The following is a 57671-nucleotide window of genomic DNA, read 5'->3' on the forward strand; positions in this document are numbered from 1 at the left end:
GTTCGTCCGTGGTAAGATGGGTGTAGGTCATTCGTGGTCACTCCTATGTTTTTCTTTGGTCGGAAAATACATTGTGAGTGTACCACGGATGGCTTTTTAGTTGTCTAGCTTAATTTTACAATCGGCGCTTTTAAGAATTGAAAAGGAAAGTGGAGGAAACCATGAACGGTCTAACGAAATTTTTGATACTAACGGTTTTATTTATCGGTTTCAGCATCGGGAGCTTTTGGCTCATATTCAGTCAGGGGCTGGTGTTCGGGCTTCTGATCGGATTCATACTCCTGTTGTTGTGCCTTGCTGCGCTGGGCCTCAGCCTTTATGGCATTGACTTTGGACACCTTGAAAACATCCGGCTTAATACACCTTTGGAGGTTGCCGGCCTGCTCATTCTGACCGTCTATCTAAGTGCCGCCATTGTCCTGTTTGGAGTCTCCAATTCTTTATTGGAACTTCAGGACATTACAAAGGACTATTCTGTCTCCGATAAGACGGATATGCTCCTGTCGTCGTTCTGGAACAGTGACCCCAATCACTTGGCGACCGGCAGCATCGAGAAAAACGGGATATCTTATTCCTTCACTGCTTCAACGGAAGATGAAGTCGAAAAAATCGATGCGTTCCTGCAGGCGGAAAAGGATCGGATTGCAGACTTCTACGGCAACGAAGAACCCGGCAACCTGACGCTCGTGTTCCATGATGATTTCGATACGCTGTCGGAAGCTTCGGGCTATGAGGAAGCGATGGGCTATTATGATTATGACAGCCAGGAAATCCATATCGTACCGGATGATTATTCGTGGGACATCATCCTGCTGCATGAGTATGCCCATCACCAGAGCCATCTGTACGCCGAGAACAACGGATTATCCCCAACGCGCCTGCCTCTTTGGTTTGAAGAAGGCACAGCCGATTATCTGGCGGGCGAAACCAGCGACTGGTATGAGCTGAGTGAGGTTGAAGTCATCGACTTTAAGCAATTGGATACTGATTATTCATTCCATAATTCCTATTCACGAAACTTCGATCCCTATGTCCAAAGTTTTTTGGCGGTGGAATCACTCGTCAACGAATACGGAGAAGAACTATTGCCGACATTCCTTGCGGCAAAAATGCCAAGTGAGTTTTACGGGCTGCTGGAAGAGGCGACCGGCATGAAGCTGGCCGATTTCCAGGCAAGTTTCATGGATAAAATGATTGAAGAAAGCACTGCCGAACAGGCAAAATACGATGCCGCATTCGCAGCGCTTGATAGAGGAGACTTTGCGGAAGCCCAACAAATCATTGACGAACTGACGGAAAATGCATCAGAAGAAGACCTCAATCAGCTGTCATGGATGCAGACCGATGTTCTCCTGATGCAGGACCAATTTGATGAAGCCATCGTCTTTATGGAAGAGCGTCTCGAAAAGGGCGATCCGGAATACCGCATCGATGACCTGACAACGCTCGCCGAATTGTATGTGCTCATCGAGCCCGCAAAGTCTCTCGAGCTGATCGTGGAAGCTGATGCCTTGCTGCAGGACGATGAAGATCTGTATATCGTCTACTATGACCTGGATGGCTATCTCGAAGCATACGAGCTGATCAATTCTTCTTCTCCTTATGAGGGGTATATGATTTTGCTGGAAGAAGAACTGCTCTATAACGAAACCATCATCGAACAAGTGGAAGAAAAGGTGGAGAATGACTTTCCGGAAGCCAGTTGAACGATAAGAAAGTAAAGCAGGCTCCGCTGATATGCGGAGCCTGCTTTCTTAATTCATTCGTTTGGATGGATTGTTTCATTGGAATCTGCCGAGTGATCAGAATGCCCATAACCGCTCATAGAATTCCAGTCGCTGTCCGTTGACCCCGAATCCTCTATCTAATTCTCCCGAAACCCGGTATCCCGCATCACCACGCCGTAGGCACGACCCGGCAGCGACGCTTTCAACTCCTCCATCAGCTGCTCCAGCTCTGCCGAAAACACTTCGTATTCTTCTTTTGCGAGCACTAAGCGCAGCAGGCTGACCAACGAGTAAACGGTTCCTTTGCCGAGGCTTCCTGCCGACAAGCGAAGCATCGCATCGACGCCTTTGAGATCCTCCGGATGCGCGAGGCGGTAACGGTAGAGCACCTCTTCGTGGGCGGACTTATTGCGGTACGGAAATGCAATGCGTAAAATCGCGTCCAGCTCGCTTGCCTGCAATTGAATCGGCTCGTATTCCCCGCTGAACTCATCGGCAAAATCTTTGGCAATCTGTGTCCGCAAATCATCATCGATGACCGAATAAAAATTGGTGATCTGGCCGAGCGACAGGAAATTTACGAGTACCCACAGCGGCACGTTGCGGTGTTTGTCGTAGAACTCACGGATCGCCGGGTATCTCACCCGGTCCCGTTTCTTATGGCTTTTGATCAGATTGAAAAGCGTCGAAATGATGCGGTCGCGTTCATGATGGAGGTCTGCTTCCGGGCTGTAATTCCCCGGTTGGAGGAAACTGTCCATGGCCCGGAACTTCTCCGAAAACCGGTACGCCACTTTCGACTTGATGTTCTTCTCGAACTTCAGCAATTCATTGAGCAGCAGCATGCGCAGCTCACGGTCGAAACGATACAGGGCGTAGATATGGCCGAACTCCGTCCCCACCTGATATTGCTCCATTCCGTACGGGTTCAGCCGCTCATCGCGCTCCAGAAACGGTTCCTTATAGCCGTCGATCAGCGCATAGTAATTCTCACGTGACAGGATGCGCTTTGCAGCGGCGTTGTCCGGCACAAGCAGCCCGCGGTTCTGCAGTATTGTAATCTGTTCATCATGTGAAGCAAAAATTTTCATCGAATTCATCCTCTGCAGCTGACTCTTTCTTTTACTGTAAGCGAATTTGGCAGTTTAATAAACCCCTCGTGTGTTTTTACCTCTGCCTGTAACTTCCTCTCAACTTCTCTGTAACGAAAAAAGCTCCCGGACCGCGTGTGATCCGGAAGCTTACTATTTATGAAAGAATCTGGAGGCATGCCCTTTAAGCTTTTACTTCCTGTTCTTCCTTCACCATTTTATAAGCACCGATTCTTTCCCACATCAACGACGGAATATCGAGCTTGCCGACCATTTCCTTCGGGATGCTTGGGTTGATTTCGGATTCTCTTCCCTGTTTCACTTTTTCGGTCCATTCCGGATCGATCAGCACCTGGCGTCCCATGACGGCGATATCTGCGCCTTCCTGGAGTGCAGCAACTGCTTCCTCCGGCGTTTTCACACTGCCGACTGCTACAAAAGCTATTCGGCCTGCAATTTGTTCCGATAGGATTTCTACGATGCTGCCGTTCCCCTGGTCGTCATACGGCAATTTTTGGAAATCCAATAATGACACATGCAGGTAATGGATACCGCCTGCAATCAACCCTTCGGTCAACACTTTCGTTTCGTTGATCGTGTAGCCTACAGCGTCCTCCATGTATTCCTCCGGTGACAACCGGTAACCGACAATGAATTGATCGTCCGCGTATTCCGCTGCTACCCGTTTCACTTCTGCGAGTACTGCCACCGGGAACTTCAGGCGGTTTTCCAGGCTGCCGCCCCATTCGTCGTCTCGGCGGTTCGTGAGTTCCGACACAAATTGCTGGATCAGATACGTATTGGCGCCGTGAATTTCCACACCGTCAAAACCGGCTTCGATTGCGCGGCGCGTCGTTTCACCAAAGTCGCGGATGATGGCTGTGATTTCGTCTGTCGTCAGTGCGCGCGGCGTCGGTTTGCCAGCAGGGCCTTCGACAGCGCTCGGCGCAACAGTTCCATTCGCTTTGATCAAAGTCGGCTGGCCCTGGCGACCGCCATGCTGAATCTGAAGGATGGCTTTACTGCCGGCGGATTTCATCTCCGTTGCCATTTGTTTCAACCCCGGTATTGCTTCATCATGAAAACCGACAAACTGGTTCGGGAAAGCGATGCCGTTTTCGGAAACCGCGATACATGCTGAGATATACAAGCTGCCGATGTTCGCGCGGCGGCGATAGTAAACAAGTTCCTCGTCCGATACCGTGCCATCGGGATTTCCTGAGTATGTAGTCATCGGTGCAACGCCCAAACGGTCGTTCAATACGACACCGTTCGGTAAAGTGATATTTTCGAATAAAGGCTGGAATTTCGGGTTCATGCAAGTTCCTCTTTTCCTATGGGTTTAGTTATTTCAAAATAGCATAGCCTCCCATCGACTACAAGAATACAAGCTTGGCGGGCTCATTTTTTTGATTCCATTCTTTGGCAATGGTACGCTTTTTGCGAATAAAAATTTTAGGAGGAATCCACATGACACCAAAAACGTATAAAGAAATTCAATTGGCGAATCGTCCGGAAGGCACGCCCACCAAAGATGATTTCGCTTTTGTCGAAAAAGAAATCGGATCACCCGGAGAAGGCGAAGTGCTGCTGAAGACCTTGTATCTTTCCGTCGACCCGTATATGCGCGGCCGTATGCGGGATGTAAAATCCTATGTCGCGCCGTTCCAATTGAACGAAGCGATTTCCGGCGGTGTGCTGGCTGAAGTCATCGAGTCGAACTCCGACTTGCTGCAAAAGGGCGATATCGTCAACGGCACGCTGGACTGGGCGGAGTACAGCATCGCAAAAGCGGACAAAGTCCAAAAGGTCGATCCGACAGTGGCGCCAATCACCACACGGCTCGGCATTCTTGGCTTGACCGGCCTGACCGCGTATTTCGGATTGCTGGATATCGGCAAGCCGCAGCCGGGTGAAACGGTCGTTGTTTCCGGCGCTGGTGGAGCAGTCGGTTCCGTTGTCGGACAGATTGCCAAACTGAAAGGTGCCCGGGCTGTCGGCATCGCCGGTTCACAGGAGAAAATCGATTACCTGATCAACGAACTAGGTTTCGACGCCGCTGTAAATTATAAAGCTGACGGCTTCAAAGAGGATTTAAAAAAGGCATTGCCTGATGGTGTCGATGTTTATTTCGACAATGTCGGCGGGGAGGTTTCAGACGAAGTTATCTGGCAGTTGAACAGAAACGCCCGCGTCGTCGTATGCGGCACCATTTCTTCCTATAACAAACCAGGCGGCGATATCGGGCCCCGCATCCAGTGGAAATTCATCACGACCAGCTCCATGATGAAAGGCTTCACACTCGGCGATTATGCCGCCGATTTCAAAACGGGTGCCACGGACCTTGGCAAATGGCTGCAGGAAGGCAAATTGAAATATGAAGAAACGATTGTCGAAGGCTTTGAAAACACGCCGGAGGCATTTTTCGGACTGTTCGAGGGAACAAACCTTGGCAAGCAGTTGGTGAAAGTCGCTGATCCGGATTTTGCGAAGCTTTAAACTATGATTTTATTGGGATTTTGGTGATTTGTGATCGGCATTTCGAGGTTTATGATCGGCATTTCGAGGTTTATGATCGGCAAACCATCTCCGCTCCATTTTTCCCGGAACCACCCGATGAATTCAAAATAAACATCAAGATTTCAAGAAGGATTTTATAGCTTCCAAGTCGAAAAACCCGCAGCCTCCCAGAAGGCTGCGGGTTTTTTCACAATTGAAAAGCCTTCACCAGCGAGAGCCGGTGAATGAGCTGAGTACGTTGAATTGTGTCCTCTCCGATGATTTTCATGCTTGCCAGTAAATGTTCCAAATGACTGCCTCCAATTTCAATTCATTTATCTGCGATGATGCTCCATTCCCCTTTTGGTTAAGGCCATTTCAGCGAGGGTATACATAATAATGGATACTTTCATTAAGTTTAGCACAACAAAAAAAGGAGAGATGATCAATGATTGATTACACAGACAAAGTCGTCATCATCACAGGCGGTGGTTCGGGACTCGGGCGCGCTGCCGCAGCAGCAATCGCCAAACAGGGCGGAAAACTCGTACTGGTCGACATGAGCAAGGAAGGGCTGGACGAAAGCAAAACCGAAATCTCGGCCACTTCGCCAAACGCACAGATCGAGACTGTTGAAGCCAACGTGACCAATGAAGATGAGGTAAAAAATTATGTCAATTTCACGCTCGAAAAGTTCGGCAAGATTGATGGCTTCTTTAATAATGCCGGTATCGAAGGCAAGCAGAATCTGACGGAAAACTACGGCACAGACGAGTTCGAAAAAGTCATCAATGTCAACTTGAAACGGTGTGTTCTACGGGATGAAACACGTACTGAAAGTCATGAAGGATCAAGGCTACGGTTCCATCGTCAATACAGCATCTGTCGGGGGTATCCGCGGCGTCGGCAACCAGTCCGGCTATGCAGCGAGTAAACACGGCGTGGTCGGTTTGACCCGCAACTCGGGGGTTGAATACGGCGAGTTTGGCATCAGCATAAACGCCATCGCACCCGGTGCCATCATGACGCCGATGGTGGAAGGTTCGCTTCGCCAAATGGGCGGCGATGACTGGGAAGCGGTCGGCAAGGACTTCGTCAGCGTCAACCCCATGAAACGCTTCGGGAAACCGGAAGAAGTCGGCAATCTGGTTGCATTCCTGCTGTCAGACGCCGCGAAATTCATCAACGCGTCCGTCATTACGATCGACGGCGGCCAATCTTATAAATACTGATTGCATTATAAAACTTTAAAAGGCATTGCTGCTGACCAATCGGGTCAGCGGCAACGCCTTTTCAAATTGTATTCTTATTCATTTTTACGGGCGTTATCGGGTCGAGTGTCAGATACTTTCTTGGAATACTCTTTCGCGTCTTTCTGTTGCCCTCTGCCCTTTTCTTCTTCATAAGCACTTGCTGCGTTATCGCCGTCAAAAGCATCTTTCGCTTTGTTGATGGCTTTATCAATTCCAGATTCCGGGGCGCCAACTTGCTTTTCAGGTGTTCGGCCTGCTGTACCTTTTCTTGGCATTGAAATCCCTCCTGGTAAAAATCGTTTACTTACAGTTTACCCAGTGGCGCGGATTCTACTCCTGTTTCAATCAGCAGATTACGACAGTTTCTGTCCACAATTCGGGCAGAACTTGGCACCGTCGACTTTCTGGCCGCAATTCGGGCAGAAGTTCGGACCTTTTCCACCGCCGGATTCAGAACGTGTGCCGGATTCAGCGGTTTCTTTCCCGGAACTGCTGTCGCCATTGCTGGACTCTTTCTGGTCGTCCATCATTTCCTTCGCAATGTTCATGCCCATCATCATGCCGGCCATATCGGACGCAGTATTCGATCCCGTAGATTTGTCCATGGCGTCGGCGACGGAAAGTTGCTGGTACCTGGAGATGTCGCCCACCATGCCATGCGATGCGTTTTTATTGATCATATCCTGAATTTCCTTCGGATAATTGAAACTCATGATCTGAAAGCCGGTGATTTTCATACCGTCGTCCATAATCTGCATATCGAGATCGTCCTGGATGCCTTTTGCGATGTCATGGGCATTGGCCTGGAGATTGAACATATCCTTGCCTTCTTTTGGGATCCATTTCATCAGCAATTGGTCGAGCACAGCCGTGATGCGGATTTTCACATCTTCGACCATATAGCTTGTGCGCACACCGGCAATTTTATCGATGAGGTTAACGTAATCATTGACCCTGAACTGGAATGTACCGTTCGCCCGGATCGGCATGCCGCCGGGGAGGCCCGGTGCGGGAATGTTAATCGGGTTTTGGGTCCCCCAGCGGACAACGAATTCTTTCGTGTTGACGAACAGCACTTCGACGCGCATGCCGCTGTTGAAGCCAAAGCGGAAACCTTTCAATGTCGACAGGAAAGGCACAATTTCGGATTCTATGTCGTACTCGCCGTCGTCTTCGAAAATCCCTTCGATTTTCCCGTTATTAAGGAAAATCGCATCCTGTCCGGGACGGATGATCAGCCGGCTTCCTTTTTTGACTTCCTTATTGGCCCATTTATAAAAAATCATGTCTTCGCGGAATTCTTCCCATTCCACTACATCTGTAAATTGATTGCCGAAAAACGCCATGTTGTTCAGTCCTTCCTTTATGTCAATAAACCTTTAGAAACCGCGGCCTCCTCCACTGAAAGATCGGCCGCCGCCGGTCATGCCGCCGCCGAATCCACCTCCGCTTTTATTGTTTTTCGGAATTTTGCGCCTGGTGACGGTCTTATTGCGGAAACGGTCTGAATCCTTTGTGACGCGCGTATGGTCCCGGTCGATATACGTTGCCGCTGTGGTGGTGACGCGGCCGCCGGAATTATAAAGCATAGTGCCGACGATACCGCCGCCGAGCAGCAGTGCCACTGCTGCATGGAACCAGGTCTTGAGGAATATGCTCTCCGGATTGACGCCCGGCCGATACTCCATATAACGGTCAGCGGTTGCTATCGTTTCACGAAAAGCGGCAGCATATTCGCCGTCCACCATATAAGGCTCGACCCGGTCGAGCACCAGCTCAACGCGTTCGTTGTCGAGGCGGGTTTCCGCTGTACCGAATCCGGCTACATAAAATTCACGGCCGCCCATGTCGATTGTCAGCAAAACGGCATCTTCCTGGCCGCTTTCATCTGCCAGGTCATCAAAAAAATTACCCATATAGGTTTCGATGGGCAAGCCGTCCGTGCTGTTTGTGGTCAACAGCAGAAAATCCGCCCCCTGCTCGCGGCTCTTTTCCGCCGCATAAGCCTCGAGGTCGCTGGTTTCCTCTTCGCTTAACAGCCCCGCTTCGTCGTAAATGTGCTGGTCGATTTCAGCAAAAGTGGCAGGTCCGTTTGCCAGAAGCAAAATGGACAGCAGCAGAAACATTGACAGCATCTTCAAATTACCAATTTTCACCAAAGAACACCTCCCACCAGGTAGGAGATGGCTTTCAATACCACAAACGTCGATACGGCGATACCGGTAAACCAGGCAGCTACTTTGCCGCTGCTGAATGGCGGTTTGCCGACCACTTTACCGGTTTGGCCGTTCATCGCAAAAGTATGTTCCTTGTTTTCGAAATCGTAATAGACCATCCACACTGGAAACAAGGTGTAATAGACCTTGTGTTTGTTGGCGTTGATCTGTTTGTTCGTATAGCTGACTGTCGAATAACCCGAAATCGTGCTTCCGATATAGGAGTCGATGTACGGTACGATTTTCGATTCCACGCGGGAAAACAGCGCTTCATCGTCATAATCGTATTTTTCGGCCAGGTAGCCGGCAAGATACGGCATCCGGAAATCTTTTAAATCGCTGTAATCATAAGGTTCGAGCTTGTCCATCAGCTCGTCGTCCATTTTCTCGGAAGCATCCGCCGGCACTTTCAGGTAGCTCAAATCGATTTCCCGGTAGACGTCATAAAAGTCGGTTTCCGTAACCATCGTGTCCCCATGCTGATAGGTGCGCACCCGTGTGCCGATTGCCGCCACTTCCGCATTGCCGTCGATGTCATATAGCCAAAACGGCACATACATGCCGGTCATTTTCTTGATGCGGTCGCCGCTCATGAAACCACGAGGCGTCAGCCGGCCGTTTTTCGTCCACTTCCGGAACGCGGCCACCGCTTCGTCCTTGCTGATTGTAAACGGAATCACTTTCGCCGGGGCAAGGTCGCCGGTCAAGCGGTCAGCGAGTACAACCGGCGCCCCGCAGAAACTGCAATGGGTCGCTGTCGTTTCGGCTTCCGTCAGAAGCACGGCCCCGCAGTTTTCACAGTGGTATTCCTTCGCTTCATCAGGAGCGAATTTCTGCAGGATATTTTCCTCGGGAAACGTTTCAATATCATCCTGCCTGCCGCAGTTCGGACAGGACAACTTACCCGAAGTGGCGTCAAATGCCATATCCGAGCCGCAGTTCGGGCATTTATAATGGATGACCAAGCCGTTCGCCTCCCTTCAGCCCACAATTTTTCATCAGGACAGCAGCCATTATTCGCCTTTATTGACCTGGGATTTGAGCGCCGCCAGTTCGTCGTCCACATTGACACCCGATTTCAGTGATGCCAGTTCGTCGTCCACGTTCGTATCGCTGTCATATTTTTTCGCCAGATCCTGGACTGAGTCCCTTGAGCTCTTGTTCAGTTCGGACATGGCGTTCGCCTCATCCAACTGCTGATTGATTTTCTTCTCCATTGCATCAAATGCCGAAATGCGTTCTCCGGCTCCGTCCATCGAAGAATTGAACTCGTTCATGCGGCTCTGTGTTTTCGCGACGGAAGCTTTGCCCTTGAGTTCCGCACGACGCGATTCCAGCTCGCCGATATCTTCTTCCAGCTTGTCGTGCATCTGCCGCATCTGCTGGGTGTTGGCCGCCGCCATCTCAACCGCCGTGTGCAGCCCCTGTTCGCGCTCAGCCAATTCCGCTTTGCGCTGCAGGAATTTCCGTGCATCATCTTCATTGCCGGCTTCCAATGCTTTCACTGCGTAGCGCTGCATATCGTCGATTTCTTTTTGGACATCGGCCAGTTCACGGCGTTCACGTTTTTCCGCCGCCATAATCGCAGCAGTTTCCGATTTCACTTTCCCGAGATCGCTGTTCAAATCACGCAAATACTGATCGATCATTTTTTCCGGATCCTCAGCCTGGTCCAGCATTGCATGAATATTGCTCGTCATAATGTCTCTGAAGCGTTTTAAGATTTCCATCATCATTCTCCTCTTCGTTTTTTACCCGTTTTGCGGGAATTCTTTATTCAATAAAACTACCCTTTCCGTCCGCGAATTAATCCTGACAGCTTTCGTCTTCAGAAGAAGCCGACAGTCTTCTTCTATATTAATAAGAACTTCTCCATATTGCAGAAAAGTCCTGCATTCACCAGCGCCCCAAATCCTGCCGGAAACCAAAAGCAGCCAGGTCCTGCTGACATAAAAAGTGGTGCATGCAGATCTCCCGAGTTGTATCTTCTATTTCTTTTATATAAAAAAACAAATATATCCAATTAGCCTGTCTTTTTGTATATACTTTTCCTAGATGTTTCATTTAAAAAGGAGGAATTCGCAATGGTGAAAAAGGAGCTGTCTGCTGACCAGAAAGAGGGGTTGCTTGCCACACTGAAAGCGCGTTTCGAAAAAAATAGGAACCGCCATGAAGGAATCGAATGGAGAAAAGTCCAGGAGAAGCTTGAGGCAAAACCGGAGAAGCTTTGATCGCTTTTTAAGATGGAAGAAACCGGCGGCGAGCCGGATGTAGTTGACTGCGACAAAGGGACCGATGAGTTTGTCTTCTTTGATTGTTCAGCGGAAAGTCCAAAGGGCCGCCGGAGTGTCTGCTACGACAGGGAGGCATGGGAAGCGCGGAAGAAATTCAAGCCGGAAAATACTGCATTGGATATGGCGGCAGACATGGGCATAGAAATTCTGACGGAAGAACAATTCCGGTCGTTGCAGCAGCTTGGCGACTTCGATAAAAAGACCTCAAGTTGGGTCCGGACTCCCGCTGAAATCAGGAGACTTGGCGGCGCCCTTTTCTGTGACTTCCGCTATGGCCAGGTTTTTGTCTACCATAACGGGGCTGATTCCTATTACGCCAACAGAGGCTTCCGTGGTTCGCTGCGGGTTTAAATCCACTTTCCCTAAACCAATTGATCACGAAATCAATTGGTTTTCTAATGCTTAAAAAATGATTTACCCATCCCCTTGTTCAACACCTTACCCATCTTCTGTTCTTGAGAGTCAATTATATAAAATTCGTGCCTTTAGCCCTGTTAGTTATCTGTCAATTCTGTCAATTTAGGATTATAATGGATTTAAGATTGAGGAGGTGCCATGATGGATCTGGAACGGAAATTAGTTCAATGGCGCAAAGAAGGGTTGATCGATCAAACGGCGGTTGAGCGAATTATGTCGTTTGAAAAAGGACAACCGCAAAAAAGAAAGATTCCACTGTTATTGCTGATCGGCCTCATCTTCTTCGCCCTGGCGGCATTCAGCTTTATCGCCGCCAATTGGCAGGCTATACCGGAACTGCTGAAAGTGGCTTTGTTCGTTTTGTTGATGTGGATTTTTTATGTGCTTGCCTATTTTTCCGAAAAGAAGCATTTCGGACAGCCCGTCATATTCAGGCTTCTCAGTTTGGCTATGTTCGGTGCAACAATTCTGGTAACTGCGCAGACTTTCCATTTTAACCTCTCGAATTCTGTGCTGCCATGGGCTATATTCATCGCTGCTCTGGCCCATTACTTCGTGTGGCGCCATATGGCCTATGCAGTTACGGCTTTTATCTTTGGGCTCAATACACTTGTTACCCTCGTACCCTTTACAGGCTGGATTGAATGGAGCATATTCGTCGGGATATCGCTTGCCTGGTTTTATTTCAGCAAAGACGATACTCCGAAAGTCTTTAGCTGGATGCTGCTGTTCTTCTCCGGCCTGCTGATGTGGGACCTTGTCACGTACAACAGTCCATTTTGGCCAATCTGGACACTTTTTGTCCTGATCCTGCTGCTGTTTATCGTCCCGGTCGATGCGAGACGCTTTTTGTCGCCGCTTTACCTGATATTCGGGGCCTTCATGCTCATTGTCTATCTGGCAGTCCGCGGAGAGACAGATATGTCGCTGGTCGATCTGAACTGGCCGGAGTCGATTGCGCTTGCCGTGACGGGGCTTGCGGTACTGGCGCTCACTTACCTGAAATTCCGGAGCATTATGTGGATTTCCATCCTTGGTGCAATGGGCTTGCTGCTGTTTGATGACACCGCAATCGCTTTAGCAATTGTTGCAGAACTGAGCGCGCTTGCATACCTGATCATCGCACAGAGGAAAAATCAGTCGCTCGCGCCTGGATTTATCTATTTCATCATCGTCCAATTTGTAATTTACGTGATCTACGCCTGGGAACGCCTTGATATGTCGCTGTTCTTCCTCATCGGCGCACTTCTGCTGTTTGCATTGTCAGGCGTCGGCTGGTGGCTGAACCGCAAGAAAGAAGGTGCAGCAACATGAAAGTAAAGGCCTGGTTATTGCCGATCCTTTTGACCCTTTTTGTCGCCATTCTCGTCGCATCTTTTTATGCCGCCTCATGGTTTGGAGAGCAATACGTTTTACGGGCAGAACCTTTTGATCCGTTTGATCCTTTCTACGGGGAATACGTCCTGCTGCAATATCCGGATTTGAATGTGCAAAGCAGGTCCTTTGAAGGCCCTGTATATTTCACCTTGAAAGAAGGACCCGATGGCTTTGCCGTCATCGACCGAATCGAAGACGAGCCCTTTTTCGGGGCAATCAGGGGAGCTGCATTCGGCAGACAAATCACCGCTCCGCAACTCGAGCAGTTCTACGTGGAGCAGGGGCGTGGACCCGAACTGGAACAAGCTGTCGACCTTCAGGTAACGATCGATGTTGCCCCCTGGGGTTTCATACGTCCGGTCAGTTTGGACGTCCGGGAAGAATAATAAATTCTTCCGGCCCGCCGGCTTTGCACCTGCTTACAAAACGCATAGTGATTAAAGCGAATTAGTCTGCCTCAATTAAAGACCTTGCCAAAACCCCTAATGGGCTGTGGCAAGGTCTTTAAAATTCGACCATTTTAATGTTTGGCAAACCCAATTTCACCTGCATCAAAAAACCCGCATACCGGACAGTCCGGCATACGGGGGAAAGGTTGAATTTGATGTTACTTCCTGTCTTTATTCTTATCCTCATTCTTATTGTCATCCGTGCCCTGGAGTTCTTCTGCGGAAAGGTCGATATCTGCTTTATAGTCCTGTGCCTCTTGTCTCAGTTCCATGTCACGCTGGTGCGTCTGCAGTTCATCTTTGTTCTTGTCTCTTGCCAATCCAATCCCTCCTCTTTTGTATTAGTATTGATATTCCCGTTAAGGGATGAATAAAACAGATACAAGAGTTTTTCTTTTTAAAAAAGATTGGCCATCACCAAAATCACATTCCTGTCACATAATTTCAAGCTTCACCATGTTATTATTGATGCTAAAAGCACAATCGGTTCAGGAAGCAAGTTCTTCCTCACTTTCCCTCATCCCGATTTGAAGCAAACATGATTTTGGAGGTTTTATTCATGGAAAAAGTTTGGAGCCTGCGGTTGATCCGCTTCTCGGCAATATTCGGTTTTATCGGCACATATCTCGGTTCGCATATGGCGGGCCAGATGGATTACTCACTTCGTCCGGTCCATGCGCACATCCTGCTGGTAGGCTGGTTATCAGTGTTTGCCTGGGGTATCTTCTATCACGCCTATACAATCAAATACAAGAAACTCGTCACGATACACGGCATCTTCGCGATGGTCGGCGCGGTCGGCCTGACCGGCGGCATGTGGCTTTACAATCTCAACCCTTTCAATTGGAACGAAACCTTGGTCATGGTACTCTTCATCGTCGGCGGCACACTGTTGCTGATTGCGTTCCTGCTGTTTGCGGTGATCACATTCCTGACGGAAAAAGAATAAGTGTGGAAGAATCCTCCCTGATGGGGAGGATTTTTTTAATGCTTTGCGAATAAAACCGAAAACAATACCTTGCATTGAATAGTACTGAGTGATATATTATTCATTAATTACTACTGTTTATAAAATACTAGTTAAGAAAGGAGGCGTTATCGGTGAACATTCAGTTTAAAAAAGGCGCATTGAATCTATGTGTGCTGGTTCTGTTGGATAAGCAGGATCGCTATGGCTATGAATTGGTGCAGAAGATTTCCGATCGCATCGCCATTTCGGAAGGCGCTGTCTATCCCCTGCTCCGCCGTCTGACCAAAGAAGGGTATTTCTCCACGTATTTGCAGGAATCGACGGAAGGTCCGCCGCGCAAATATTATTCGCTCACCGAAGCCGGCAGAACGTATCTTCATGTACAGCTCGAAGAATGGAAAAGCTTTACGGACGGGGTCAATAAACTAATCGAAGAGGGTGTGCGAAATGACTGAACAACAATTTCTGCAACAATTGGAGCAAGCATTGGACCGGCTGCCTGCCGAAGAACGCAACGACATTCTGCAGGATATTCGGGAATACTTCGCAAACGGCCGTGCTGATGGCAAATCCGACAGCGACATTGCTGCGGAACTGGGCGCACCGGATGCCATCGCCAAAGAACTGATTGACAGTTTTGATTTTACACAAACAACAGCACCTGCTGAAAAATCGATATTTCGAAAGACAAATTCGATGGAGTTGATATTCAGACCGACAATTCGTTGGTGCGGATTTCGCCTTCCGATGACGGCAAAATGCATGTAGATGTTGAAAATAAAACCTATCGCCAGCACCTCGCTGTCGACATCCTTGACCGCACACTCGTGATCAGCTTAAAGGAAGAAACCAGAAAATTGGGAATCTTCACTTTCACCGGCGGTTTGAAGTCACCCGCGCTCATCGTTCAGCTGCCTGCCAAACTGTATGAAAAGATTCAAATCCTTTCCGACCATGGCACCATCACCGGTGAACGTCTGGAAAGCACAGAATTTCTCGTTGAGACGGATAACGGCAGCATCGACCTGAGCCAAATAAACGCTGGAAATTTCGCGGTGAAATCAGACAACGGAGCCATTAAGCTGACGGCTGTCCAGGCAAAAGATCTGAGATCTGAGAGCTGAAACAGACAATGGCCAGCTCACTTTGAAAGATATCCGCACCGGCAAATTGCATGCAGCTTCTGACAACGGCGCCATTACGCTGAAAGAAATTGCAGGTGACGTCCAGGCCCAGACCGACAATGGCCGCATCCACCTTTTGGCGGCTGACCTTGAACGCACCATCAGCCTGCAAACCGACAACGGCTCCATTCTGCTGGAAACAAATAGACAACCCGAGAATGCCACCATCAATGCTGATGTCGATTGGGGCACGGTTTCTGTATTCGGCTCGAAGAAAAGAAGAACCGTTTTTGGAACCGGCCACCACCCGGTCGATCTCCAATCCGACAACGGCAGCATTACAGTAAAAATGGTGTGATGGAGTTTTCAATTGAAAAAGATGCAAAAATGCCGCCTGTGAAGTCAAATGATTTCACAGGCGGCATTTTCTATTCACTGATTGCAGTAATTTCTGTTAAACTTTCATCATTATTAAGCCCGGCGAACCCCCATGCATTAGCGGCCTGCAGTTTACGAATCTCCTATTCACCGACCGTTAACTCAGAATAACTTATTTCCCCCAATTCATCAGAGGCAATATTTTTAAAGGTTTTATCGTCTTTGCACCTGTAAAGGTGTTGAAGTGAGTTCGACACGTAATAGACGATTCCATCTGCCGGGTGCCTCACTTTGTTCAGAAACAACAGGTATTGCCCCGTTTTCATCGGCTTCATCCCTTGTTCAGAGCTGTACTCAGTCTCTTTTCTGTCCTTCATGCCGATTACCTGCTTGATTACGATCTCCGACTCTTCATCAAAATCCTGGCCGGTACGATCGATAAAAACTTCATCGACTGCCACCTCGTAAAAGGCCTGCTTTGTAGTTCCACTCTCTCCTCTGAACTCCCGGATATCATAATACAGAGGTACATTAACAAGCACCACCAAATCCGCTTCCGCTTTTAAGTCTTCAAGCGTTTCGTACGACTTGGACAATCCCTGTACACCGCTATTCGATTCTACGGTCCCCAAGTGCTTGTATCCAAGCAAACCAAGGAAAATCACTCCAACGAGAATAAGTGACGATATCAATTTTCTTTTCATGGCTTCATCTCCAATAAGGATATATTCCATTCTTTCAAGCGAGTTGCTGTTGCAGCTGAATTCCACGTTTAAATATTCCTTACCTACGATGTTAGACTGACAAATTTTTCAAATCAATAGCACCCTCTATTTCCCAATAACCAAAAAATATTTTACGTTATTATTACCTATTAAAAATTCACAATTAACGATTTAAACTCATTAAAGTGATAGCAATAAAAAATAATTAGTACCGATAACATTCTTTTTGAAATATCACCAGAAAAATTACGAAAATTTTCCCAACCCGTTATTCGCAAATTTTATTGGACATAAAAAAGGCTCCCAGTTTCCCGGAGAGCCTCTTTCGCTTTCTTCCTATTGCAGCAAGTCCACAAATTTATGCAGATACTCCAATGTATCGATATTGCTGTTGCAGGTTGCACTGTCCTGACAGATGTAGTTGCCGCGTTTGATGAAATTGTCCTGACCCGAACCTTTTGTCCTGGCAGTGAACAGCCCTACTTCGCTGTGGCGGTTGCAGATCGAGCAGATGCCATATTTCGCACTGCGGTTGAAGCTGCCGTGGACGCCATCGAGCCTTCCATCCCTTTCTATAACCAGGTACATAAGCGTCGAGCTCTCGATCCAGCCGAGATATGACAGCTTACGAAAATCGAAAGTATCGAGCTTCGGACCTTTCAGCTTTTTCGCTTTCGGGAATAACTTCTTCAAGTGCTGGTCTGTCACATTCTGGAATGGCACCACATATGCCACCAACTGACCCAGGAAATTTTCGGCATCCGCAGGTTCTTTCACCGCCGTCAGTGGTTGGAGCACAGCTTTCTGTTCTTCACTTAAGGAAGGGAACAAGTCGAACACCTTCTCCTGCGACAGATGCCGCAGCACACTCAGCACTTCCGCATCACTGCTTGTCGCTTTGCCGTTGACCAAGATGTCCGTCTGGCCTTTGATGAAATTAAACTGGTCATTCCGGATAAATGGGTCCGGACGGTCTCCCGTAATCCCCTGGCTATTGCTTGTCTCTTTAGCATGTATCATTTTGAAACACTCCTTTTTCGAAGGTGCGCTATGACTCTTATCATAAACCAATCCCAAAGAATTTTGGAGTGTAATGCCTCTTAGTTTCACAAACCCTTTTCGGTCCAATCATAAAGCACAGCTTTTTCCTTTTGGGGGTCCAGCCCGGCTTTTCGCTCATGTGGTGTGCGTGTGGACTCCCAGGCAAGCGTATCCCGAATGGTTTCTTCGAGTGACCGGAATTTCAGGCCGGCATGCAGTGCCTTCCGGATATCCACCTTCAAAAAGCCATCCATATTACTGCTGTCCGGAATCCAAAGGGGCAAATCGGTCCAGCCATTTACTTCGTGGCCGAGGAGGAATTTTTCGTCAATCCAGATCAGTTCGGTCTCATTTCCGACAGTTTCCTTGCATGTGTCCAAAAACTCCTGCATCGTCAATTCGGTTTCCGGACCGGTTGCATTAAATGTTCCGTCCGCTTTTGACTCCACCATCCGAAGGATCCACTCGGCAAGGTCGCGGACATCGATAAACTGGACGGACTTGTCCCGACGCCCGGGCGCCAGCACCTCTCCGCCCTTTGCAATCCGGTTGATCCAATAAGCAAAACGGTCTGTGAAATCATAAGGTCCGACGATCAGCCCCGGCCTGACAATGAAACTGCGTCCGGGAAACGCACGCTCCACTTCCCTTTCGCATAGGAACTTCAGCTCGCCGTAATGCTCCCTGATGGCCTCGTCCGCTTCCATCCTTTTCAGCTCTTCCACTCTTTCCGGCGCCAATTTTCCGACGGTATGGCCTTCATCAATCCACGGTTCTTCCAGCTCATCATAAACCGACACACTCGAGATGAATGTATAATGGTCCGCTGCATCTGCCAATAACGCCGCCGACTCGCGCACGGACCACGGGACATAGCCGCTTGTATCTATGACCGCGTCCCACACCCGGCCTTTCAGTACATCCAAATTTCCGTCGCGGTCGCCAACCAGTTTTTCCGTTTCCGGAAACAGTTCCGGATCCGTTTTGCCTCTGTTGAATAATGTCACTTCATGGCCGCTCCCCAGTGCCGCTTCCACCAGAACCCGTCCTAAAAATCGTGTGCCTCCAAGAACTAAGATCTTCATTTTTCTGCCCCTTTCCGTTTGCATGCCAGAAAACTCCAGAACAACAGGATCCTGGCTCAGCTGTAAATTACACAATCACTTTTGTGATGCCCGGCAATTTCTGAAGCTGTTTAACCAGTTCCATCTCACTTTCGACTTTTCCTTCATTTATTGAAAAAATGTATTTTGATACTTGTTTTTCACTGAAGGTGTTGATGTCTTCAATTTGAAAATCAATGATTGCCAGATTGTATTCCTCAAAATAGCCGCTGATTTTGGAGAACATTTCATCATGGTCTTCCGCGATCACAACGATTTGTTTGTGCTTATGCGTAGAGATGTATTTCTTCTCGACTTTTCCCAGCACAAATAACGTACCAATTACAATAAGCGTCGATAATACGGCTACATAATACATGCCGATCCCGATCACCAACCCGAGTCCGGCAGCCACCCAGATCGAAGCCGCAGTCGCCAACCCTTTCACGGAACCCCTGTTGACGATGATGGTCCCCGCTCCCAGAAAACCGATTCCGCTTATAACATAGGAAGGGATGCGGCCCGGATCAAACTGCAGGGGCCCACTGGCTGTATTGATGAAGTTATCAAAACCGGTAACAGAAAGGATCATCATAAGACATGCGCCTGTGCCCACCAAAAGGTGGGTACGCAGCCCTGCAGGCTGTTTTTTTGTCTCTCTTTCCATACCAATAATGCCGCTTAATAATGCAGCCATCAGAAGGCGTATGGTTATTACCATATAATCTTCAGGCAAAAAATCCATTGTCATCCCCCTCTATCTGAACATCCATTACTCTACCGTACCCGACAAAGCACCGAATTATTCGTATAAGCAGGTTCCTTGAATTCGCCTGTCGTCATGTGATTATTCCCGTCATTGGAAAACGGTGTAAAGGTTAGGTGGACATGCCTCTTCCATTCACCTTCTTCGTTTCCACAAATATACAATCCCTCCGAACAGCGATACCACGCTGACCAGCAATGATTTCCAGAAATGCGGCGGCCAGTAAGTGAGTATGACTTCATTCTGTCCCGGAACTGCCGGTACCGCCAGGAAAGCGTAATTCGCTTCCAATACCTCAACCCCTTCTCCGTTCACTTCCGCTGTCCAGCCCACTTCATAGGGAACCGGCAATACGAGAAACTCATCATTCTCATCATTTCGGTAATCCACGCGAATGCGGCTGCCGTCCCATTCGAAGTCATTGCCTCCCGTGGCATCAGCCACTTCAGCGCGGAACACATCGTACGGCTCCTCATAAACCGCCAATTCCGTCAGTCTGTATGTGCCCTGGCGGAGGCGGATCCGGATTGTGTCATCTGCAGGAAGGCGAAGAGTCAAATCATCAACGAAAGTTTTATAAATCGAAACGTTCGATTTTCTCGATGTTTTATAGGAATTGATGTGGATTGTAAACCGCTGGTCTTCAGCGAGACTGACAAGATTCATGGCGACGTATAAATCACTTTCTTCCGGGACAGGCTCCTCCAGGACAATGTCGATGCCCCCTGATTCACCGGTTACCTCCAGCACTTCATCTTCATACGTCGCTTCGATACCGATAATATCGACTGCCCTTTCTTCAGGCACTGGCGGTAGCGGAGCCTGCGTTGCGGGATTTTTCAAAACCACACCCGTCAGCATGGCGTGCTCCCGGAGGATCACCGGCGCACCGGCCAGGCTTTCTTCGCTGTAGGCGCTTGATGCTGATCGCACGAAAGGCAAGGGCAGCTGATTTTTATAGACGATGTAGTTTTCCGATTCCAGTATGGGTTCAAAAAATGCGGGCACATTTTCATCCTCGCGGGCAAGGATTGTATAATTCACCAAAAGCAGGCTGTGCAGATTGGTCCTCCTGTTCAGGGTGGCGTAGCGGCTGACGCTTTCACGCCCCATGTCGATTTCCAGTTCACGCAGGTAAAAATCCAGGATTTGGTCATTCAGAATACTGGAGTACGCACTTACCCCATGAAAGTCCTGGACCATCGGTGTATTGTTCCGTATTCCTTCCATCCAATCGATGCGGGTAAACGGAAATGCGTCCCGTTCCCTGATTTCCGTCAGCAAACCGCGAATCTCCGGATCATCGTACTCGTCCCCGGTAATATACTGTTCGGAGACCAACTCCGTATCACCGCTTTTCACCAGCAATACGTACTGGAATCCGCTTGCGAAAATCAGCAGGGCGAAGACAATAAACGCCGCAGCCCCACTCTTTTTCGAAGGATCCTTGACGGCGCGAAGCAGCAGCATGAATGTAAACAACGCTGACCCGATTATGCCCAGGAACAATGGTATCTGAATGGTTACCCCCTCTTCGGCAACCGCCAGTAAAAACTGGTAGCCTGCTGCAGCAAAAGCCAGTACCATCAAGATGACGACAGCTCCCTGTCCGTAGATGGAATTTCTGTCAACGGCCTGGGCAAACAGCGTCAAAATGAGCACCGCCGCAGCAACAACCAAGAAAACAAAGCCTGGCTGAACCTCCAGTCTTTCGTCGCCCAATGCAAACAAACCGTAAACGACCAGCGCAACTCCCCCGGCAATCGTGAACTGTTTCATATGGAGCAAAGACAGCCGGCTGAACCCGGCGGCCACGGCACCGCCTGAGGCAAAGGACAGAAAGTATTCCCAGCGGTACTGCGGTGCGGAAAAGCCGTTAAAGACACTGGCAATTTGCGGACTGTAATGGAGCAGGGTTCCAAACAGTACAAGCGAAGCGAAAAAGCGGAATGTTGAATCCCGAAAAAACGGGAAGGCAAATACCATTCCGACAAACGCCGCCGGCAAAATGACATAGCTGCTCGTGAACAGGATATTATCGTGAAACGCCAGCCATTCGACGTCGTGGGCATAAGGAGGACGGTGATTGTTCAAAAACGAATACACTGCGGGCACAAAGGAAACCGCACTGATACCCGCACCGATCAATCCGCTCAGCCCAAAAAGAACAAGCGCTTTGGGTCTTTTAATTTCATTTTCCGCAAGCGGCAAAAAGAGCCGGAACAGTATGTATATGCCGGCGAGCAGAAAATTGATATAGGCAAAATAGAAATTGTCAATCATCGATACCGCAACCATAGCCAAAAACCACCCTGGACGCCCTTCGCGAAACACTTTTTCGATGCCGAAAATCAGCAGTGGCAGCCATAAATAAGCGTCAGCGTAAAACTCCCAGTAAATGGCGTGGCGAAAATACATACTCGACAACCCGTAAATGACGGCACCAAGAAATGCAGGCAGCCAACCGAATTTCATGTATCGGAACACAAGGCAGCTGATGAACAGTGCCGCCGCAAGCCTGGTGATATTGATGAATACCGCCGCATGCGCCCAGAACAGAAGATCCGGCTCTGCGATGATTCCGAGAAGTTCCAGTATGTAAAAAAATCCGACTGTCAGTATAAATACAATGGACGTTGAAAAATAATACGACAGCCAACTGTATGTGCCGCTCCCCAGACCGAAAAAAGAGGAATAGAAAAATTCACCTGAAGTGTATTGTTCATAGAGCATCGATTTGAATGGCATCATTTGTGACAAACCGTCATTCGGGCCGAGCATAAAACGATTGCCCGCCCATTCCACCAGGTAGACGATATGTCCAGCACCACTTAACAGCAGACAAAGACCAGCAAGTTGCAAGAAAGGCAAAAGTCTTTTCATAAGTCACCTACTTTTCCATAGTAGATTCACCGGCAGAAACGGTTGGAGAAGAATTGAAGCGTGGATTTTTTCGAAAAAATACGATCTTTCCAAATTCCAATACTGCATAGCATAATATTTCCCGCTCACTTATGAACTCCTTGGAGCAATCTTCTTCGCCACCTTTTACCGGACATCCTTTTACCACGTATCTCCCCCAGAAGGAGGAGGCCAGGCACCGATTGTTCTTCGCGCAACAACCACCTGTCCTGCATGGTAACTGTTATGGAGCAGGATTGTCATCAAACAGTCTGCACGCGTTCGCTCTTCTTTACCAAACCCCTGCTGAGTTAAATCTTTCGCCGCTTCCAGTTCGGCTCTTTCCAGCCCCTGCAGGAAATGCGAGATTCCTGCATTCCACTCTGCCGCATCAGCAGGCGATGGTGAATCCGGCCATGATTCCGCAGCGCGTTCCGGAGTTCCCGGTTTTTCTCCTTCCAGGAGGGCCAACATGAAATCCTGCCAATAATTCATATGGAATAGTGTTTCCCATACAGAATGCGCACTATCTCTCCGTTTTTCCGCCGCTTTGCGCCAGTCCAATCCATCAAACACTGTCGCCGTATCAACATGCGCGCCCTTGCCGTGGAATGCTTTCCGAAAGAATAGCTCATTCATAAACAGTCCTCCTCGATTTATCTGCTGGCCGGATCTGTGTAACGATTAAGACAAAACTATTAAAACCGACTAACGTTAAGGTTCGCTTTTAATTTTTGGTTCCGTCCACGTCTGCCGTCTGCGTCGCAACAATGGCGAAATAAGGTCCTTCGAGCCCGGTGTATTCAACCCGTTCGAAATTTGCCTGAAATCCGGCTTCAGCCAGTATTTCTTCCCATTCCGGCATAGAAAACAGCCCTGATTCCGCACGGTCGTATTCCCTGAAAACTGTTCCATTTTCATCCCGCAGAATATAGGCGTATTCGGTTTCTGTCACATGGTCGTCGGGATTGCTGTCATACGTCCATTCCAAATACCGCATGCCGCGCTTGCCTGCATCGATGCCGCCATGGTCTGTTACAGGCTTGAATGTTTCTTTGAAATGGTCCGTCATGATCATGAGAATGCCTCTCTCATTCAAATGCTTTTTTGCGTTAACCATTACTTCGAGCAACTCGGCCTTTGTTGTAAAATACATGATCGCATCGTGAATAAAAACCAAATCGAAAGTGGCACCAAGGTCCAGCTTCTTCATGTCTCCCTGGACGTGTTCGCAATCCGGATTTAATCGTTCGCTGACTTTCAGCATATCCGCCGAAAGGTCCGTCAAAGTCATGGAAAAGCGCTGCTTCAGGTAAAATGCATTGTTGCCGCCTCCGGAACCGAACTCGACTGCCGCTTTGACATCTGCATGATAGCGCCGGATGAGTTCGAGATAGAGCGCCGCTTCCTCTTCATATTCCGTATGGGGAGACATCAACGGCCACCATTCCGCCAACTCTTTGTAAAGTTTCATCGCTCGCCACCCCGCCTTTCTTCTGCAATTGAGTGAAACACAAAATGTTTTACTCCTCTTGACAGTATTGTATACTAAATTTATCAGAAATTTCTAATATTTTCACATTCTTTTAACAAACCCGTGATAAACTGAAAGAAAGAAGTCAGGAGGATGAGTGATGGAGACAGATCAATTGGTTCTCAGTACGAAATGGCAAGGGGATTTTGTTTTCTCTGCAGTGGGACAAGGCGGACACACGCTTACGATGGATGCACACCACGGAGTGGGACATGAACAAGGCCTGTTGCCCATGCAAGCTTTGCTGGGGGCGCTTGCGGGATGCGTCGGGATGGATGTCATCATGATTTTGCGGACAAGACTGCAAGATATTCGCTCCATTGAAATCGTTACCGAAAGCGAAAAGCGCCGGAATCCGCCAAAAGAGTTCCTGTCGATTGTTGTCACTTTCTTCGTCGAAGGCGATATCGATGCCGATAAAGTGCTTCACGCCATCGAAGTCAGCGGCGAGAAATATTGTCCGGTCGCCCATTCGCTAAAAGCGGACGTCCGCTACCGGCTGATGCTGAATCACAAGGAAGTTGCTGTAGATTAATGGGAAACCCGACTTTGCGGTCTTTTTTAAGATCATCCTGACCAGTACAGAAACAAAGGGGCGTCGCCAAACCATTTGGATTTGGCGACGCCCCTTTTTGTTTATCTCCTTTTATATAGAAGGTTCTTTCATGGTAAAAAGCCTGATTGAGGTTACCAGCATCCAGAGCTGCAGCACCCCGATATTGATCCGTTCGACCAACCCGAAATACGGCCATTGATTTGCAAAGAAAAACGCGGCGCTGCCCCCTGCAATCAGGATGATGCCTCCCGTTGCAATTGAATAATTCCCATAGCTTTGAAAGCTCCTGATTTTCCTGAATCCGATACCGACCAAAAGCGGTGCAAGAATCGTCAGCGGAACGATAAGGGCTGTGATGACGAGATGCATCAGACCGGTGAAAGTCATCGGGGCCCCGGGCAGATCCTGGGGAAACAGGCCATACGTGATGGAAATCACCTGCATTACAAGAAACAGCAGCATGCCGATCCGTGAAATTTTTGGCGCAAAGCGTTTGATGACAATATAAGCACTGGCAGCGAAAAGGATCGAAAACACTCCATACAAAAACGTGATGCTGCTTAATAAGCCCCGATTAGGCGCACCTCGTGCGGTAAGGTCACTGATTGGTTGGTGCAGATGACTATAGCCTTCCCACAGAAATCCGCCAAGAACCACATGGATTACGTATGCGAGCACGCCCAATGCTCCAAAGATGGTCAGTTTCTTCGCCATAGCTTCCTATCCTCCCTGTCTGGAATTGCAGCTTGTTAACAAACCGGAATCATTCGCTTGATGTAATTATCCATAATTTTACTGTTAACAGGTAATGATTTGTCCTGGCGAGGACCGTAACACTGAACCCCCGCACTGCATGGGACTGGGTTTTCGCCAGATCTGACCGGCTTTAGTAGTTCGATTACGGGATTCAGCCATTGGAGCTGAAACTGTGTGAAAAAAGGGCATCCTCAATCCGAGGATGCCCTTTTGTGATTCTATATCCTATTCTTCTGCTTCTGCAGCTTCCGCTTCAGCTTTTGTTTTATGCACTGTGCCGGCAGGATGTTCCGACGGTGCATAGATTGAATAGACCTTTAGTGGCTCATCGCCGTTATTGGTTACATTGTGATATTTTCCTGCTGGAATCATGATGGCGAAATCTTCCTCGGCGTTTTGTTCGAATGTCAGGTTGTCTTCGCTGTCACCCATCTGCACGAAGCCTTTGCCGTCTTCAATGCGCAGGAATTGGTCGCCATCGTGTTTCTCCAAGCCGATGTCGTCGCCAGCTTCCACGCTCATCACGGTCACCTGCAGGTTTTCACCCGTCCAGATTGTTGTCCGGAAATTGTTGTTATTTTCGGTGGCGTCTTCGATATTCAATACATACGGTTCTTTTCCATGGTCTTTAAAGTCCATTTCAAATTCCTCCTTTGAATTTTCTTCGAAACTCGTAATATACCTTCAAATGCGCATGTTCAAACAAGAGGTTTTGTTGCAGGAGATGAATTGCATTTTTACGATTTGATACTGCCCTCAGCGTTGGTGAATGTTTCGCAATTTAATTTAACTTGAATTTCATTATGCAGACTTATTATCATTTTTTGGCTGAAAATCCTACAGCTTCCGTTGCTGCAGATCAGCCAGAATTTGCGGATATTGTTTATCAAGTTTATACGTCCACATAAGGATCGTCTGCACAATTGCCAGTAACAGCGGGATGTGAATGTTCAGCGCCAGGATGACGGTCATCGCCGTATCTGTCTGGCTTTCGAGACCACCGGCGTAGCCCCCGAAAGCCAATGACCAGCCAATAAGAGCTCCTCCGAGGCCGGCTCCCATTTTCATACCGAAACTGGCCGCACTGTTGACGAGGCCAGCCGTCCGGATTCCATGTTTCCATTCCCCGTATTCAACCGTATCGTTGATCATCGCGTAAAGGAACATGATGATTGGCAGCAGGCCGAATCCCTGGATCACCGTTCCGACTGAAAATATGGACAGGCTGTAAGGATCGATCATCTTCACAACCGGGCCGAAGATGCCCAGCACCGAAACGAATAAAGCGATATTGCGTTTGCCGAACCGTTTTACCAGCTTCGCCATAAAAAAGAAGCCGATGATTGTCGGCAGAAACAGCAGGAAGCCGATGAGCGAGAAGATGGTGGCATCACCGAAGACATACGTTGCATAGTACAAACCCGCTCCCGCGAGCAGAGCATTCAGAGTGTAAGCGATTACACAATAGCCCGTGATGATCAGCCAGTATTTATTGGTGAACAACGCTTTCAATGTAATTTTTAACGGAATATCGTTTCGGGGCTGATCGACAGATGTTATTTCAACGCGTTCTGTCGTTGAGCGAAAAGCAAAATAACTGGTCAGCATGATGACGAGTCCACAGAAACCTGCAACCATCGTCCATCCCTGCGTTCCACCAATCGCACTTGCCACCGGTTCGGCAAGGATCGTGATCAGCAAAGTACTGAGCATCGTGAAAATGCCTGTATAGATATTGAGCATGGAGCGTTTGTTCGGCTCCTGCGACATCAACCCAAGCAGCGTCTTGTAAGGAATCGATACTGCAGTGTAAAGCAAAATCAGCAATATGTAAGTGATGGAGGCGTAGATGATTTTGCCGGTAGTCCCGATGTCCGGAACCGCAAACAGCAGCACCACCGAAATTCCAAGCGGAACGCCCATCCAAAGGATCCACGGTCGTGCTTTGCCGTGTTTCGACCTTGTCCGGTCCACCAATGTCCCCATTCCAAGATCCGTCACCCCATCCAGTAGCCGGGCGACCAGCATCAGCGTTCCGACAACCCCTGCTGAAATACCTGCGACGTCAGTGTAATAAAACGTAAGAAATGTCCCAACCAGTGTCCAGACCAGAATGACTCCGAAAAACCCCGTTCCGTAACTCAACATTTCCTTATGGTCCGGAACTTCTTCCTGTACCGATCCCGCAATAATTTTCTGCCGCTCTTCTACTATCAACTAGCTTCCCCCCTCTAAAAATCTTCTGCACCCAACATACCAACCAGTCGGTATTAGAGTTATTGTAAACATTATTTCCAGACAATTCAATCTATTATTTAAAATGAAAAGACGCACCTTCGCTACTTTATTAAAATATGTTCGAATTAGTGAACATTTCCTGCATCGTTCAAAAATGTCTTCCTCCTGAACCTGATTCTCTTCTATTATTGATATTCTTACTGTATACAGCTTAAGCCCTGCATGATTGGAGGCAATTTTAAAAAATCTCCCGGACATAAGCGTACGGGAGATTTTGTGTTTTAAAGTTCTTACATTTTCACAGGATTATTTTTGCCTGATCGATTCCTGCAGCTTCTTCTTTCTCTTCCATTTCTCTTCGCCATTCTATAATTTCCCGCTCCTCCACCTGCTTTTCCAGCGTTTCATCCCATTGACCCGTTCCGGAATTCCAGATGCGTACAAAAAAATCGTCCGTTCCTGTAAAATAGGAGTTACCAGACAACCACACACAGCGGAGTTATCAGAAGAACAACAAACACGCGAAAAACTGAACTTATTTGGAAAAAGCGGATTGCTTTATCTGTCCGAATGGCCGGCGTGTTGAATTTAAAACTTATCGAACAAAAAATGCCTCCGGTTACGAACAGAGCTTGAAAATCTACGCATGTGAAGACTGTTCGGATTGCCCGATAAAAGCCCTCTGCACCAAATCAGCGGGCAAACGGCTGCTGCTTTCAGAAAACCCGCTCCCACAACAAAAACAGACGGAGAAAAAAGAGTTCTCTTTCTCCGTCTGTTATATTTTAAGGGGTTCTGGAACAGCCCCCTCTTATTTTGATGTATCAAGATTTCTCCTCAAGAATGGAAGCATTCATCACCGGAGGGGGTTCTGGTGCTGCAAATGAGGATTCCGTTTCTTCCTGCTCCACTGGATCGCCAGCCTCTTCTTTTCTCAAAGACTTAATCAGGGCTACGCTCATGAGAATCATAATTAATGTAAACGGCAGCGCTGCTACAAGGGAAGCGGTTTGTAAGCCTCTCAACCCGCTGCTTACAATAAGCACAGATGTAATAGCCGCCATGAGGATGCCCCAAATCACTTTTACTCCTGTCGAAGGATTTATATCTCCATCCGACGACATGATTCCCAGTACGAAAACTGCCGAATCTGCTGAAGTCACCAGGAAAATGACGATCAACAGTAACATGATGACAGATAACGCTGTGTAAAATGGAAATTCCTGCAATAATACGAACACAGCAGTTGTTACATCCTGGGATACTGCCGTTGAAATAGCTGTGTCAAGGAACAGGTCGAAGTATAACCCTGTGCCCCCGAAAATGGCCATCCAGACAAAGCCGATCAGCGGCGGTACAACCATGACACCGAGAACAAATTCTCTAATAGTTCTTCCTCTCGATACTCGAGCCACAAAAGAACCGACAAACGGCGACCAGGCAATGACCCATGCCCAATAAAAAACTGTCCAATCGTTGACCCATGATTCACCCGTATAAGGAGTTAAAAAGAAGCTCATTCCAACGAAATTCTGAAAGTAATCTCCTATACCCACTACGAAACTTTCGATAATAAAAGTTGTCGGCCCTCTGAACAGGAAAAAGAGCATCAATGCTGCTACAAGGAGCATGTTCGCCAGGCTCAGAAATTTGATTCCTTTATTGATCCCTGTAGTGGTTGAAATCAGATAAAGAACCATGATCACCGCTACGATGCCAATTTGTACCAGCGGACTGTTCGGAACCTCAAAAACGTAATTCAAGCCGCCTCCGATTTGCATGACACCCATTCCGACCGAAGTAGAAACTCCGATAATGGTCGCGATGATTGCAAGAACACTTATCGAAAATTTCAACTGTTTTTTTCCTTTGCGCGGGAGCACATCCGTAATCGTTTCGCTGATAAGGCCTTTGCGGTTGTGGCGATATTGATAATATGCCAAAGCTAAGCCGACCACTGCAAACACTGACCATTGATGAATTCCCCAATTGAAAAATGAATAGTGCATTGCCGTTCTTGCAGCTTCAGCGGTTTGAAGTTCCACTCCAGCAACAGGCGGGGAGGAAAAGTGGGTCAAAGGCTCGGCTACCCCCCAAAAGACAATTCCCACCCCAAAACCGGCACTAAAGAGCATACTGATCCAAGTAAAAAACGAAAATTCCGCTTTTTCGCCGTCTTTCCCCAGTTTAATGCTGCCGTATTTACTGAATGCTAAATACAAACAGAAAAATACAAATCCAGCCACACTGACTAAATAAAACCAGCCAAAACTGTTGCTTGTAAATGCAAAAACTGCAGAAGCATATTTTGCAAGGCTGGCAGGGGAAAATGCTCCCCATATGGTGAATAAGGCAATAAACAAAGCTGAAACTTTAAATGTTTTATTATTATAGGACACGCGTTTCAAACTTTTCTTCATAACATCCTCTCCCTTATGGTCGCTGCCTTCGGGGCGCCCCCGAAGGTCACGGCTTCTTTGGATCAGTTGGATAATTTAAAGCAGACAACTTTCGGTTCAGTCATTTCCTGTATCGAGAACTTTATGCCTTCCCTTCCTAATCCAGATTGTTTCACTCCACCAAACGGCATCGCATCAATGCGAAAATCGCTGCTGTCATTGACCATTATTCCGCCTACATCCAGTTTGGCGATCGCTTTATGCGCCAAATCAATATTTTTCGTAAAGATTCCTGCCTGCAAACCATAATTGACGTTATTGGATAAGTGAATGGCTTCCTCCAAATCCGCCACCGGATAAAGCAATACAACCGGACCGAAAATTTCTTCCCTGGCAATTGTGCAGTTTTCTGGAACATCGATTAATACTGTCGGCGAATAAAAAGCGCCATCGCGTTCGCCGCCGGTTAGAATTTTCGCTCCTTTCTTAACAGCCTCGTTAACCAGTTTTTCAACACGGATTGCTTCTTTTTCAGTAATCAGCGGTCCCATATCAGTCAGCTCGGACTGTTTATCCCCGACCAGGTAATCCGTGGCGCGACCGACAAACTTCTCTTTGAAAGCCTCAAAAACCCCTTCCTGAATATAAATTCGCTGAACACCGAGACAATTCTGCCCTGCGGCCCAGAAAGCACCTGATACACTGGATTCGATTGCATCTTCGAGGTCTGCATCACTTAAAACGATTACCGGGGAATTGGACCCGAGTTCCATGCCAAGTTTCTTCAGACCGGCTTTTCGTGCGATTTCTTCCGCGGCTTCGACTCCGCCTGTAAAAGAAATCATCCGCACTGCCGGATGCGTAACCAAAGCATCACCAATTTCACTGCCATGGCCTGTAATAACTGACAATACTTTCATGGGAAGTTCCGCATGGGCAAAAGCCTCTGCAAGAAGCAGCGCGCTAAGCGGCGTCACTGTTGCCGGTTTTACAATAATGGCATTGCCTGACGCAATCGCCGGCCCTACTTTATGAGCCACCAGATTAAGCGGATCATTGAAAGGAGTGATTGCTCCTATAATGCCGATTGGAAAGCGGTAAAAATAACCGACACGGTTTTCGCTTCCCGGCGATTGGTCAAAAGAAATCGTTTCGCCGTTGATGCGTCTTGCTTCTTCCGCGCTTATGCGGAGTGTCTGAATCGCTCGTCCCACCTCTTTGCCGGCCTCACGGATAGTTTTACTGCTTTCAGATGCCAGTGTCCGTGCATACCTTTCACTGTTCTTCTCAATGTAGTCAGCAGCAGCATTGATAACTGCCATACGCTGATGGACAGGCATCGCCGCCGCGATTTTGGCTCCTTCTTTCGCCTCTTCCACACATTTCAGCATATCTTCCGCTGCAGCAGCCGGCACTGTATCGATGATTCTGTTGTCTTGAGGATCACGGACTTCAATGACTTTTTCGCTGTTGACCCATTCACCTGCAAGATACATTTTCTGGCCTTTAAGATGAGTTGTCATTCGATTACCACCTTTTCATCGCTATAGTTTTACTGTCTGTACATTCCGGGCTATGGTGATCAAATCAATCAATAAGGAAAAACCGGTTTCGATTTTCCCTGCTCCTGCCCCGCTTAATGTAACCGTTCCCAATAAATCGGTTTCGTAAGTGATGGCATTCGTGGCTCCGCTGACCGAAGCAAGGGAATCATTCAGACTCACTTTTTCAGGCGCGATGGAAGCAATTACTTGATTTCCTTCCTTCCGGGCTTTTGCCAGCAGTTTCCACCGTTTCCCTTCAGCTTTCGCTTCTTCAATATCTTTTAACGTGATATGGGAAATGCCTTTGCATGAAACTTCTGCTACTGTCAGCGGGGCTTTCATCACATAATTGGCAAGGATTACGATTTTATAGCGTGCATCATAGCCTTCGACGTCGCTGGTCGGATCCGCTTCTGCATAACCCAGCTCCTGTGCTTCTTTCAAAGCATCCTCATAAGCGACTCCCTCATCCTCCATTTTTGTCAAAATGTAATTTGTTGTGCCGTTGAGGATACCGCGGATTTCTGTAATCTCATTGCCCGCCAACGTTGCGACCGGCATCCGGAGAGCAGGCGTCCCGCTCATAACTGTCCCTTCAAATCCCCAATGAACATCGTTGTCAGCGGCAATTTCAGCAAGCTCTTGGTAAGCAAGGGCTACAGGCCCTTTATTGGTCATCACTACATTCTTTCCACTTTCAAATGCCGCTTTGCAATGATCGATTGCCGGCTGGCCGGTATGGACATCTGTGAAAGATACTTCTATAACCGTGTCCGCGTTTGTCTCCCGGATCGTTGTCAGACTATCCCACCCTGTAATGAGGCCTGTTGTTTGCGGATAGTTTTCCAGGTTGCCTGTTTCCTTTACCACACGCAGAACGGTATCAATGTCCAGACCTTTCGGGTGATAAATGGAACCTTTCATCAAATCGGATATGGCAACCAGTTCCGCTTCAAAGCCTTCATCATTTTTCAACGCTTCTTTCTTATCCCGGAGTATTTCCGCCAATCCTTGGCCAACTACGCCAAATCCTATAAAAGCCAATTTATGAACCATAAGCATCCACCTCTAATTTCGTTTGATTTCGTACACTTATTCCGTCCTTCAAAAAATCGATCGCTGATTGTGCGAGTATGGCCGTTCCGATCGGCAGGCAGTTTTCGTCAATTTCGAATATTGGGGTGTGAAGATCACGCTGAACTCCATCCGACGGCGCACAACCGAGAAAAAACATCGCTCCCGGAAGCTGCTGCGTGACAAATCCGAAATCTTCTCCCCCCATGCCAAAAGGCTTTTTGATAATCCGCCACTCCGGATCAAGTTCATGAATCGCCTGTATGAATCTTTCGTTTACGATCGGATTATTAAATAAAGCCGGTTCACCCCTTTGGATTTCCAGTGAATAAGAACCATCCAGCGAGTGAACTACGTTAAGGGCTTTTTGCAATTCCATTGCCAGCAAATCACGGATGGCTGTATCGTAACTGCGGATCGTCCCTTCAATCATTACTTCAGTCGGGAGTATATTACTGGCTGTTCCCGCATGGATCTGGCCGATGCTGATGACAGCCGCTTCCAAAGCAGAAATTTTTCTCGCCACAATCCCATGGAGAGCCTGTAAAACCGGTCCAAGCATCCATGCGGGGTCAGTGCCCAATTCGGGATAAGCTCCGTGTCCGCCCGTGCCGAAAATTCTGGCTACAAAAACATCGACATTTGCCATGCTCGGTCCGTCATTGATCTGAGCCTCTCCCGCCGAAAGCCAAGGGCACATGTGCAGCGCCATTGCGGCGTCCACATTGTCATATACTCCCGCTTCCATCAAATAGGGCGATCCCGAAAGACCGGTACCATCAGTACTTTCTTCTGCCGGCTGAAATACGAATTTTACAGTGCCAGTCAATTCCCTCCGTTCAAAACGGACGGCCAGCATCCTCGCAACCCCCAGCAAGATGGCTGTATGGGCATCGTGTCCGCAGGCGTGCATAACCCCTTCATGTCGGGAACGGTAGCCGATTTCATTTTCTTCCTGAATTGGCAGCGCATCAATATCGGCTCTGATGGCAATTACTGGACCTTCACCATTGGTCAATGTACCGATTACGCTTGTCTCAGTTCCAATTCCTCTGTCCACCTTGATTCCGCCGATTTTCTCCAGCGTTTCAGCAATATAGCGGGAGGTCCTGAACTCCTGGAAACTGAGTTCAGGATACTGATGGAAGTTTCTGCGCCATTCAATCAGCTGGCTCAATAAGCCGTTGGCCTCTTCGATGATAGGATGATTTCCTGACATTTCCTTACACCTCGTATCTGTTTGGCATTATACTTTCACTTTATTTTCCACATGTTTGAATGCCTGCTCGAAATCAGCGATAATATCTTCAATATTTTCGATGCCGCAGGAAACACGGATCAAACCTTCCGGAATCCCCATTGCAGCACGTTCTTCCGGGGTGCATTCAACATGGCTTGTCGTACGTGCCGGACCGACTGTAGTCTCCACAGCACCAAGGTTGGCGGCTCGATGCGCATATTGCAGTTTCGGCAATAGATCTCTTACTGTTTCAACACCGCCTTTAACCGCAAAGCTGAGCATTCCGCCGAAATCCTTCATTTGCTTTTTCGCAATTTCATGGTTCGGATGAGTTTCCAGTCCCGGATAAAATACATCTTCCACAATTTCTTTTGTTTGAAGATATTCAGCCAGCTCCATTGCATTTTTGCACTGTTCACGCACGCGGAGGTGGAGCGTCTTCATTCCCCGCAACGTCAGATACGCCGCCATCGGGTCCATTGTCGCACCGTTGATTTCCCGGTAATGGTAGACTTGTTCAACCAGTTCATGTGATCCGACCAATACTCCCCCAAGGGCATCCGCGTGTCCGCCAAGAAATTTCGTTGCACTGTGGATAACCAGGTCAACTCCAAGAGCCAGTGGATTTTGGTTGATTGGTGTTCCGAAAGTGTTGTCGATGATAACAAGCGCTCCTGCTTCATGTCCTGCTTTCGCCATACGTTCGATGTCAGTGATTTTAACTGTCGGATTTGTCGGTGTCTCCAAGTAAAGAATTTTGCAGCCTTTGGCGACTTCCGCTTCAATCGCTTCATGGTTCCCCGTTTCCGCCAAAGAAACTTCAATGTTTTGACGCGGAAGAAATTCAGTGAAAATCTTATTTGTACCGCCATAAGTATCTTTTACTGAAACGATGCGATCGCCCGGCAACAGGAATGTTGCTAATGTGTTGCTGATTGCAGCCATTCCTGTAGAAAAACTTGTTGCCGCTTCTGCGCCTTCAAGAATTTTCACTTTGTCTTCAAATGCCTGGACCGTCGGATTCGTATTGCGTCCGTATATATGGCCTTTTTTCTTGCCAATCGCCACATCGTACCATTCGTCCATATCATCGTACGTATAAGCCACGCTCAATACGACCGGAACCTGAGTGGCACCGTGCGCCAAATATTCTTTTTCTCCTGCCCATACCGCTTTTGTTCCTATTTGAATGTTTTCATGTGTCATAAGACCACTCCTCTTAGTTTTTTTGTAATGCTGTTTGGTTTTCTGCCTGCAGACCCAAGCCCTGTTTGATCATTTCGTTATAGGCGTATAAAGCAATTGCGGTATCCTGGACACCGGTTCCAGTCAGATCGCATACTGTGATCTGTTCTTTATGGCTTCGCCCCCTCACTTTTTGAGAAGTCAATTCACCCAATTCAGTAATGACGGAAGCATCTGTTACAGAACCACTGTCCAATGCATGGTGCAATTCACCAATCACGGCACATTGCGCTGTTGAATCACAGACCAATTTATCCGCATTGGCGAGAATTTCCGGTTCCAGTTCCTGTTTATGTTCCGCATCTGAACCCATCGCTGTAATATGAAGGCCCGGGTGCAGCCATTCAACTTTAATGACCGGCTCTTTCGCAGGGGTTGTTGTGACAACCAGGTCACTTTCTCGGAAGACTTGTTCCACCGTATCTGCTACCTGGACTTCTACACCGAGCTCCGCTTTCATTTCTTCGGCACATTTCACGGCGCGGTTTTCTGAGCGGGCATAAACAAGGACCTTCTTAAAATTTCTTACAAGTGCCAGTGCTCTTAATTGAAACCTTGCCTGGCTTCCTGCTCCGATAATCCCCACAGTACCGATTTTTTCATTTGCCAAATATTTCGCTGCGATTGCTCCGGCGGCAGCAGTCCGGACTTCCGTCAAATATCCGTTGTCCAAAAGGATTGCTTCCGGAATTCCGGTTTCTGTACTGATCAGCATCATCAGTCCATTGCCGCTCGGGAGCCCCAGCTTGTAATTATCGAAAAAACCGGAGGAAACTTTAATCGCAAACATAGCTTCACCTTTTATATAAGCTGACTTTACATCGACTTCACCTTTTCGGTCATGAACATCTATACGCATGACAGGTGGCATTACAACTTCATTCTTTACCAATTTTGCAAATCCGTCTTCAACCACCTGGATTGCTGTCTCATTCAGCGTGACGTTTGTTTTGAGGTCATTTTCAGAAAAGATCAGCATATTTCTGCTGCACCTCCTTCACCGGTGCCTGATATCCCAGTAAAACATCATCTTTGATATGCAGTTCACGCGGCATATCTGCAAAAGTTTCACAGCCGGTTTCTGTTACACGGAATGACTCGCTCACTTCAAATCCCGATTTCTCATACCACATCCCTGGAATCAGATGGAATGTCATATTTGGCTGCAGAATCGTTTTATCACCTTTTCGTATGCTTGCCGTATGTTCGCCCCAATCAGGCGGATAGTTCAGTCCCATTGAATAGCCGATCCGGGATTCTTTCAAATAACCGCTTTTGGCAATCGACTTTCTCCAAGTCTCTTCCACTTCCTCAAGCGCAACACCCGGTTTGATTATGGCAAGACATTCATTCAAACCTTCGACTGTGATTTCTGAAAGCGCTTTTAAATTCTCGTTCGGCCGACCAATATGAACTGTTCTTGCCAGCGGAGAATGATAACGCTTATAACAGCCGGCCAATTCGAGAATAACTGAATCTCCTTGTTTATAGCGGGCATCGGTCCATGTTAAATGCGGAGTCGATGTTTTCTCACCCGAAGGCAGCAGAGGCATGATTGCCGGATAATCTCCTCCGTATTCTGCTGTTCCGGAAACTTGTGTATGCAGGATCTTAGCTGCAACATCACATTCACGGACCCCTTCATTTATCATCTTAATGCCATCCGCCATCGCATTTTCAACAAACAGAGCAGCACGTTTCATGTATTCGATTTCCTGGTCCGACTTCACGATCCGCGCCCAGTTCACCAGCAAGGTCGCATCTTGGAATTTGGCGTTAGGCAAGCCTTTTTTCAATTGTTCGTAACATTTTGCCGTGAAATAATAATTTTCCATTTCAACACCGATGGAGCGTTTTTCCTGACCAATCTGTTTGAGGATATCGGCCACAAAATCCATCGGGTGGAGCACGTCAGACTGAACATAGATGTCCGGATATGGAATGATATTATCCGTGTACAGCCAGGTGGTCAGTTTGGCCGCATTCGCATCCATTGTCCGCCCCACCCAAATCGGCTGATCTTCGTCGCCGATGACAATCAGCATCTGGTGCACGTAGAATGACCAGCCATCATAACCGGATAAATAATTCATATTAGCCGGATCGGTGATAAGCAGCACTTCAACCCCTTTTGCTGCCATCCGTTCCTTTGTCTTGCGGATTCTTTGCTGATACTCCATTGCGGAAAATGACATGGGGAAAATCCCTCCTAATTAAAATTAAATAAATTTTTTAAATATTCGGAACAACAAATCCTTATTTTCAGTATAGTTTTACCGCCGAAAAACTACATCCGCCATAATGTATGAAAATTCTATTTATTTATAGTCACATTAACTAATTCCTCTATAGTTGTTCTTTATAAGCAAAAGCCCCGGCTTCTTCTTTTCAAAAAAAGAGGCCGGAGCTTTGTATAAGTTGCAATTATTAAGTTAATTCTTCAGAAACACCCAGTTTCCAAGTTTTAATGCTCAAATCCAAAAGAAACAAATCGTCCGGGTCTATCAGCGATAAATTTGTCAGGGATTCGATTTTTCGCAGTCTGTACAATAGTGACTGCCGGTGAAGGCTTAAAGCTCTTGCCGTTTGGCTGACATTCCCATGGTATTTATTATAGGCACTGAAAGTGTTGATCAAATCCATGTTCCGCTGCTGGTCATATTGCAAAATCGGATCAATGGTCGCTGTAATAATCTTTTTCAATTCATCATTTTGCGTGAGGTTCAACAGGATGCGGTCCACGCGGGTATCTTCATACAGCATGCGGTTTCCTTTCCCTTTTTTTCGCCGGCCGATGTCCAGTGCAAGATTGGCGTTTTGATAGCTTTCTGCTAAACCTTTATATCCTTCCCGGTGGCTTCCGATCCCCCATGACAATACAACTTCCGGAAGCAGATTCCTTAAACGGCGTTCGGCCAAATCAAGGAAATTCAATGCAGTTTCAAATTCCGTTATACAAGGGATTTCCAGAAAAATCAGCAACCGTCCTCCCTGATAAGTCATCATCACTTCACGCTTAAGAGATTGGGCTGCATAATAGATTTCTTCTTCGATATAATGAATCATGCTTTTAAACCATTGTGGAAAAGCATCATAATCCTGCTTTCTTTTTTCAAAAAGCTCTTCCAGGTTCTCAGGCAGGCCCACTATACATACATAGGGCAAATTCAAATTATAGCCAAGTAATTTGGAGCGGGAATTTGCCTGGTCCATAGAGATAAACTCCCCTTTGGCAAGCTCGTATACAAAGTCGCCTCTTAAACTCAATTTCGTTTCTTCAATAGCGTTCCTTCTGGAAATCCACAAAGAGATAGTCGTAGCTGCATGTTCAAGTACAGTGACCCGATAAGGTGTCAGGTAGGATGATACTGTACTTTCAACCGGAAGCAGGACGAACAAATATCCTTGCGGATCTGCGGAAACTTGCAGAACCGGTAACTGCAGAAATATGCGGTCTTCCGCTTCGACGATCTGGAACTTCTGGAACATGGGATCATGATCAGCAACAGCCTTTTCTTTTCTCTCAGGGAAATTTCCTGCCTGCACGAATTCATACCATTTTCTCAGAAAATCCGGAGTGTGTCCCCGTTTTTCCTGAATCACTCCCGCTGAATCCGTAATAATGATCCGGCAGTCGATTTTCTCTTGAATATATTTTGAAATTTGATGAAGATCAGCCTCGTCCAGGATAAGTTTTAATAACTCCTGCTGAACGATTTCTGATTTTTTTCTGTCTTTCTGCTGAACGTCGTTCAAGTCACTCATCACTTCTTCAACAATATTGGAAAAACGGACTTCCCAGGGCAATTCAATAATTACGAAGCCTTTTTCTTCGGCCATCTCAATGATTTCTGCCGGCACATCAAAGATATACCTTCCCAGGGCGATCATCAGAGCTGAAGCTTCCGAATCGATAATGTCCTGAACAAACGATCTCAAAGACTCCACATCATTACTGCAGCCGATTGCTGTTGTTAAAACGACTTCATTTTTTCGCACAAAATTCTCAACGGGCATCTCAATGACTGAAATCCATTGCACAAACCGTTCACTCAGCACTTCTTTGCCGGATAGGACACTGGCATTTTTCAAAATCTCGTAATTCAATACGTCTGCTACTGTATGTTGCATAAAATCCCCCTTCGAACCTTGACACCTGTCCGCATGCTAAACCAGTGAAGCATAAACCGCTTACCGTTATACATAATAATAGCAGAAAAAGAAGTTATTGAATTTTGCGAATAAATTTTTACCTGCTGAAAATACTACTCTTTTTCAGCTGTGTATTTTTGCATTAAGTCAAGGACCATCGAAATATCAATGTTTTGCCCTGAAATGATAATTGCGATCGGCCCTTCCTGATGATGGATTTTATTGTCCAGGACAGCAGCAATCCCTGTAGCCGCAGCCCCTTCCATAATGAGGCGGTGCTTGTCGACCATATACGCCAAACTGTGGGCAATCCGTGATTCAGGAATGAGCAGCACGTCATCCATATATTTTTCCACCATGCTGAAAGTGTATTTGTTATCTAGGCCGATTCCCCCCAGAAGGCTGTCGGCAAGTGTTTCACTTTCTTCCATTTCCAGGGGTTTTCCGGCTTTCAAACTTTCCACCATCACCGCTGACTGTTCCATCGAGACCCCCGTTATACGTATCTCAGGGCTATTCGATTTCAAAGCCAAGCCGACTCCAGACAGCAGGCCCCCTCCAGATAAAGGCACAATGACGTCTATCAGATCCGGCAAATCTTCCAGCAGTTCCAGGCCGATTGTACCTTGCCCGGCGATTACATGGCGGTCATCAAAAGGTTCAATAACCGTAATGCCATATTCTCTCTGCAATTCATAACAGCGGATGCCCGCCGCATCCTGGCTTTCACCCACTATTTCAACATGTGCGCCCATTGCTTTCAGCAAATCCACTTTCGCTTTCGGAACGCGGTTGGAAATACAGACTCTTGCTTCTATCCCCAATTTTTTTGCGATAAAAGCAACTGCCATGCCGTGATTTCCAGTGGAATATGTCGTAACTCCGCGCTTCCTTTCTTCATCATTTAAGCTGAGCATCTTATTGGCAGCTCCCCTGACTTTAAAAGCACCGATGTCATGGACGTTTTCAAGCTTCAAATAGATTGGCCGTCCCGCTTGTTCTGTCAGAAGCGGCGACCGTATTAATGGTGTTTTGTGTACTAAAGGAGCAATCCGCTTGCGTGCCTCCCAAATTTCCTGAACCCGCATTTTTTGAACCATGACCTGAAACCCCTTTTCGTTTTATGCTACTGATGCACGTCTGTTTATCAAGAAGGAGTTTCAGAAAATTATACTTTACCCCATGAAAATCCATCCTTCCTGTATCTTTCAATTTCGGGATGAAAACCCCTTCTTTTTCTGAACAATAATATCAGGAAACCCTACTACCGTCTTCTCATTTCATGTATTTGCGGGATAATGCACTATAAATTCACGGGGCATGTCGGTGTTGAGCAGTATTGTTGCATTCCCTCGGACATGAACTTCTGCTGTTACTGGTATACTAATTAAAAGCCGCCTGGACATTGCGGTCACAAAGAAGGACGGGATCGATTGAAACATTTAACACCAACTGGTGAATTTATATATACATTTGCATACACGGAAGATGAGAAAGAATTATGTCATTTGGAAATGCGCGCTTTTTTTGGAAAGGATACCGATGAGAAAATCCTGAAAACTGCGCGCGGCATTGACCCGAGCAGAAGCCCTTTCATCAAGGAGCGCATTGAAGTGTTATTGGAAGGCGCAGAATTGGCGGATATTCTCGAACAAACCGCTGAAATCAACATGGAAGCAGCGACCTTTAAAGTGATTTTCCTGAAAATCAATGGTCTGGCTTCGGCTGACAAAGTTGATTTTGGGGGGAAACGAGAAATCGAACGGCAGATCGGCGCGGCCATCACAGGAGAAGCGGATGTCCACACGCCCGACATCACATTCGGACTGATTCCGTTCGGCGGCCGCTGGTATTTTGGCAAATATCAGCAAAGTGAGCCTGTCTGGTTCCGGCATCAACAGAAACCTCGGGAGTATTCCACCGCGCTGAGCAGCCGGGTGGCGCGCGCAGTCGCCAATATCGCTGTGCCCGACCCTGCCGGCGTCAAAGCGATTGATCCGTGCTGCGGTATTGGCACGGTGTTGGTCGAGGCCCTGTCGATGGGTATCGATATAGTTGGTCGTGACATCAATCCGCTTGTCGTCGACGGTTCACGGGAAAACATCGCACATTTCGGATTGACGGGAGAAGTTGATTTGGGGCCGATTGCCGACATCAACCAGCAATACGATGTCGCCATTATCGACATGCCGTATAACCTTTATACACACGTTACGCCTGATGAACAACTCGCCATCCTGAAATACGCTCAACCTATAACCGATAAACTTCTCGTCGTGACAATCGAAACGATTGATCACATGATTGAAGAAGCCGGTTTTACCATAACGGACCGCTGCATCGCAAAAAAATCGTTATTCCTGCGTGAAATTCTGGTTTGTGAGCGGGTGGATAAGATACCTTTAAGTACTGCAAAATTAAAACAGGCATGATAAAACCTCCCGAATTCAATAATTCGGGAGGTTTTATCGCAGGGTTAAGTTTTTGAGACAATAGATGTGTCTCTTCCCCCTGCCGTTTAAGTACCGGGGCAAAGGGAAAAGAGGGAGAAAGCCTACTATTAGGAGGAAATAATGTGCAGAAGCATCAATTGTACGTGAACGGCAATTATATAGATTCCACGGGCAACGACTGGATCGAAGTCATCAACCCTGCCACTGAAGAAGTGATTTCCAAAATTCCCAAAGGCAATAAAGAAGACGCCGACAAAGCGGTCGAAGCTGCGTTCCAGGCGCAGCAGGCATGGGAACTGACCCCCAATATCGAACGCGGAAAAATCGTCCGGAAGCTGGGCGATGGAATTGCCAAAAAGCGTGATATCTTCATTGACCTGCTGCAGGAAGAACAAGGGAAAGACTACGAATTGGCGAGCGGCGAAGTTGATCTTGCCATCGATTACTTCCATTATATGTCCGAGTGGGCGCGAAGAATCGAAGGAGAAATTCTGCCGAGCGACCGCCCGAACGAAAATATCTTCGTATATAAAAAACCGATTGGCGTTGTAGCCGGCATCATTCCCTGGAACTTTCCAATCTTCATCCTCGCGCGAAAAGTCGCCACAGCTTTGGTAACCGGCTGTACAATCGTGATCAAGCCGAGCCAGCAGACACCGAATACAGCCATGGAATTCACAAAACTCATAGACGCGATGGACGAAATTCCTGCCGGTGTCTTTAACGTGGTGACTGGCACCGGTTCTGAAATCGGCAATGCACTGGCGGCTCATAAAAAAGTCCAGTTGATCACGATGACCGGCAGTGTGGCTGCGGGAACGAAAGTGATGGAAGCGGCAGCGCAGAACATTACCAAAGTCAACCTGGAATTGGGCGGCAAAGCACCGGCAATCGTCACCCAAAATGCCGATTTGGATCTTGCGGCGGAGGCGATCACTACATCCCGCCTTGCTAACGGAGGGCAGGCCTGCACGAACGCCGAACGCCTCTATGTACATGAAAGTGTGGCAGAGGAATTGACCGAAAAGCTGATCAAAGCTTTTGAAGCGAAAAAGCTGGGCAATCCCCGCGAAGATAAAAATGTTGAAATGGGTCCATTGATCAGCCAGGACCGGCTGGAAACGGTCGAAGACATGGTCAAGCAGGCAGTTGCAGAAGGCGCAACTGTCGCTACCGGCGGAGAGCGGCCAACCAACGGATCGGGCTTCTTCTACAAGCCGACGATTCTGGTCAATGTGTCGCATGACTCGAATATTATCCGCGAAGAAGTTTTCGGTCCCGTCCTACCCATCACGACATTCAAAACATTGGACGAAGCAATCGAAAAAGCGAATGACACGGTATACGGCCTATCTTCTTCCGTATACACCGATGACCTTAACGAAGCGATGCGGGTCGTCAATGAAATGAAATTCGGCGAGACCTACGTCAACCGTGAAAATTTCGAAGCCGTACAAGGCTACCATGCGGGCATGCGCCAATCGGGTCTCGGCGGAGCCGATGGCAAGCACGGCATGGAAGATTTTTTGGCGACGCAAGTGGTGTACATGCAGTATAAAAATGATAAAAAATAATTACTATAGAGAAAGGTGCGAAACGACAAACGTTTCGCACCTTTTTTCGTGGGGATTCTGCTTTGCTGTCATGCTGAAAAAGAAGAAGGAATTCATTGATTCGCCTCAGCTTTTTCCGCTTTCATAACTTCACGCCATTCCACAAGTTCCCGCTCCTCCACCTGCTTTTCCAGCGTTTCATCCCATTCACCCGTTCCGGAATTCCAGATACGTGCAAAAAGAATGTCCTGCTCCTGGTCGTATAATTGAAATTCGATGCACGCGACATAATCGTTGTCGAGTTCTTCCACGTCCGCGATGCCACTGACAAGGATCTGAAAACTTTCTTCGACCGCATCCTTTTCGTTCGACAGCAGTCCAAGCATCCGCTCTCTGTTCGCCTCCGCCTCCACGGCGTAGCGGTAAACCACAAGCTTCTCATCAACCGGTGCACTGTCCACTTCCACCATCCGATACTCGTCATGCGCGGCACTGAAAGAAATCAGTGCCTGGCCGCCGTCCAGCGCTTCTTCGAAAATGCCTTTTTCCAGATAGTCATAACCTTTCGGCGTCAGGACGTAGCCTTTCTTCCCGAGCCCTATGAGACCGGTGCGTTTCATCTTATGGATCAAATCGCTGATGAACAGCTCTTCCACCGACAGCATATCTGCCAGGACGGCGGCGCGGCGAATTTCCGATTGCTGAAACGCAAACAGCAGCATCTTCATCAGAATGTCCATTTTCAAGCGCTTGACGCGGTCGTATGACACATCCAGGAGCACGACCGGCAATCGCCAAACGTCGCTCTTTCGAATCAACACATCCGGACTTGACGCTACACTTGCCGCGAGTTTTTTTATCAGTTCCTCCATCCGCTCATCCCTTCTGCAAGACCTTCACGCCATTTTTCTTCTCGACCGTTTCGAGCACGTGCCGGTACATCCGTTTCGTTTCCTCTTTTTTCGCCCGCTTCGTAAACATGTCCGAACTGCCGATCAGCACCAATAATTGCTTGGCGCGCGACAAGGCGACGTTCAGCCGGCGGTAATCCTTGGCGAAACCGATGTCGCCGTGATTGTTTTGGTTGTTGCGCACCATGCTGAGCAGGATGATTTCCATCTCGCTGCCCTGGAAACGGTCGACGGTGCCCGTGCGGATCGTCAAATGCGGCAAGCGCAATTCCTGATCGATCATACGCTGCAGCCGTTTCACCTGTTCGCCGTAGAACGAAATGACACCCACTGTTTTCAGCTCATCGGGAGCGATGCGTCCTGCGCTTTTCGCTTCAGCCACAGCATCATTCAATTCTACCAGCATGCGGCTGATTTCCTGCAGCTCGACTGGATTGTACAGACTTTTCCCACCGCTCATCCGTTCCTCGAAATACGCGGGTTCATTCGGCAAATCGACCCACATCAGGTGGTTGCTGCGTTTTACTGTAAGGGATTCGAGGAAGTGATCGCGCTCCCGGTCCGAATCCGCCAGCCCGCATTGCAATTGGTCGTTGTCGAATTTATAGAAGGGTGCAATTGTCTCCATGATGTCTGCATGCATGCGGTACTGAATCGCCAGCATCGTCTTGTTCGACTCCGGCAAGTTGCGGTACAGGCGCTCAAACAGCGACTCTTCCAGCAGCTTCTCGAGCTCTCGCTTTTCTTCAAAACCGCTGTTTTCCTTGATCATTTCCTCGAGCGTTTCTTCCAGCGTATCGTTGCCGAGCAGCGGCGGCAATTGGTGGTGGTCGCCGACGAGAATGATTTTTTTGCCTTTCAGCATTGGCAGCAGCAGTTCCGGCGGCGTCGCTTTCGACACTTCGTCAATGATTACCACATCAAATTCCGGGTAGTTGTCAATAAAATCCTTGCGTGCCGAAGCAACACAGGTCGTCCCGATTACATTGGCGTGCTTGATATACAATTTGCGGATTTCATCCAAGTCATGGTCATTGGCGTCTTTCAATAAATCCAGCCATTTCTTTTGAATCGTTTGCATCAGCGGCAGACTTTTCTGTTCCTGCTTCAGCGATTCCTTGTCGAATGACAGGCTGGCGAGCTGTTTCGCCGTCGTTTCGTAGTCCGTTTCCGGATCGGAAGACAGGATTTCAAGCAGCGATTCGTTCTCTTTGTGCATGCTGTCCAGACGTTCCCGCACTTGCCCCAATACCCCGTCGATTTCACCGATTCTTGCCCGGCTGATTTCAAGTGCTTCGATTTCCTGCAGCTGTTCCTTTTGCAGACTTTCCAACCGTTGTCCGACCTGTTCAAAGGAAACCTTGTCTTTTTCCACTTGAGCAAGCTGGACTTTATGCAGATGGATCGCCTCTTCAATATCAGGCGGAATGTCGAAATCGGCAGGCAATGGAGTGGCTTGCTGCTGAAGGACATCGAGATTCTGCTGCATCCTTTCCAGTTCGCTGAGCCACTTGGCATCCAGCGCCTCGTATTGCTGTTGCTGCTTCTGAAGTTCGGCACCAATCGCTCCTTTCAACTGCTGAAACGATCGCTTGGAATCTTCTATATACATCTCAGGAGATTTCAGCTCGGCGCCACGTCTCCATAATTCATTCTGCCGCTTGTACAAACCGGTCAATGCTTTTCCAAGCGCGGACGGATCGATGCTCGGCGAACTCTTCAGGAAGATTCGCAACTTGTCCAAAAACCCTTCGATATCCGCCATCGTGAAGAATCCGGTTTGTGCCAGCGCGTCTTCTTTAACCTTATCGAGCGCAACCCCTGTCGGTGCCAGCAATTTTTCCACATAGGCGATTGCCGCTGTTAAGCTGGTGTTGATTTTCTCCAGATTTTTCCGCTCCGCCATTTTGTCGCGGATCATGTCCAGTTTGCCGATGGCATACGTGATGGCTGTGGTTTCCTCGATTTCGTGCTGAGCCATCAGCTGCATCCCTTCATCAACTTTTTTGACGCTGTCGATTGCCTGGAGTGCAGCGGTTTTCCCGCTGATCTGTTGGCTCACTTGCCCGCGTTTGTCGGTGGTTGTCGCAATGTCCTGTTTCTTGGCTGCCGTTTCCTCCTGGAGCAGGTCCAAACGTCTCGCGTGCTCAAGCTGTTGGATTACTTTGCTGATTCGCAACTCCTCATGCTGATACCACGCCATGTCTTTGCCGCTGTCCAAAATCGCCTGGTCCTCCGCGATTGATGCTGCGAGCGTCTCCAATTTCTGTTCGCTGTCCCGCTCTTCCTGCTGCGATTGCTCCCTTTGCAGTTCGAAGGCCTGGAGCTTTTGCCGCTCTTTGTTTAATAAACTCTCAATTTCTTTTTGCTTCGCCGCTGCGTCCTTTTTATCCGCCACGGCTTTCTTCAAACTTTCAAAAACCGGCTGCAGTTCATCATATGCGCGTTCGGTTGCTGCGAGTTTTTTCGCCACTTCTGTTTCGCGCTTCGCGCGCGTATCGTATTGGCTGCTGATTTCTTTCAATGTACTGTCTTTCCAATACTGGCCGACGTTTTCTTCGATGAATTTCTTGCCTTCTTCTTCGATGCTCTCGGTGCGGCCGACCCGTAAAATGCGGATGTCTTTATTCGCCAACAGGCGCCCCAGCGCATTGTCCACCGCGAGATTCGACTGGGAAGCGACGAGTGTCCGCAAACCCTTTTTCGCGTTCTGCAGGCAGATTTCCGAAATGACGGTCGTCTTGCCCGTCCCCGGCGGACCTTGAATGACGTACAGATCTTCCGCTGCCACTGCGCCCGACACCGCCTGCTGCTGAAATTCGTTCAGCCGGTTGTGGTACGTCAGCTTTTCCAACGCTTTCAGCGGTGCCACTTTCGGTTCTTCTTCAAATAGGAGCCGGTCAAGCTGCGGGTTCACAGCCAGCCCTTTCTCCAGATTCGTGAAGCCCTGCCGCAACCTGCGGATCTGGCTGAGCGCCGCGAAATTGCTGAACACGACTTCCCTGTGGGTGAGTCCGTGCCCTTTTTCGCGCAGCTGTTTGATTATGTACGGGTTTAATTCGACTTCAACGGCCTTGTTCGAAGCTTTCAGGACCGTCCCGACATCGCCTTCGATTCCGGTGAGTCGCACACTCAACTTCCGGAGCGACTTCCATTCCTTGTCGTTCATCCGGCAGCCCGTGAGCGTGATACGGCTGAAATCGGGATTGAACGTGAAGCTCGAATACGGCGTTTTGATATCCGGTATGTCCATTCCCTGCTCCTGGATCTTCAAATAACCTTCCCAACTTGAGATTCGTTTCTTCACATAGTCGGACCGCTCTTTCGCCGGCGTCATGCGGTTGATCAGATTGATGAACGCCACCGGCACCGGATCGCGCGAATCGGTGAACACGACCGACTCTTCCCGCTGCCAGTTCGTCCCCAGCGCCTGGTACGCTTTTCGCAGCGTCACATTGGTCACCAGCAATTGGTGGTTGCGGAACACGCAGTGGAGGACAATCAATCCTTTCACATCCGTCGCCAACCTGCGCGTTTCCTCCCGTCCAAAAAACAGCGCAACCGAAAGAGAGCCATCCGAACCTGACGGATAGCGTTCCATAAAGACCTGAAAAGGCTGGCCCGCAATAAAAAATGAGCGTTCGCTGATGCCGAACCCTCTCATTTTTTCCGAAGCGGTTTTGGTTATTCGTATTGAAGTTTTATATGTATTTGTCTGTGCCTGAACCATGCCATCACCTGTTCTGAAATCTGAAAAATCAATTCTGCGACCGATTATAATAGGGGTCTGCGTAAATTTCTTATCTTCTAATCATATCATCTATTCAGCAATGCCATAACAATAAAATCACAGGCAAAAGATTCATTTTTCATGTGGAGCAGCAAAAATGATGGGCTAATGAAATTAAGTGCAGTTGGGAATCGTCGACTGACCCTCTTCGATTGCCTTCACGCGTCAGCTTCTGCAGAATCGACGATAAACCATGAAAAATCGACGATAAACTGAAAAAAATCGACGATAAACACTTGAAAATCGACGATAAATCTCAGAATCGCCGATAAATCGAAAAAAATCGCTGATAAACACTAAAAAATCGCTGATAAAATCAGGCTGGTCCAAAATGAATGTGGTCAAACAATTTACAATAGAAGAAAAATTGAAATTCGGTTCATTTCCAGTTCCTTTTATGTAAATTCTTGTACTCACGTGGATGGTCCGCTATAGTTATTCTCTGAAGATGGACCTGAAATCCGCTGCAGCATACTTTATCAGACAAGGAGACACCAATTGACGCATAATAAACCAAAACTCTGGACGAGGGAATTCATTTTGATTTCCACCGTTAATTTTTTCTTAACTTTAGTCTTTTTTCTATTGATTGTTACGATCGCCGTTTATGCCGTGGCAGAATTCGGTGCATCCACAAGCGAAGCCGGGCTGGCGACAGGCATCGCCATCATCGGCACTATGACAGGCCGAATATTCATCGGCCGGCTGATTGAAAACATCGGCCGCAAGCGCACTTTGGTCATTGGACTGATCCTGTTTGTCCTGACCACGTTGCTCTATTTTGTAAACCTGGGACTCACTTTTTTACTGATTAACCGGTTTCTGCACGGAATGACCCTTGGTATGGCCAGCACCGCCGCCGGAACGATTGTGGCACAGATCATTCCCATGACGCGAAAAGGTGAAGGCATCGGCTATTTCAGCATGAGTTCAACGCTCGCGACGGCAATTGGTCCGTTTATCGGCCTGTATATGAGCCAGCGCACCAGCTTTGAAATGATTTTCGCCCTGTGTGTCGTGTTCGGGATTGTCAGTTTGGTGTTCGCGCTTTTCACGAAAGTGCCGCCAGTCGATTATTCCAGGAGGAGCGACAAAACAAAGGGATTCAAGATTTCAGGTTACCTGGAGCCAAAAGCGATCCCCATCGCAATCATCACATTTACGGCCGCCTTGTGCTTTTCCAGCATTCTTTCGTTCATCAATTTTTATGCAATCGAAATCGATCTTGTTGAAACGGCCAGCTTCTTTTTCGTGGTCTATGCCATTGCGGTTTTGTTGTCGCGTCCTTTTACCGGCCGCTTGATGGACAACAAAGGCGCCAATTTTGTCATGTATCCCGCATTCGGTTTTCTGGCCGCAGGATTATTGCTTCTCAGTACCGCCAGCAGCAGCTTGACCTTTTTAACCGCTGCCGTTTTGATCGGCTTTGGTTTCGGCAATCTCCAGTCAACCACCCAGGCGATCGCCGTCAAGCTGACGCCACCGCACCGGATGGGGCTGGCGACGTCAACATTCTTTATCTTTCTGGATGCCGGTCTCGGTTTCGGTCCGTATATCCTCGGGTTCATCATCCCGCTGACCGGCTTCAGTTCACTCTATGCCATACTCGGCTTTACGGCATTCGTCGCTTCCCTTCTTTATTATGTACTGCACGGCAGAAAAGAACGGGCCCGTCTTGCGGCCGCTTCAACTTCATGACGAAAAAGGACTTCCAGCTATGTGGAAGTCCTTTTTTCGTCATGACTGAAGCTTTTTTCTTTTCGAACTCAAAATCATATCCACCAAGATTAATGTGACACTCACAACCATTAACGCATTAAACAAAAAATCGTTATCCGTGTAAAAATAAGTGACTGCAGCACCAGCCGCTAGGAGCAGTGCCAAAACAACAATCTTCTTCATCGACCCCATCAGACCACCGATTATGGTAATCCCTATGCCAAGCAGTAACAGTGAAACAACTAGATCGCCACTACCGGCAAAATCCGAAAACATCAAAACAAGTCCAATTATCACTATAATAAAGCCGATTGTCTCAATCCAAACCGCTTTGTCTTTCACGTTAACACCCCCTGATCCTTGAAATATTATACAGAAAACGGTTAATCCCTCTACCTATTAATGTAACATTCAATAACTTCAACACAAGTATTCTGATAACTGAATGCTAAGTATATAAAAAGATTCTGCAAAACACCTTTTAAAAAAGATACACAGGTCTCTCCCTTCACATCACCTCGCCGTAAACTGGTTGCAAAGAAATCTACAGCCGGTATGTCTTCAGAAGTTGAATGATTTTGCCTGCTCTAAGGATTTTCTTCCGTTCTTTTCGCTTTTCGCCTGCGAAAAGCATCCAACCGGCTTTTTACTCTCTTCTGACGCTGCTGTTTCTTATTGCGGAATTGGCATATTAGCGGATATCCGCGCTCAGCGAATTAATTCCGCGTTCAGGAGATTAATTCCGCGTTCAAAAAATTAATTCCGCGTTCAGCGATTTATTTCCGCGTTCGCCGATTTCCCGCCCATTCTCCCAACAGTCTGATAACCCCCTCCAAAAGTAAACAGCCCTGAATTTACCCAAATAAAAAAGCGCTGCAATCTGCAGCGCCTTTTTATTTCTTCGTTTTCTCTTTTATCTTTTTCGACACGTCATCTTTCATTTCCACGGCCTTGTCTTTATAAGTCGAAGCTTTTTCTTTATAGTCGTCTTTGTTTTCTTCCCAGTGCGCCTTGCTTTTTTCAATCGACTTGTCTTTTAACGCGTTCAGTTTGTTCAGAAATGCCATTTCGATCATCTTTCCGTTCTCCCCGTCACAGATGTGGCCGGTGAACTCTTTCAAGCATAACCTTTTTGGGCCGCAATGTCGAAAAACCTATCTGTCATTGAAGCGGATATCGCTTGCGCGGAACCGATACCAGGTAAATGGGCCGTGTTCAAGCAGCCAGCTGAGCTCGATTTCCACGGGCACCTTAAGCCCGTCCACCCACTGATGTTCTTTGATGGCGCCGGTGCACAACACCAGCCGCGCATCTTCATCGCTCTCTTTATATCGCCAGGCCTCGACTTTCCACAATTCGTATTGTTCATCGAAGTAAAAAGTCGCGGAACCTTTCAAGCCGGCATACTTCAACGTAGCGATCGCGGTGTGGGCATCCTCTTCCTCCCAGGAAATATACGGGCCGATTGCGGCGCTTGGGTACCAGCCCAGTTCCATCAGGTAGCGCTGGAGCGACGACTGGTCGGTCTTTTCGTTTTCCATCGTCTTCGAAATGGGCATGATGCCGCCGAGTTTGATGCGCATGCTGCCTTTGCCGCGTTCGAAACTGTCTTTTCCCGTTACGTAGATTCCTGGCCCAAGTTTCATCTTCACATCCCAGCGGAACGCGGGCGGATCGGTGTAGCTGACTTGCTCCGATTCGGATGCGGTCCAATCCTTCTGCTCCGGCTTCAGCTTGATCGTCCCCGTCTGTTTCAGCCGAACACTTCGAATTGGCTCATGGTCCAGGGCTCCCGTTGCTTGGAGCCAATTTTTAACGGCGGCAGGCAATGACTCATGCATCTCCGCTCTTGCTTTATGTGGCAGTCCATGGCTCGCACCCGTTTCAAAATTCTCATCATTCTTCATTTTCACTCCACCTTTCTGGTTTCCCCTGTTTTCGTATCTTTATTGACATGAATAAAGGAATTTGCGCAGGCGTATGGAAGTAAGTAGGTATTAAATAAAAGCCGTTTGATTCGATTCTCACTTTCACATGCCGCGGGCACACGTTGAAAAACTGAGTGAAATGGAGGCAAAAGACATGAAGATCGGAATTATCGTGCATTCGCAGACGGGACACACACTGCTGGTCGGTGGAAGGATTCGCGAAAAACTGCAGAGCGATGGCCATGAGGTTACGTTAAAAAGGTTTCATAACACCGAGACCCCGGAAGGACCACAGAAACCCGAAAACATTAAACTGGATCATATTCCTGACGCGAATGGGTATGATGCGCTGATTTTCGGCGCGTGGGTACAGGCTTTTAATCTGTGTCCCGGCTTTACACTCTATCTTAAACAAATACCCGATTTCGATACAAATAATGTCTCCTGCTTTCTGACGGAGCAATTCCCTTACAAGTGGATGGGCGGCAGCCTGGCGCTGTCGAAAATGAAAAAACAACTCACCGCCAAAGGAGCAGAGATACAAGCATCCGGTGTGATCAACTGGTCCAATAAAAAAAGAGAGCAGCAAATCGACGCACTCGTCGACCGGTTCAGCAGCCAATACCAAACCTGAGCACTGCATGCGACTGGGTGTCGCGGGAGGTGTACGTGATGAGAATTCTGGATTTCTTGCTGGACAGCGACCCGGCTGTCAAAAGGCAGACCCAAATTCATCTTTTGGAGGAGCAGCCCCCTTTTACAACTGACGGTTGGATCGGTGAATTTCTTTCCCGTTACAGCGAAGATACGCACACGTGGGGAAACGGAATCTACAGTCCGAAATGGATTTCCACATTTTATACGATGCGGGATTTGCAATCGCTGGAAATCGATCCGCAGCACTCCATTTACCGGCAGGGCCTGGAAACGTTGCTCGAACATATGTGGAATCCCGAACAACAGGTGGAAGATGACGTTTGCGTCGTAGCCATGTTCGTGAGTCTTTTAACATACGGCAGGCATCCATCTCCCGTTATCAATGAAATGGTCCAGTATTTGCTCACGATGCAGATGCCGGACGGTGGATGGAACTGCTCGGCCGTTCATGGCCCCAGCAAAAGAAGCTCCATTCATACCACCCTGTCCGTGCTGGAAGCTTATGCCGATTACGAAAAGGAAGGCTATCGCAACCTGCTTCCCGCAATCAAAGGGCAGATCGAATCGGGCCAGGCGTATTTGCTGCGACGGAACCTCATGCGCAGGGAATCGACAGGTGAAATCATCGTGCCGTATATCGTCGAGTTTCACTTCCCCCCAAGATGGAAGTATGACGTCCTGCGCGCGCTGGTATATTTTGCAGCCATCAATTATCCTTACGTGCCGGCATTGGAGGAAGGATTAAATTTGCTCAAAAAGAAATTTGAAAAAGGCTATCTGAGCAGGGGACCGACACTCACAGGCCGTCTTCATTTTCATATGGAAACGACAAGAATCGGGACGATGAACACGTTGAGAGGATTGATGGTCCTGAAGCATTATGCCCCTGATTATTACAATGAAATCATCAGCAAGGACATTGCCGTTTCGAATCGCTGACTTCTTATTTCCTTTTTATTCCCGACAAAAAAAGGCGCACTCCTTTGAGTGTGCCTTCGTATTTTCCCCCTATACCAATTCCTCCACAAGCTCATCTATATCCTCATCAATCGCTTCAAACAATGGCTCTTCCCCGATGGCCAGCACAAACATCACGCCATCATCTTTACTGAACAATTCACGCAGCGCCGCGATTGCTTCCGCTTTATTGCCAAGCATCATTTCACAGCGTGCCAGCTCGTAGAAAGCGGGCGAGAGCTCCGGCACCTCTTCGGTCAATGCGGTGATGAGTTCATGCCCCGCTGCCGCGTCCCCCAATGTCATAAGGCTCATGCCACGCGCCAGCCGGATCCATTCGTTCCTTTCCAGTTCTTCGGGAATCCGTGCCAGCAAAGCCGGCACTTCTTCTTTTCTTTCCTCAGACAGGATTTCCAGGATACGGACGTACGGTTCTCCGTTGAACGGTTCCAGGCGGATGGCGTGTTCATATTTCGCCAGCGCCTCATCCGTTGCCTCCATTGCCGCCAATGTGTTGCCCCACAACATCAGAACTGCCGCATCGGCCGGCTGCTGCTTATGCAGGTTTTCCGCCAGACTGATGGCTTTGTAAAGAAGTTTTTCCGATTCTTTTTCGGTGGCCAGTTGAATGGTCGCCACCAGCTGCAGGCTCGCTGCTTCGTAATTGCCGGTGCGTTTTACGAACGGCTCCAATCCATCGATGGCCTCTTTAGGCATCCCACGATCCAGGCAAAACGCTGCATGCCGCAGCACAGGCACTTCACTTTCCGGCGCCCGCTTTCTCGCTTCACCAAAAAGGATAAAGACAGTCGTCGTCACCCGGATCCGCTGTGCTGCATGGAGCAATTTCCCGATTGCGTTTTTTTGCTCGTGTTCCAGTCCCGCTTGTTCCTCGGTTTCTACAAACCATTTTCCGAGCTCATCGGCGCAATGCGCTTGTGCGAGTCCCAGCTCTTCCTCTTTCAGAAGTTTTTTCAGGCGCCTGTTGATGTCATGGGTTTTGCCCATTTGTGCATAGATGCGGACATATTCCCCGTAGAGCCGTTCGTCTTCCGGACGCTCAGCAATCAGTTCTTCCAGCAACAAGGCTGCGCGTTTCAGCTGTCCTCTTCGCACGCAGAATTCCGTGTGCTGGTAATAGGAAGGATACGCTCCTTTCAGCTCTTTGGCCTGCTCGAACAAGTCTTCCGCTTCCTCCATGCGTCCTTCTTTTTCCGCGCAATGCGCCTTGCCGACAAGCAGCCATTCTTCCGGCACCTGGTCAGCCACCGCGTCCAGCGTCTTCGAAACCAATTGGACCGATTCCTCCGTTACAGCAAGTTCAAACAATTCCTTGAAATCGAGTACGAGCGGATCGTGCTGCAATAAAATCAGGGCCGCCGCAAAGGCAGCAGGAACATCTTCCAACGCTGTATAGGTCTTGACCAGCGCTTCCCCTACCGCTGAATTGCCGGGATCGAGTTCTGCACTGCGAATAAAGTGTGGGATCGCCCCTTCCAGCCGGTCCGCCTCCACTTCCAGCATGCCGAGCTGGAAATGGGCCTGTGCATTCGGTTCTTTTTCCAGCGCTTCTTCGTAAAGCATGCGGGCAAAATGAGCGTTTCCAGCCTCTTCATGCAATTGCCCTTCGATGCACAGCAAAGTCGCATCCGTTTCTGTTTTCCGCAATTCCTTGAACCGACTCAGCACACGGTTGCGGAACAAAGGGTGGCCGCCGAAATCCGCGTATTGCAATGCCATGTCTTTATAGTCTTCAAGGTCTTTCTTATCAAGCCCCTTTTCCAGCAGCGCGACCGCCTGTTCCTTTCCGGTATATCCCGGCCATTCGTCCCATAGCATCGTTGACGAGTGGATAAAATAGTCGGCATCGCCTTTTGCCGCATACTGTTCCAACAATGCAACAGCCGCTGCAAACCGGTCCTGCTTCACGAGACTGTGGGCGATAAAGGTCACCGCCAAGAAATCATCCGGATCGAGTTGGAGCGCTTTCCGGTATTCCTCTTCCGCTTTTGCAAATTGCTCCTGTTCGCCGGCGATATGCCCACGGTAGATGTGAAGTATGTCTTTATTATCCGCGTGATCGAGGCCCTGGTTGACGATGGACAGCGCTTTCGGCCAGTTTTCTGACTCCATATGGATCTCGGCAATGCGCAGATAGGAATAAGGCAGTGCCGGCGCCATTTCAATATAGCGCTCGAAGGAGCTGATTGCCTCCGCCTCTTTGCCAAGCGCCAACAGGCAACGGCCGATTTCATAGATGAAATAGCCGTCTTCCGGATGTTCTTCGCTCAATTTCCGGAAACGCGCCAGCGATTTTGCATATGCGCCGGACTCATACTGGATCAGTCCATGCGTGATTTGTGCGTAAATATCCGTTGGCATCTGCCTGATGGCAATCAGGGACCATTTATAGGCCTGATGGATTTTGCCCGCTTCCATATAACAGGTAGCAAGATAGCTGTAGGCAGCCGGCTGGTAATGATCCAATTCGATTGACGCTTTGAAATACGGAATCGCCTGTGCGTGGCTGTCCTGGCTCAACAGGATGACGCCCCGTAAAAACAGCGCATACGGGCTGTTCTTTTCATTGACTGCAGCGAGGTACGCCAACGCTTCCGGCAATTCCTCCTTCTGGTAATGCATATGCGCCACCAGCAGCGACACTGCCGCATCGTTCGGCCCGAATTCACGCCGCAGCCGCTCGACCCATTTGCCGTGAAGCGCTTTTGCCCGGTCGGAAAACAAAATCGAAATCCCGATCACCGCAGCGTAACGTTCTTCAATATGTTCTTCTAAGAAAGCGATAAACGCGTCGCTTTCCAATTCCTCTTCTTCCAAAAATGCATACAGCTGCTCAAAGAAACGATGCTCCGCTTCGTTCAGCTCTGCCAATATATGCAGTTGCTGTTTCTTGACGAAGACCATGCTGAGCGAATCGGTCATTTTATAGACCTCTTTCATGTCCGCGTACGGCACCAAAAACGGTATCTGCTCGTTCGGATCCTGGATGAGCATGCACTGCAAACGGTCGTCATAGCCGACCAAAACCTGCACATGGGCATTGTTTTCGATCAGCATCGACAGCAGCACCGGCAAGCCGGCATCGATCATCCCTTTGTACAGCTCGACAGTGCCTTTAAAATACTGCCCCTTCAAGCCGAGCGATTCCATATACATCATCGTCGTCCGCAGCTTCGAACCCGTCACATCAAAGACGTGCGCGGCGATTTCGTCCTGGCCGATGTCCATATCAAATGCCTCGAGCATTATCGACAACGATGCCGGCACGCAATAATCGAGCTTCTGGACCTTGGGCGTCAGTTCCAGCTGCTTCCGGATGCCGCCGCGCTGAATGGCCGTTTTGCCGTAAATCGTCTGTTCTAGTACCGTCTGATGTTGCCGGGTCCAGGCTTCGAGCTCATCCCATTTCTCCAGCTTGTACAGGCACTCCGCCGTCAGATAAACATAAGCAGCCCGGTGGTCGTGATACGGGTTTTTCACATTGATGTCTTCCATCAGGCGAATCGTTTCCTCGTAACGGCCCAGATGGAAAAGCTGTATCACCTGCTCCATCCAAAACGACCAGTTTTCCGGACAGGCTGCCTGCCCTCCCCGCAGCATCTCAAGCGCCTCGCTGTGGCGGCCTGTCATCGACAAATGGTCGGCCAATAAGCTTCGCACAAAATCATTGCGTTCCGCTGTCCCGTCCAAAAGCGCGATTCTTAAAATTTCTTCTGCCCGTTCCCATTTGCCACTGTGCAAGTAATAAAACGCCTCGAAATCCGGCCATGATGAACCTTTTGCTTCCTGAATTTTTTCCAATTGCTCTTTCGCTTCCGGCATACGGTTCAACTGGCAGAATACGCGGAACAGCAGCATATGCGCCGACGCCCGTTCGTCCGCCGTAAAATTCGATTCCGCCACACCGTGAAGCCGCGCCGTCATGCGCTCTTCCGCCTCCAGGCTTTTCCCCGTCTCCAACAGACGGATGCAGTTCCACGCAAAAGGACGCAGCGTGCCGAAACGCTTATCGGCATGGGTCGCGAGAAGATTGCTGTATTTATATAGATGCGCCTGATCCGCCAAGCGAATCAACCGGTAATAATCATCTTCAGTTTCCAATTCTGCCAGCCACTCACGCAAGCGTCGGATCGACCGCTCCGCCCATAAGCTCCGAATCGCCTCAATCAATTGCTCTATTGTTTTTATGTCATTTGCTCTCATATTTTACGCGCCCTCGTTTCTTCCATGTCTCCATGACTGCGGTTGACTTATTATATGTTGGAAAATTCTAGGGCGCAATGGTTTTGTGGCGAAAAATTACAAGTTAAAGAACAAATATTAGTGCCGATAGTCCACCCGCGGTTAACCGAAAAGACCTGAACCCATTATTTACAAACCCTGCTGAGTGTTTAACCACCCCCCTCACAGGCAATAAGGGTAGTAAGAGCTTTTCCGCAAAAAGGCAACCAAAATCGGGGGGACAGCGCATGCCGAAAACTAGATGGTTTCTATTTCTATACAGCGTTGTTCTCATACTGATCATTTTGTATCTGGCGGCCCGTATGCCCTTTCTTCTTTATCCTTTTCACGTCATCTTCTCGACCATCGCTCCGACAATCATTATCGGAGGT

51 protein-coding genes and 2 pseudogenes (1 of these 53 running past the window's edge) are annotated in these 57671 nt (G+C 48.3%); 19 read left to right on the forward strand and 34 right to left on the reverse strand.

Annotation, left to right across the window (positions count from 1 at the left end; genetic code table 11):
- The first annotated feature begins 161 nt into the window (after positions 1-161).
- The gene (locus DIJ65_RS05710) at positions 162-1706 is read left to right on the forward strand and encodes a hypothetical protein (RefSeq protein ID WP_117300071.1); all 1545 of its coding nucleotides are present in this window, start codon (positions 162-164) and stop codon (positions 1704-1706) included.
- Between the two features lie 158 nt (positions 1707-1864).
- Here DIJ65_RS05710 and DIJ65_RS05715 read toward each other — a convergent pair whose 3' ends face one another.
- Together DIJ65_RS05715 and DIJ65_RS05720 are read right to left on the reverse strand one after the other, a co-directional pair.
- Complete coding sequence (locus DIJ65_RS05715; protein ID WP_117300069.1) at positions 1865-2818, reverse strand: Abi family protein; 954 nt, start codon at positions 2816-2818, stop codon at positions 1865-1867.
- 184 nt (positions 2819-3002) lie between these two features.
- Positions 3003-4136, reverse strand: coding sequence for an NADH-dependent flavin oxidoreductase (locus tag DIJ65_RS05720; RefSeq protein WP_117300067.1), 1134 nt, complete (start codon positions 4134-4136; stop codon positions 3003-3005).
- Between the two features lie 152 nt (positions 4137-4288).
- Between DIJ65_RS05720 and DIJ65_RS05725 the strand changes: the two genes are divergently transcribed.
- Positions 4289-5317: an NADP-dependent oxidoreductase gene (locus DIJ65_RS05725; RefSeq protein ID WP_117300065.1), complete on the forward strand. Its 1029-nt coding sequence runs from the start codon at positions 4289-4291 to the stop codon at positions 5315-5317.
- Between the two features lie 448 nt (positions 5318-5765).
- Positions 5766-6549 (forward strand): annotated as a pseudogene (locus DIJ65_RS05735) (SDR family oxidoreductase).
- A gap of 74 nt (positions 6550-6623) precedes the next feature.
- Here DIJ65_RS05735 and DIJ65_RS05740 read toward each other — a convergent pair.
- The 5 genes from DIJ65_RS05740 to DIJ65_RS05760 all read right to left on the reverse strand — a co-directional run bounded on the left by DIJ65_RS05740 (position 6624) and on the right by DIJ65_RS05760 (position 10516).
- Positions 6624-6845: a hypothetical protein gene (locus DIJ65_RS05740; protein WP_117300063.1), complete on the reverse strand. Its 222-nt coding sequence runs from the start codon at positions 6843-6845 to the stop codon at positions 6624-6626.
- Positions 6846-6923: 78 nt separating this feature from the next.
- On the reverse strand, positions 6924-7916 hold the full coding sequence (locus DIJ65_RS05745; RefSeq protein WP_117300061.1) for an SPFH domain-containing protein: 993 nt from the start codon (positions 7914-7916) through the stop codon (positions 6924-6926).
- Between the two features lie 33 nt (positions 7917-7949).
- The gene (locus DIJ65_RS05750) at positions 7950-8726 is read right to left on the reverse strand and encodes a TPM domain-containing protein (RefSeq protein ID WP_230321290.1); all 777 of its coding nucleotides are present in this window, start codon (positions 8724-8726) and stop codon (positions 7950-7952) included.
- The gene (locus tag DIJ65_RS05755) at positions 8723-9751 is read right to left on the reverse strand and encodes a TFIIB-type zinc ribbon-containing protein (protein ID WP_117300059.1); all 1029 of its coding nucleotides are present in this window, start codon (positions 9749-9751) and stop codon (positions 8723-8725) included. Before DIJ65_RS05755 ends, DIJ65_RS05750 begins: the two co-directional genes overlap by 4 nt.
- A gap of 48 nt (positions 9752-9799) precedes the next feature.
- On the reverse strand, positions 9800-10516 hold the full coding sequence (locus DIJ65_RS05760) for a PspA/IM30 family protein (protein WP_071152272.1): 717 nt from the start codon (positions 10514-10516) through the stop codon (positions 9800-9802).
- Between the two features lie 354 nt (positions 10517-10870).
- Here DIJ65_RS05760 and DIJ65_RS05765 point away from each other — a divergent pair.
- The 3 genes and pseudogenes from DIJ65_RS05765 to DIJ65_RS05775 all read left to right on the forward strand — a co-directional run bounded on the left by DIJ65_RS05765 (position 10871) and on the right by DIJ65_RS05775 (position 13260).
- Positions 10871-11431, forward strand: a pseudogene (locus DIJ65_RS05765) (DUF4256 domain-containing protein).
- Between the two features lie 207 nt (positions 11432-11638).
- Positions 11639-12811: a DUF2157 domain-containing protein gene (locus DIJ65_RS05770; protein WP_117300057.1), complete on the forward strand. Its 1173-nt coding sequence runs from the start codon at positions 11639-11641 to the stop codon at positions 12809-12811.
- A complete protein-coding gene (locus DIJ65_RS05775; protein ID WP_071152264.1) occupies positions 12808-13260 on the forward strand; it encodes a GDYXXLXY domain-containing protein in 453 nt (150 codons plus the stop codon). The genes DIJ65_RS05770 and DIJ65_RS05775 overlap by 4 nt, the downstream gene beginning before the upstream one ends.
- Positions 13261-13481: 221 nt before the next feature.
- Here the strand turns inward: DIJ65_RS05775 and DIJ65_RS16260 are convergent, their stop codons facing one another.
- The gene (locus DIJ65_RS16260) at positions 13482-13643 is read right to left on the reverse strand and encodes a hypothetical protein (RefSeq protein WP_154706088.1); all 162 of its coding nucleotides are present in this window, start codon (positions 13641-13643) and stop codon (positions 13482-13484) included.
- Between the two features lie 239 nt (positions 13644-13882).
- Here DIJ65_RS16260 and DIJ65_RS05780 point away from each other — a divergent pair, with 239 nt between their 5' ends.
- The 5 genes from DIJ65_RS05780 to DIJ65_RS05800 all read left to right on the forward strand — a co-directional run bounded on the left by DIJ65_RS05780 (position 13883) and on the right by DIJ65_RS05800 (position 15775).
- The gene (locus DIJ65_RS05780; protein WP_071152265.1) at positions 13883-14272 is read left to right on the forward strand and encodes a hypothetical protein; all 390 of its coding nucleotides are present in this window, start codon (positions 13883-13885) and stop codon (positions 14270-14272) included.
- Positions 14273-14424: 152 nt separating this feature from the next.
- Complete coding sequence (locus DIJ65_RS05785) at positions 14425-14748, forward strand: PadR family transcriptional regulator (protein ID WP_071152266.1); 324 nt, start codon at positions 14425-14427, stop codon at positions 14746-14748.
- On the forward strand, positions 14741-15061 hold the full coding sequence (locus tag DIJ65_RS05790; RefSeq protein ID WP_117300055.1) for a DUF1700 domain-containing protein: 321 nt from the start codon (positions 14741-14743) through the stop codon (positions 15059-15061). The genes DIJ65_RS05785 and DIJ65_RS05790 overlap by 8 nt, the downstream gene beginning before the upstream one ends.
- Positions 15052-15417 carry a DUF4097 family beta strand repeat-containing protein gene (locus tag DIJ65_RS05795; RefSeq protein WP_230321289.1) on the forward strand — a complete coding sequence of 122 codons (366 nt, stop codon included), beginning with the start codon at positions 15052-15054 and terminating at the stop codon, positions 15415-15417. The genes DIJ65_RS05790 and DIJ65_RS05795 overlap by 10 nt, the downstream gene beginning before the upstream one ends.
- Positions 15418-15439: 22 nt before the next feature.
- Positions 15440-15775: a DUF4097 family beta strand repeat-containing protein gene (locus DIJ65_RS05800; RefSeq protein ID WP_071152269.1), complete on the forward strand. Its 336-nt coding sequence runs from the start codon at positions 15440-15442 to the stop codon at positions 15773-15775.
- Positions 15776-15938: 163 nt separating this feature from the next.
- On the opposite strand, the gene DIJ65_RS05805 is transcribed toward DIJ65_RS05800, so the two are convergent.
- The 7 genes from DIJ65_RS05805 to DIJ65_RS05835 form a co-directional block, all read right to left on the reverse strand.
- Positions 15939-16499, reverse strand: coding sequence for a hypothetical protein (locus DIJ65_RS05805; RefSeq protein ID WP_142836467.1), 561 nt, complete (start codon positions 16497-16499; stop codon positions 15939-15941).
- A gap of 357 nt (positions 16500-16856) precedes the next feature.
- Entirely contained in the window at positions 16857-17540 is a 684-nt protein-coding gene (locus tag DIJ65_RS05810) for a FusB/FusC family EF-G-binding protein (protein WP_117300051.1), read from the reverse strand.
- 86 nt (positions 17541-17626) lie between these two features.
- Positions 17627-18646: an SDR family oxidoreductase gene (locus tag DIJ65_RS05815; protein ID WP_117300083.1), complete on the reverse strand. Its 1020-nt coding sequence runs from the start codon at positions 18644-18646 to the stop codon at positions 17627-17629.
- A gap of 67 nt (positions 18647-18713) precedes the next feature.
- On the reverse strand, positions 18714-19409 hold the full coding sequence (locus tag DIJ65_RS05820) for an MgtC/SapB family protein (protein WP_230321288.1): 696 nt from the start codon (positions 19407-19409) through the stop codon (positions 18714-18716).
- Positions 19410-19565: 156 nt separating this feature from the next.
- Positions 19566-22313 (reverse strand): YfhO family protein, encoded by a 2748-nt coding sequence (locus DIJ65_RS05825; RefSeq protein WP_117300049.1) that lies wholly within the window; start codon positions 22311-22313, stop codon positions 19566-19568.
- Between the two features lie 180 nt (positions 22314-22493).
- On the reverse strand, positions 22494-22970 hold the full coding sequence (locus DIJ65_RS05830; RefSeq protein ID WP_117300045.1) for a DinB family protein: 477 nt from the start codon (positions 22968-22970) through the stop codon (positions 22494-22496).
- 88 nt (positions 22971-23058) lie between these two features.
- Positions 23059-23805, reverse strand: coding sequence for a class I SAM-dependent methyltransferase (locus DIJ65_RS05835; RefSeq protein ID WP_071152447.1), 747 nt, complete (start codon positions 23803-23805; stop codon positions 23059-23061).
- 160 nt (positions 23806-23965) lie between these two features.
- Between DIJ65_RS05835 and DIJ65_RS05840 the strand changes: the two genes are divergently transcribed.
- Positions 23966-24400: an OsmC family protein gene (locus DIJ65_RS05840; protein ID WP_117300043.1), complete on the forward strand. Its 435-nt coding sequence runs from the start codon at positions 23966-23968 to the stop codon at positions 24398-24400.
- 111 nt (positions 24401-24511) lie between these two features.
- Here DIJ65_RS05840 and DIJ65_RS05845 read toward each other — a convergent pair whose 3' ends face one another.
- The 4 genes from DIJ65_RS05845 to DIJ65_RS05860 form a co-directional block, all read right to left on the reverse strand.
- Positions 24512-25135, reverse strand: coding sequence for a DUF998 domain-containing protein (locus tag DIJ65_RS05845; protein WP_071152446.1), 624 nt, complete (start codon positions 25133-25135; stop codon positions 24512-24514).
- Positions 25136-25402: 267 nt separating this feature from the next.
- Positions 25403-25816, reverse strand: a complete 414-nt coding sequence (locus DIJ65_RS05850) for a cupin domain-containing protein (protein ID WP_071152445.1) — start codon at positions 25814-25816, stop codon at positions 25403-25405.
- Between the two features lie 198 nt (positions 25817-26014).
- A complete protein-coding gene (locus DIJ65_RS05855) occupies positions 26015-27394 on the reverse strand; it encodes an MFS transporter (protein ID WP_230321287.1) in 1380 nt (459 codons plus the stop codon).
- 319 nt (positions 27395-27713) lie between these two features.
- Positions 27714-27899, reverse strand: coding sequence for a hypothetical protein (locus tag DIJ65_RS05860; RefSeq protein WP_071152444.1), 186 nt, complete (start codon positions 27897-27899; stop codon positions 27714-27716).
- A gap of 55 nt (positions 27900-27954) precedes the next feature.
- On the opposite strand from DIJ65_RS05860, the gene DIJ65_RS16700 reads away from it, so the two are divergent.
- Positions 27955-28302 carry a transposase gene (locus DIJ65_RS16700; RefSeq protein ID WP_117300040.1) on the forward strand — a complete coding sequence of 116 codons (348 nt, stop codon included), beginning with the start codon at positions 27955-27957 and terminating at the stop codon, positions 28300-28302.
- Here the strand turns inward: DIJ65_RS16700 and DIJ65_RS05870 are convergent.
- The 9 genes from DIJ65_RS05870 to eutB all read right to left on the reverse strand — a co-directional run bounded on the left by DIJ65_RS05870 (position 28240) and on the right by eutB (position 40169).
- Positions 28240-29835, reverse strand: a complete 1596-nt coding sequence (locus tag DIJ65_RS05870; protein ID WP_117300038.1) for a BCCT family transporter — start codon at positions 29833-29835, stop codon at positions 28240-28242. The genes DIJ65_RS16700 and DIJ65_RS05870 overlap by 63 nt on opposite strands.
- A 62-nt stretch (positions 29836-29897) precedes the next feature.
- Positions 29898-31337, reverse strand: coding sequence for an aldehyde dehydrogenase family protein (locus DIJ65_RS05875; protein WP_071152443.1), 1440 nt, complete (start codon positions 31335-31337; stop codon positions 29898-29900).
- A 21-nt stretch (positions 31338-31358) separates the two neighbouring features.
- Positions 31359-32414 (reverse strand): homoserine dehydrogenase, encoded by a 1056-nt coding sequence (locus tag DIJ65_RS05880; RefSeq protein WP_071152442.1) that lies wholly within the window; start codon positions 32412-32414, stop codon positions 31359-31361.
- Positions 32404-33651, reverse strand: a complete 1248-nt coding sequence (locus tag DIJ65_RS05885) for a M20 metallopeptidase family protein (RefSeq protein WP_117300036.1) — start codon at positions 33649-33651, stop codon at positions 32404-32406. Before DIJ65_RS05885 ends, DIJ65_RS05880 begins: the two co-directional genes overlap by 11 nt.
- 27 nt (positions 33652-33678) lie before the next feature.
- Entirely contained in the window at positions 33679-34878 is a 1200-nt protein-coding gene (locus DIJ65_RS05890; RefSeq protein WP_117300034.1) for a cystathionine gamma-synthase family protein, read from the reverse strand.
- Between the two features lie 13 nt (positions 34879-34891).
- Entirely contained in the window at positions 34892-35896 is a 1005-nt protein-coding gene (locus tag DIJ65_RS05895; RefSeq protein ID WP_117300032.1) for a cyclodeaminase, read from the reverse strand.
- The gene (locus DIJ65_RS05900) at positions 35880-37112 is read right to left on the reverse strand and encodes a M24 family metallopeptidase (protein ID WP_117300030.1); all 1233 of its coding nucleotides are present in this window, start codon (positions 37110-37112) and stop codon (positions 35880-35882) included. The genes DIJ65_RS05895 and DIJ65_RS05900 overlap by 17 nt, the downstream gene beginning before the upstream one ends.
- Before the next feature lie 232 nt (positions 37113-37344).
- Complete coding sequence (locus DIJ65_RS05905) at positions 37345-39048, reverse strand: PucR family transcriptional regulator (protein ID WP_117300028.1); 1704 nt, start codon at positions 39046-39048, stop codon at positions 37345-37347.
- Between the two features lie 134 nt (positions 39049-39182).
- Positions 39183-40169, reverse strand: coding sequence for a hydroxyectoine utilization dehydratase EutB (gene eutB, locus DIJ65_RS05910; protein ID WP_117300026.1), 987 nt, complete (start codon positions 40167-40169; stop codon positions 39183-39185).
- A 333-nt stretch (positions 40170-40502) separates the two neighbouring features.
- On the opposite strand from eutB, the gene DIJ65_RS05915 reads away from it, so the two are divergent.
- A complete protein-coding gene (locus DIJ65_RS05915) occupies positions 40503-41501 on the forward strand; it encodes a TRM11 family SAM-dependent methyltransferase (protein WP_117300024.1) in 999 nt (332 codons plus the stop codon).
- A 143-nt stretch (positions 41502-41644) separates the two neighbouring features.
- Positions 41645-43096, forward strand: coding sequence for an aldehyde dehydrogenase (gene aldA / locus DIJ65_RS05920; RefSeq protein WP_117300022.1), 1452 nt, complete (start codon positions 41645-41647; stop codon positions 43094-43096).
- Between the two features lie 92 nt (positions 43097-43188).
- Here the strand turns inward: aldA and DIJ65_RS05925 are convergent, their stop codons facing one another.
- Both DIJ65_RS05925 and DIJ65_RS05930 read right to left on the reverse strand, forming a co-directional pair.
- Positions 43189-43947, reverse strand: coding sequence for a hypothetical protein (locus DIJ65_RS05925; protein WP_117300021.1), 759 nt, complete (start codon positions 43945-43947; stop codon positions 43189-43191).
- A 4-nt stretch (positions 43948-43951) separates the two neighbouring features.
- Positions 43952-47716 carry an AAA domain-containing protein gene (locus DIJ65_RS05930; protein ID WP_117300019.1) on the reverse strand — a complete coding sequence of 1255 codons (3765 nt, stop codon included), beginning with the start codon at positions 47714-47716 and terminating at the stop codon, positions 43952-43954.
- A gap of 558 nt (positions 47717-48274) precedes the next feature.
- On the opposite strand from DIJ65_RS05930, the gene DIJ65_RS05935 reads away from it, so the two are divergent.
- Positions 48275-49474, forward strand: coding sequence for an MFS transporter (locus tag DIJ65_RS05935; protein ID WP_117300017.1), 1200 nt, complete (start codon positions 48275-48277; stop codon positions 49472-49474).
- Positions 49475-49513: 39 nt separating this feature from the next.
- On the opposite strand, the gene DIJ65_RS05940 is transcribed toward DIJ65_RS05935, so the two are convergent.
- The 3 genes from DIJ65_RS05940 to DIJ65_RS05950 all read right to left on the reverse strand — a co-directional run bounded on the left by DIJ65_RS05940 (position 49514) and on the right by DIJ65_RS05950 (position 51402).
- Entirely contained in the window at positions 49514-49837 is a 324-nt protein-coding gene (locus DIJ65_RS05940) for a hypothetical protein (protein ID WP_117300015.1), read from the reverse strand.
- A gap of 551 nt (positions 49838-50388) precedes the next feature.
- A complete protein-coding gene (locus DIJ65_RS05945) occupies positions 50389-50571 on the reverse strand; it encodes a hypothetical protein (RefSeq protein ID WP_142836468.1) in 183 nt (60 codons plus the stop codon).
- A gap of 78 nt (positions 50572-50649) precedes the next feature.
- Positions 50650-51402 carry a DUF6920 family protein gene (locus DIJ65_RS05950; protein WP_117300011.1) on the reverse strand — a complete coding sequence of 251 codons (753 nt, stop codon included), beginning with the start codon at positions 51400-51402 and terminating at the stop codon, positions 50650-50652.
- A 175-nt stretch (positions 51403-51577) separates the two neighbouring features.
- On the opposite strand from DIJ65_RS05950, the gene DIJ65_RS05955 reads away from it, so the two are divergent.
- Together DIJ65_RS05955 and DIJ65_RS05960 are read left to right on the forward strand one after the other, a co-directional pair.
- A complete protein-coding gene (locus DIJ65_RS05955) occupies positions 51578-52057 on the forward strand; it encodes a flavodoxin family protein (protein WP_117300009.1) in 480 nt (159 codons plus the stop codon).
- Between the two features lie 38 nt (positions 52058-52095).
- Positions 52096-53019 carry a prenyltransferase/squalene oxidase repeat-containing protein gene (locus DIJ65_RS05960; RefSeq protein ID WP_117300007.1) on the forward strand — a complete coding sequence of 308 codons (924 nt, stop codon included), beginning with the start codon at positions 52096-52098 and terminating at the stop codon, positions 53017-53019.
- Positions 53020-53088: 69 nt separating this feature from the next.
- On the opposite strand, the gene DIJ65_RS05965 is transcribed toward DIJ65_RS05960, so the two are convergent.
- Complete coding sequence (locus DIJ65_RS05965) at positions 53089-57261, reverse strand: tetratricopeptide repeat protein (RefSeq protein ID WP_117300005.1); 4173 nt, start codon at positions 57259-57261, stop codon at positions 53089-53091.
- Between the two features lie 266 nt (positions 57262-57527).
- Between DIJ65_RS05965 and DIJ65_RS05970 the strand changes: the two genes are divergently transcribed.
- Positions 57528-57671, forward strand: partial view of an AI-2E family transporter gene (locus DIJ65_RS05970; protein WP_071151831.1) — the start only. Its footprint extends 939 nt past the window's final position; only the first 144 of its 1083 coding nucleotides appear in the window; its start codon is at positions 57528-57530; its stop codon lies off the right edge, out of view.

This window comes from Planococcus salinarum (assembly GCF_007004625.1).
Classification (GTDB): domain Bacteria; phylum Bacillota; class Bacilli; order Bacillales_A; family Planococcaceae; genus Planococcus; species Planococcus salinarum.

Excerpts from the sequence above, each read along its gene's own strand:
- DIJ65_RS05950 (WP_117300011.1), bottom strand. The coding sequence starts at position 51,402 with ATGAAGAATGATGAGAATTTTGAAACGGGTGCGAGCCATGGACTGCCA.
- DIJ65_RS05760 (WP_071152272.1), bottom strand. The coding sequence starts at position 10,516 with ATGGAAATCTTAAAACGCTTCAGAGACATTATGACGAGCAATATTCAT.
- DIJ65_RS05870 (WP_117300038.1), bottom strand. The coding sequence starts at position 29,835 with ATGAAGAAAAGTTTGAAACGCGTGTCCTATAATAATAAAACATTTAAA.
- DIJ65_RS05720 (WP_117300067.1), bottom strand. The coding sequence starts at position 4,136 with ATGAACCCGAAATTCCAGCCTTTATTCGAAAATATCACTTTACCGAAC.
- DIJ65_RS05890 (WP_117300034.1), bottom strand. The coding sequence starts at position 34,878 with ATGACACATGAAAACATTCAAATAGGAACAAAAGCGGTATGGGCAGGA.
- DIJ65_RS05840 (WP_117300043.1), top strand. The coding sequence starts at position 23,966 with ATGGAGACAGATCAATTGGTTCTCAGTACGAAATGGCAAGGGGATTTT.
- DIJ65_RS05775 (WP_071152264.1), top strand. The coding sequence starts at position 12,808 with ATGAAAGTAAAGGCCTGGTTATTGCCGATCCTTTTGACCCTTTTTGTC.
- DIJ65_RS05825 (WP_117300049.1), bottom strand. The coding sequence starts at position 22,313 with ATGAAAAGACTTTTGCCTTTCTTGCAACTTGCTGGTCTTTGTCTGCTG.
- DIJ65_RS05770 (WP_117300057.1), top strand. The coding sequence starts at position 11,639 with ATGGATCTGGAACGGAAATTAGTTCAATGGCGCAAAGAAGGGTTGATC.
- DIJ65_RS05710 (WP_117300071.1), top strand. The coding sequence starts at position 162 with ATGAACGGTCTAACGAAATTTTTGATACTAACGGTTTTATTTATCGGT.
- DIJ65_RS05715 (WP_117300069.1), bottom strand. The coding sequence starts at position 2,818 with ATGAAAATTTTTGCTTCACATGATGAACAGATTACAATACTGCAGAAC.
- DIJ65_RS05815 (WP_117300083.1), bottom strand. The coding sequence starts at position 18,646 with ATGAAGATCTTAGTTCTTGGAGGCACACGATTTTTAGGACGGGTTCTG.
- DIJ65_RS05790 (WP_117300055.1), top strand. The coding sequence starts at position 14,741 with ATGACTGAACAACAATTTCTGCAACAATTGGAGCAAGCATTGGACCGG.
- DIJ65_RS05835 (WP_071152447.1), bottom strand. The coding sequence starts at position 23,805 with ATGAAACTTTACAAAGAGTTGGCGGAATGGTGGCCGTTGATGTCTCCC.
- DIJ65_RS05805 (WP_142836467.1), bottom strand. The coding sequence starts at position 16,499 with ATGAAAAGAAAATTGATATCGTCACTTATTCTCGTTGGAGTGATTTTC.
- DIJ65_RS05925 (WP_117300021.1), bottom strand. The coding sequence starts at position 43,947 with ATGGAGGAACTGATAAAAAAACTCGCGGCAAGTGTAGCGTCAAGTCCG.
- DIJ65_RS05850 (WP_071152445.1), bottom strand. The coding sequence starts at position 25,816 with ATGGACTTTAAAGACCATGGAAAAGAACCGTATGTATTGAATATCGAA.
- DIJ65_RS05795 (WP_230321289.1), top strand. The coding sequence starts at position 15,052 with ATGCATGTAGATGTTGAAAATAAAACCTATCGCCAGCACCTCGCTGTC.
- DIJ65_RS05880 (WP_071152442.1), bottom strand. The coding sequence starts at position 32,414 with ATGGTTCATAAATTGGCTTTTATAGGATTTGGCGTAGTTGGCCAAGGA.
- DIJ65_RS05875 (WP_071152443.1), bottom strand. The coding sequence starts at position 31,337 with ATGACAACTCATCTTAAAGGCCAGAAAATGTATCTTGCAGGTGAATGG.
- DIJ65_RS05830 (WP_117300045.1), bottom strand. The coding sequence starts at position 22,970 with ATGAATGAGCTATTCTTTCGGAAAGCATTCCACGGCAAGGGCGCGCAT.
- DIJ65_RS05725 (WP_117300065.1), top strand. The coding sequence starts at position 4,289 with ATGACACCAAAAACGTATAAAGAAATTCAATTGGCGAATCGTCCGGAA.
- DIJ65_RS05740 (WP_117300063.1), bottom strand. The coding sequence starts at position 6,845 with ATGCCAAGAAAAGGTACAGCAGGCCGAACACCTGAAAAGCAAGTTGGC.
- DIJ65_RS05885 (WP_117300036.1), bottom strand. The coding sequence starts at position 33,651 with ATGTCAGGAAATCATCCTATCATCGAAGAGGCCAACGGCTTATTGAGC.
- DIJ65_RS05905 (WP_117300028.1), bottom strand. The coding sequence starts at position 39,048 with ATGCAACATACAGTAGCAGACGTATTGAATTACGAGATTTTGAAAAAT.
- DIJ65_RS05945 (WP_142836468.1), bottom strand. The coding sequence starts at position 50,571 with ATGATCGAAATGGCATTTCTGAACAAACTGAACGCGTTAAAAGACAAG.
- DIJ65_RS05965 (WP_117300005.1), bottom strand. The coding sequence starts at position 57,261 with ATGAGAGCAAATGACATAAAAACAATAGAGCAATTGATTGAGGCGATT.
- DIJ65_RS05960 (WP_117300007.1), top strand. The coding sequence starts at position 52,096 with ATGAGAATTCTGGATTTCTTGCTGGACAGCGACCCGGCTGTCAAAAGG.
- DIJ65_RS05930 (WP_117300019.1), bottom strand. The coding sequence starts at position 47,716 with ATGGTTCAGGCACAGACAAATACATATAAAACTTCAATACGAATAACC.
- DIJ65_RS05900 (WP_117300030.1), bottom strand. The coding sequence starts at position 37,112 with ATGTCATTTTCCGCAATGGAGTATCAGCAAAGAATCCGCAAGACAAAG.
- DIJ65_RS05845 (WP_071152446.1), bottom strand. The coding sequence starts at position 25,135 with ATGGCGAAGAAACTGACCATCTTTGGAGCATTGGGCGTGCTCGCATAC.
- DIJ65_RS05745 (WP_117300061.1), bottom strand. The coding sequence starts at position 7,916 with ATGGCGTTTTTCGGCAATCAATTTACAGATGTAGTGGAATGGGAAGAA.
- eutB (WP_117300026.1), bottom strand. The coding sequence starts at position 40,169 with ATGGTTCAAAAAATGCGGGTTCAGGAAATTTGGGAGGCACGCAAGCGG.
- DIJ65_RS05820 (WP_230321288.1), bottom strand. The coding sequence starts at position 19,409 with ATGGATTTTTTGCCTGAAGATTATATGGTAATAACCATACGCCTTCTG.
- DIJ65_RS05895 (WP_117300032.1), bottom strand. The coding sequence starts at position 35,896 with ATGCTGATCTTTTCTGAAAATGACCTCAAAACAAACGTCACGCTGAAT.
- DIJ65_RS05955 (WP_117300009.1), top strand. The coding sequence starts at position 51,578 with ATGAAGATCGGAATTATCGTGCATTCGCAGACGGGACACACACTGCTG.
- DIJ65_RS05780 (WP_071152265.1), top strand. The coding sequence starts at position 13,883 with ATGGAAAAAGTTTGGAGCCTGCGGTTGATCCGCTTCTCGGCAATATTC.
- DIJ65_RS05810 (WP_117300051.1), bottom strand. The coding sequence starts at position 17,540 with ATGATACATGCTAAAGAGACAAGCAATAGCCAGGGGATTACGGGAGAC.